The sequence below is a fragment of the Streptomyces sp. UW30 genome, assembly GCF_008042075.1.
Taxonomy (GTDB): domain Bacteria; phylum Actinomycetota; class Actinomycetes; order Streptomycetales; family Streptomycetaceae; genus Streptomyces.
Map to the genome: position 1 here is coordinate 352,916 of NZ_RDBN01000037.1, position 51,184 is coordinate 404,099.

General features: G+C 70.5%; 50 protein-coding genes, 9 pseudogenes and 2 riboswitches. Of the genes and pseudogenes, 36 read left to right on the forward strand and 23 right to left on the reverse strand.

Translation table 11 applies throughout. The features are described from left to right. The 3 genes from EAO75_RS20155 to EAO75_RS20165 all read left to right on the forward strand — a co-directional run. The coding region (locus tag EAO75_RS20155; RefSeq protein WP_187284524.1) for a cbb3-type cytochrome c oxidase subunit I at positions 1 to 955 on the forward strand (955 nt) is incomplete at its 5' end. Continuing rightward, complete coding sequence (locus EAO75_RS20160; protein WP_147996466.1) at positions 952 to 1,350, forward strand: cytochrome c oxidase subunit 4; 399 nt, start codon at positions 952 to 954, stop codon at positions 1,348 to 1,350. The genes EAO75_RS20155 and EAO75_RS20160, both read left to right, overlap by 4 nt. A gap of 130 nt (positions 1,351 to 1,480) precedes the next feature. Continuing rightward, the gene (locus tag EAO75_RS20165) at positions 1,481 to 2,743 is read left to right on the forward strand and encodes an Ig-like domain-containing protein (protein WP_147996467.1); all 1,263 of its coding nucleotides are present in this window, start codon (positions 1,481 to 1,483) and stop codon (positions 2,741 to 2,743) included. A 79-nt stretch (positions 2,744 to 2,822) separates the two neighbouring features. Here the strand turns inward: EAO75_RS20165 and EAO75_RS20170 are convergent, their stop codons facing one another. Beyond that, positions 2,823 to 3,224, reverse strand: coding sequence for a response regulator transcription factor (locus tag EAO75_RS20170; RefSeq protein ID WP_147996468.1), 402 nt, complete (start codon positions 3,222 to 3,224; stop codon positions 2,823 to 2,825). Between the two features lie 145 nt (positions 3,225 to 3,369). Here EAO75_RS20170 and EAO75_RS20175 point away from each other — a divergent pair. After that, positions 3,370 to 3,726 (forward strand): annotated as a pseudogene (locus EAO75_RS20175) (heme-copper oxidase subunit III); the annotation flags it as partial. Here EAO75_RS20175 and EAO75_RS20180 read toward each other — a convergent pair. Then, positions 3,715 to 4,017, reverse strand: a pseudogene (locus tag EAO75_RS20180) (heme-copper oxidase subunit III); the annotation flags it as partial. The pseudogenes EAO75_RS20175 and EAO75_RS20180 overlap by 12 nt on opposite strands. Then, positions 4,007 to 4,216: pseudogene (locus EAO75_RS20185) on the reverse strand (c-type cytochrome); the annotation flags it as partial. The pseudogenes EAO75_RS20185 and EAO75_RS20180, both read right to left, overlap by 11 nt. Between EAO75_RS20185 and EAO75_RS20190 the strand changes: the two are divergent. The 3 genes and pseudogenes from EAO75_RS20190 to EAO75_RS20200 form a co-directional block, all read left to right on the forward strand. Beyond that, a pseudogene (locus EAO75_RS20190) lies at positions 4,190 to 4,372 on the forward strand (cytochrome c oxidase subunit 3); the annotation flags it as partial. The pseudogenes EAO75_RS20185 and EAO75_RS20190 overlap by 27 nt on opposite strands. A gap of 81 nt (positions 4,373 to 4,453) precedes the next feature. Then, positions 4,454 to 5,266 carry a c-type cytochrome gene (locus EAO75_RS20195; RefSeq protein WP_147996469.1) on the forward strand — a complete coding sequence of 271 codons (813 nt, stop codon included), beginning with the start codon at positions 4,454 to 4,456 and terminating at the stop codon, positions 5,264 to 5,266. Continuing rightward, positions 5,263 to 5,436: pseudogene (locus tag EAO75_RS20200) on the forward strand (ubiquinol-cytochrome C reductase); the annotation flags it as partial. The gene EAO75_RS20195 and the pseudogene EAO75_RS20200, both read left to right, overlap by 4 nt. Here EAO75_RS20200 and EAO75_RS20205 read toward each other — a convergent pair. Both EAO75_RS20205 and EAO75_RS20210 read right to left on the reverse strand, forming a co-directional pair. Further along, positions 5,416 to 5,586: pseudogene (locus EAO75_RS20205) on the reverse strand (cytochrome c oxidase subunit 3); the annotation flags it as partial. The pseudogenes EAO75_RS20200 and EAO75_RS20205 overlap by 21 nt on opposite strands. Position 5,587: 1 nt before the next feature. Then, positions 5,588 to 5,887 (reverse strand): annotated as a pseudogene (locus EAO75_RS20210) (ubiquinol-cytochrome C reductase); the annotation flags it as partial. Positions 5,888 to 5,923: 36 nt separating this feature from the next. On the opposite strand from EAO75_RS20210, the gene EAO75_RS20220 reads away from it, so the two are divergent. The 4 genes from EAO75_RS20220 to EAO75_RS20235 all read left to right on the forward strand — a co-directional run bounded on the left by EAO75_RS20220 (position 5,924) and on the right by EAO75_RS20235 (position 11,427). Beyond that, positions 5,924 to 6,889: a ubiquinol-cytochrome c reductase iron-sulfur subunit gene (locus tag EAO75_RS20220; RefSeq protein WP_147996470.1), complete on the forward strand. Its 966-nt coding sequence runs from the start codon at positions 5,924 to 5,926 to the stop codon at positions 6,887 to 6,889. Continuing rightward, a complete protein-coding gene (locus tag EAO75_RS20225) occupies positions 6,886 to 8,523 on the forward strand; it encodes a cytochrome b (RefSeq protein WP_147996471.1) in 1,638 nt (545 codons plus the stop codon). The genes EAO75_RS20220 and EAO75_RS20225 overlap by 4 nt, the downstream gene beginning before the upstream one ends. Positions 8,524 to 8,658: 135 nt before the next feature. Beyond that, a complete protein-coding gene (gene trpD / locus EAO75_RS20230) occupies positions 8,659 to 9,723 on the forward strand; it encodes an anthranilate phosphoribosyltransferase (protein ID WP_147996472.1) in 1,065 nt (354 codons plus the stop codon). A gap of 75 nt (positions 9,724 to 9,798) precedes the next feature. Beyond that, positions 9,799 to 9,915: riboswitch (SAM riboswitch) on the forward strand. A 144-nt stretch (positions 9,916 to 10,059) separates the two neighbouring features. After that, positions 10,060 to 11,427 (forward strand): aminotransferase class V-fold PLP-dependent enzyme, encoded by a 1,368-nt coding sequence (locus EAO75_RS20235; protein WP_147996473.1) that lies wholly within the window; start codon positions 10,060 to 10,062, stop codon positions 11,425 to 11,427. On the opposite strand, the pseudogene EAO75_RS20240 reads toward EAO75_RS20235, so the two are convergent. The 4 genes and pseudogenes from EAO75_RS20240 to EAO75_RS20255 form a co-directional block, all read right to left on the reverse strand. Further along, positions 11,382 to 12,047 (reverse strand): annotated as a pseudogene (locus EAO75_RS20240) (glycerate kinase); the annotation flags it as partial. The gene EAO75_RS20235 and the pseudogene EAO75_RS20240 overlap by 46 nt on opposite strands. Further along, positions 12,035 to 12,319, reverse strand: a pseudogene (locus EAO75_RS47500) (small secreted hydrophilic protein); the annotation flags it as partial. The pseudogenes EAO75_RS20240 and EAO75_RS47500, both read right to left, overlap by 13 nt. An 82-nt stretch (positions 12,320 to 12,401) precedes the next feature. After that, positions 12,402 to 12,683: an Lrp/AsnC family transcriptional regulator gene (locus EAO75_RS20250; protein WP_030953305.1), complete on the reverse strand. Its 282-nt coding sequence runs from the start codon at positions 12,681 to 12,683 to the stop codon at positions 12,402 to 12,404. Beyond that, entirely contained in the window at positions 12,680 to 13,441 is a 762-nt protein-coding gene (locus EAO75_RS20255; protein ID WP_147996474.1) for a rhomboid family intramembrane serine protease, read from the reverse strand. The genes EAO75_RS20250 and EAO75_RS20255 overlap by 4 nt, the downstream gene beginning before the upstream one ends. Positions 13,442 to 13,597: 156 nt before the next feature. Here EAO75_RS20255 and EAO75_RS20260 point away from each other — a divergent pair, with 156 nt between their 5' ends. The 5 genes from EAO75_RS20260 to EAO75_RS20280 all read left to right on the forward strand — a co-directional run bounded on the left by EAO75_RS20260 (position 13,598) and on the right by EAO75_RS20280 (position 18,928). Next, positions 13,598 to 13,837 carry a hypothetical protein gene (locus EAO75_RS20260; RefSeq protein WP_147996475.1) on the forward strand — a complete coding sequence of 80 codons (240 nt, stop codon included), beginning with the start codon at positions 13,598 to 13,600 and terminating at the stop codon, positions 13,835 to 13,837. A 36-nt stretch (positions 13,838 to 13,873) separates the two neighbouring features. Continuing rightward, positions 13,874 to 15,217, forward strand: a complete 1,344-nt coding sequence (locus tag EAO75_RS20265) for an NYN domain-containing protein (RefSeq protein WP_147996476.1) — start codon at positions 13,874 to 13,876, stop codon at positions 15,215 to 15,217. Positions 15,218 to 15,428: 211 nt separating this feature from the next. Further along, entirely contained in the window at positions 15,429 to 16,460 is a 1,032-nt protein-coding gene (locus EAO75_RS20270; RefSeq protein WP_147996477.1) for an NlpC/P60 family protein, read from the forward strand. A 228-nt stretch (positions 16,461 to 16,688) separates the two neighbouring features. After that, positions 16,689 to 17,702: an NlpC/P60 family protein gene (locus EAO75_RS20275; RefSeq protein WP_147996478.1), complete on the forward strand. Its 1,014-nt coding sequence runs from the start codon at positions 16,689 to 16,691 to the stop codon at positions 17,700 to 17,702. Between the two features lie 32 nt (positions 17,703 to 17,734). Continuing rightward, positions 17,735 to 18,928 carry a hypothetical protein gene (locus tag EAO75_RS20280; RefSeq protein WP_147996479.1) on the forward strand — a complete coding sequence of 398 codons (1,194 nt, stop codon included), beginning with the start codon at positions 17,735 to 17,737 and terminating at the stop codon, positions 18,926 to 18,928. On the opposite strand, the gene EAO75_RS20285 is transcribed toward EAO75_RS20280, so the two are convergent. After that, complete coding sequence (locus tag EAO75_RS20285; RefSeq protein WP_147996480.1) at positions 18,916 to 19,446, reverse strand: PadR family transcriptional regulator; 531 nt, start codon at positions 19,444 to 19,446, stop codon at positions 18,916 to 18,918. The genes EAO75_RS20280 and EAO75_RS20285 overlap by 13 nt on opposite strands. Before the next feature lie 100 nt (positions 19,447 to 19,546). Between EAO75_RS20285 and EAO75_RS20290 the strand changes: the two genes are divergently transcribed. Beyond that, on the forward strand, positions 19,547 to 20,863 hold the full coding sequence (locus EAO75_RS20290; RefSeq protein ID WP_147996481.1) for an MATE family efflux transporter: 1,317 nt from the start codon (positions 19,547 to 19,549) through the stop codon (positions 20,861 to 20,863). Here EAO75_RS20290 and EAO75_RS20295 read toward each other — a convergent pair. Continuing rightward, positions 20,824 to 22,059 carry a glycosyltransferase family 87 protein gene (locus EAO75_RS20295; protein WP_147996482.1) on the reverse strand — a complete coding sequence of 412 codons (1,236 nt, stop codon included), beginning with the start codon at positions 22,057 to 22,059 and terminating at the stop codon, positions 20,824 to 20,826. The genes EAO75_RS20290 and EAO75_RS20295 overlap by 40 nt on opposite strands. Before the next feature lie 119 nt (positions 22,060 to 22,178). Between EAO75_RS20295 and EAO75_RS20300 the strand changes: the two genes are divergently transcribed. After that, positions 22,179 to 23,321, forward strand: a complete 1,143-nt coding sequence (locus EAO75_RS20300; RefSeq protein ID WP_147996483.1) for a glycosyltransferase family 4 protein — start codon at positions 22,179 to 22,181, stop codon at positions 23,319 to 23,321. A gap of 106 nt (positions 23,322 to 23,427) precedes the next feature. On the opposite strand, the gene EAO75_RS20305 is transcribed toward EAO75_RS20300, so the two are convergent. Further along, a complete protein-coding gene (locus EAO75_RS20305) occupies positions 23,428 to 25,224 on the reverse strand; it encodes an AMP-dependent synthetase/ligase (RefSeq protein WP_147996484.1) in 1,797 nt (598 codons plus the stop codon). A 338-nt stretch (positions 25,225 to 25,562) separates the two neighbouring features. Here EAO75_RS20305 and EAO75_RS20310 point away from each other — a divergent pair, with 338 nt between their 5' ends. From EAO75_RS20310 to EAO75_RS20335, 6 genes are all read left to right on the forward strand, one after another. Beyond that, complete coding sequence (locus EAO75_RS20310; protein ID WP_187284604.1) at positions 25,563 to 26,318, forward strand: metallophosphoesterase; 756 nt, start codon at positions 25,563 to 25,565, stop codon at positions 26,316 to 26,318. A 143-nt stretch (positions 26,319 to 26,461) separates the two neighbouring features. After that, positions 26,462 to 26,902, forward strand: a complete 441-nt coding sequence (locus tag EAO75_RS20315; protein ID WP_147996486.1) for an SRPBCC family protein — start codon at positions 26,462 to 26,464, stop codon at positions 26,900 to 26,902. Positions 26,903 to 26,971: 69 nt separating this feature from the next. Beyond that, positions 26,972 to 28,156, forward strand: a complete 1,185-nt coding sequence (locus EAO75_RS20320; RefSeq protein ID WP_147996487.1) for an ArsA family ATPase — start codon at positions 26,972 to 26,974, stop codon at positions 28,154 to 28,156. A gap of 57 nt (positions 28,157 to 28,213) precedes the next feature. Continuing rightward, on the forward strand, positions 28,214 to 28,729 hold the full coding sequence (locus EAO75_RS20325) for a DUF5304 domain-containing protein (protein ID WP_147996488.1): 516 nt from the start codon (positions 28,214 to 28,216) through the stop codon (positions 28,727 to 28,729). A gap of 102 nt (positions 28,730 to 28,831) precedes the next feature. Further along, complete coding sequence (locus tag EAO75_RS20330; RefSeq protein ID WP_147996489.1) at positions 28,832 to 29,785, forward strand: ROK family glucokinase; 954 nt, start codon at positions 28,832 to 28,834, stop codon at positions 29,783 to 29,785. Between the two features lie 115 nt (positions 29,786 to 29,900). Further along, on the forward strand, positions 29,901 to 30,650 hold the full coding sequence (locus EAO75_RS20335) for an endonuclease/exonuclease/phosphatase family protein (RefSeq protein ID WP_147996490.1): 750 nt from the start codon (positions 29,901 to 29,903) through the stop codon (positions 30,648 to 30,650). A gap of 1 nt (position 30,651) precedes the next feature. On the opposite strand, the gene EAO75_RS20340 is transcribed toward EAO75_RS20335, so the two are convergent. Together EAO75_RS20340 and EAO75_RS20345 are read right to left on the reverse strand one after the other, a co-directional pair. Beyond that, positions 30,652 to 31,284 carry a hypothetical protein gene (locus tag EAO75_RS20340; protein ID WP_147996491.1) on the reverse strand — a complete coding sequence of 211 codons (633 nt, stop codon included), beginning with the start codon at positions 31,282 to 31,284 and terminating at the stop codon, positions 30,652 to 30,654. After that, positions 31,277 to 32,056, reverse strand: coding sequence for an alpha/beta hydrolase (locus EAO75_RS20345; protein ID WP_147996492.1), 780 nt, complete (start codon positions 32,054 to 32,056; stop codon positions 31,277 to 31,279). The genes EAO75_RS20340 and EAO75_RS20345 overlap by 8 nt, the downstream gene beginning before the upstream one ends. Positions 32,057 to 32,263: 207 nt before the next feature. Here EAO75_RS20345 and EAO75_RS20350 point away from each other — a divergent pair, with 207 nt between their 5' ends. The 5 genes from EAO75_RS20350 to EAO75_RS20370 all read left to right on the forward strand — a co-directional run bounded on the left by EAO75_RS20350 (position 32,264) and on the right by EAO75_RS20370 (position 37,176). Then, complete coding sequence (locus tag EAO75_RS20350) at positions 32,264 to 32,971, forward strand: lysophospholipid acyltransferase family protein (RefSeq protein ID WP_261989452.1); 708 nt, start codon at positions 32,264 to 32,266, stop codon at positions 32,969 to 32,971. A 39-nt stretch (positions 32,972 to 33,010) separates the two neighbouring features. Continuing rightward, the gene (gene macS, locus EAO75_RS20355; protein ID WP_147996494.1) at positions 33,011 to 34,240 is read left to right on the forward strand and encodes a MacS family sensor histidine kinase; all 1,230 of its coding nucleotides are present in this window, start codon (positions 33,011 to 33,013) and stop codon (positions 34,238 to 34,240) included. Then, positions 34,237 to 34,929, forward strand: a complete 693-nt coding sequence (locus EAO75_RS20360) for a response regulator (RefSeq protein ID WP_147996495.1) — start codon at positions 34,237 to 34,239, stop codon at positions 34,927 to 34,929. Before macS ends, EAO75_RS20360 begins: the two co-directional genes overlap by 4 nt. 136 nt (positions 34,930 to 35,065) lie before the next feature. After that, positions 35,066 to 36,094, forward strand: a complete 1,029-nt coding sequence (locus EAO75_RS20365) for a 6-phosphofructokinase (RefSeq protein WP_147996496.1) — start codon at positions 35,066 to 35,068, stop codon at positions 36,092 to 36,094. A gap of 86 nt (positions 36,095 to 36,180) precedes the next feature. Next, positions 36,181 to 37,176, forward strand: coding sequence for a 2-hydroxyacid dehydrogenase (locus tag EAO75_RS20370; RefSeq protein ID WP_147996497.1), 996 nt, complete (start codon positions 36,181 to 36,183; stop codon positions 37,174 to 37,176). Here the strand turns inward: EAO75_RS20370 and EAO75_RS20375 are convergent. Together EAO75_RS20375 and EAO75_RS48640 are read right to left on the reverse strand one after the other, a co-directional pair. After that, positions 37,128 to 39,008: an anthranilate synthase family protein gene (locus EAO75_RS20375; protein WP_147996498.1), complete on the reverse strand. Its 1,881-nt coding sequence runs from the start codon at positions 39,006 to 39,008 to the stop codon at positions 37,128 to 37,130. The two genes, EAO75_RS20370 and EAO75_RS20375, sit on opposite strands and share 49 nt — an antisense overlap. A gap of 119 nt (positions 39,009 to 39,127) precedes the next feature. Continuing rightward, positions 39,128 to 39,184: a trp operon leader peptide gene (locus tag EAO75_RS48640; RefSeq protein WP_071528813.1), complete on the reverse strand. Its 57-nt coding sequence runs from the start codon at positions 39,182 to 39,184 to the stop codon at positions 39,128 to 39,130. Between the two features lie 103 nt (positions 39,185 to 39,287). Here EAO75_RS48640 and EAO75_RS20385 point away from each other — a divergent pair, with 103 nt between their 5' ends. Beyond that, positions 39,288 to 40,640 (forward strand): class II 3-deoxy-7-phosphoheptulonate synthase, encoded by a 1,353-nt coding sequence (locus EAO75_RS20385; protein ID WP_147996500.1) that lies wholly within the window; start codon positions 39,288 to 39,290, stop codon positions 40,638 to 40,640. 143 nt (positions 40,641 to 40,783) lie between these two features. Beyond that, on the forward strand, positions 40,784 to 41,017 hold the full coding sequence (locus EAO75_RS20390; RefSeq protein WP_261989453.1) for a bacterioferritin-associated ferredoxin: 234 nt from the start codon (positions 40,784 to 40,786) through the stop codon (positions 41,015 to 41,017). On the opposite strand, the gene bfr is transcribed toward EAO75_RS20390, so the two are convergent. Continuing rightward, on the reverse strand, positions 41,014 to 41,490 hold the full coding sequence (gene bfr, locus EAO75_RS20395; RefSeq protein WP_030945116.1) for a bacterioferritin: 477 nt from the start codon (positions 41,488 to 41,490) through the stop codon (positions 41,014 to 41,016). The genes EAO75_RS20390 and bfr overlap by 4 nt on opposite strands. 175 nt (positions 41,491 to 41,665) lie before the next feature. Here bfr and EAO75_RS20400 point away from each other — a divergent pair, with 175 nt between their 5' ends. Continuing rightward, positions 41,666 to 42,298: a sulfite oxidase-like oxidoreductase gene (locus EAO75_RS20400; RefSeq protein ID WP_147996502.1), complete on the forward strand. Its 633-nt coding sequence runs from the start codon at positions 41,666 to 41,668 to the stop codon at positions 42,296 to 42,298. A 23-nt stretch (positions 42,299 to 42,321) separates the two neighbouring features. Here the strand turns inward: EAO75_RS20400 and EAO75_RS20405 are convergent, their stop codons facing one another. The 6 genes from EAO75_RS20405 to thiO form a co-directional block, all read right to left on the reverse strand. Further along, a complete protein-coding gene (locus EAO75_RS20405; RefSeq protein ID WP_147996503.1) occupies positions 42,322 to 42,807 on the reverse strand; it encodes a DUF4396 domain-containing protein in 486 nt (161 codons plus the stop codon). A 76-nt stretch (positions 42,808 to 42,883) separates the two neighbouring features. Next, positions 42,884 to 43,777 (reverse strand): deoxyribonuclease IV, encoded by an 894-nt coding sequence (locus EAO75_RS20410; RefSeq protein ID WP_147996504.1) that lies wholly within the window; start codon positions 43,775 to 43,777, stop codon positions 42,884 to 42,886. A 66-nt stretch (positions 43,778 to 43,843) separates the two neighbouring features. After that, the gene (pknB, locus tag EAO75_RS20415) at positions 43,844 to 45,781 is read right to left on the reverse strand and encodes a Stk1 family PASTA domain-containing Ser/Thr kinase (protein WP_187284525.1); all 1,938 of its coding nucleotides are present in this window, start codon (positions 45,779 to 45,781) and stop codon (positions 43,844 to 43,846) included. 118 nt (positions 45,782 to 45,899) lie between these two features. After that, complete coding sequence (locus EAO75_RS20420; protein ID WP_147996505.1) at positions 45,900 to 46,694, reverse strand: thiazole synthase; 795 nt, start codon at positions 46,692 to 46,694, stop codon at positions 45,900 to 45,902. Between the two features lie 3 nt (positions 46,695 to 46,697). Continuing rightward, positions 46,698 to 46,910 (reverse strand): sulfur carrier protein ThiS, encoded by a 213-nt coding sequence (gene thiS, locus EAO75_RS20425; protein ID WP_147996506.1) that lies wholly within the window; start codon positions 46,908 to 46,910, stop codon positions 46,698 to 46,700. Next, positions 46,907 to 48,073 carry a glycine oxidase ThiO gene (gene thiO, locus EAO75_RS20430; protein ID WP_147996507.1) on the reverse strand — a complete coding sequence of 389 codons (1,167 nt, stop codon included), beginning with the start codon at positions 48,071 to 48,073 and terminating at the stop codon, positions 46,907 to 46,909. The genes thiS and thiO overlap by 4 nt, the downstream gene beginning before the upstream one ends. Beyond that, positions 48,071 to 48,182, reverse strand: a riboswitch (TPP riboswitch). Its footprint overlaps the gene before it by 3 nt. A gap of 52 nt (positions 48,183 to 48,234) precedes the next feature. Between thiO and EAO75_RS20435 the strand changes: the two genes are divergently transcribed. From EAO75_RS20435 to EAO75_RS20450, 4 genes are all read left to right on the forward strand, one after another. After that, entirely contained in the window at positions 48,235 to 48,585 is a 351-nt protein-coding gene (locus EAO75_RS20435; RefSeq protein ID WP_147996508.1) for a hypothetical protein, read from the forward strand. Positions 48,586 to 48,617: 32 nt separating this feature from the next. Next, positions 48,618 to 49,835 carry an NAD(P)/FAD-dependent oxidoreductase gene (locus EAO75_RS20440; protein WP_147996509.1) on the forward strand — a complete coding sequence of 406 codons (1,218 nt, stop codon included), beginning with the start codon at positions 48,618 to 48,620 and terminating at the stop codon, positions 49,833 to 49,835. Between the two features lie 76 nt (positions 49,836 to 49,911). Continuing rightward, the gene (locus EAO75_RS20445) at positions 49,912 to 50,283 is read left to right on the forward strand and encodes a helix-turn-helix domain-containing protein (RefSeq protein WP_147996510.1); all 372 of its coding nucleotides are present in this window, start codon (positions 49,912 to 49,914) and stop codon (positions 50,281 to 50,283) included. Between the two features lie 392 nt (positions 50,284 to 50,675). Beyond that, the coding region (locus EAO75_RS20450) for a thiamine phosphate synthase (RefSeq protein ID WP_261989364.1) at positions 50,676 to 51,184 on the forward strand (509 nt) is incomplete at its 3' end.

Below are 51,184 nucleotides of genomic sequence, written 5' to 3' on the forward strand. Positions count from 1 at the left end.
TGGATGCCCGAAGAACCAGAACAAGTGTTGCCATAGCAACGCTCCGCCGTTCTTCGGCATCATCAGTGAGGTCATCCCGGTCTTCTCCCGCAAGCCGATGTTCGGCTACATGGGTCTGATCGCGGCGACCATCGCCATCGCGGGTCTGTCCGTGACGGTGTGGGCGCACCACATGTACGTCACCGGCGGTGTGCTGCTGCCGTTCTTCTCCTTCATGACGTTCCTCATCGCCGTCCCGACCGGCGTGAAGTTCTTCAACTGGATCGGAACGATGTGGAAGGGCTCGTTGTCCTTCGAGACACCGATGCTCTGGGCGGTCGGCTTCCTCATCACCTTCACCTTCGGTGGTCTGACGGGCGTCATCCTGGCTTCGCCGCCGATGGACTTCCACGTGTCCGACTCGTACTTCGTGGTGGCGCACTTCCACTACGTCGTCTTCGGCACCGTCGTCTTCGCGATGTTCGCCGGCTTCCACTTCTGGTGGCCGAAGATGACCGGCAAGATGCTGGACGAGCGGCTGGGCAAGATGACCTTCTGGACGCTGTTCGTCGGCTTCCACGGCACCTTCCTGGTCCAGCACTGGCTGGGAGCGGAGGGCATGCCGCGTCGTTACGCCGACTACCTCGCGGCCGACGGCTTCACCGCCCTGAACACGATCTCGACGATCAGCTCGTTCGTCCTCGGCGCGTCGCTGCTGCCGTTCTTCTACAACGTGTGGAAGACCGCCAAGTACGGCAAGAAGGTCGAGGTCGACGACCCGTGGGGCTACGGCCGRTCGCTGGAGTGGGCGACTTCCTGCCCGCCCCCGCGGCACAACTTCCTCACTCTGCCGCGGATCCGATCCGAATCCCCGGCGTTCGACCTGCATCACCCTGAGATCGCCGCTCTCGACCAGCTCGAGAACGCCCCTCACGGTGAGAAGGCCCTGGCTGGTGGCAAGGAGGCCGGCAAGTGAAGGTCCAAGGCAGGATGTTCATGTGGCTGAGCTTCTTCGTCCTCGCCATGGCTGTGGTCTATGGCGTCTGGTCGAAGGAGCCGGCCGGTACCACGGCCCTCTTCCTGGCCTTCGGTCTGTGCATCATGATCGGCTTCTACCTGGGCTTCACCGCCCGGCGGGTCGACGCGGGTGCGCAGGACAACAAGGAAGCGGACGTCGCGGACGACGCCGGCGAGGTCGGGTTCTTCAGCCCGCACAGCTGGCAGCCGCTCTCCCTCGCGATCGGAGGCGCCCTCGCCTTCCTGTCGATCGCGATCGGCTGGTGGCTGATGTACTTCTCGGCGCCGCTGATCCTGGTCGGCCTCTGGGGCTGGGTCTTCGAGTACTACCGCGGTGAGAACCGCACTCAGTAACACGAGCTGAGCTCACTGGGAGCCCGGACACTCCGTCAGGAGGTCCGGGCTCCCTCGTTTGCCGTAACCGGCATCGCCCATACGTGTCACTCGGCGCGCCGCCGTTGACGCCGCTTCCTAGCGTGAAGCCATGAGCAAAATACCGAGCAAGAGCACCGTCATAGGCTGCACGCTCCTGCTGATCGCGCTCGGCGCGAGCGCCGCCGGCTGCAGCAGCGACGGCAACCCGCTGTCCGCCGAGCCGTACGACGCGGCCGACCAGATCGCCTTCAACGGCCCCTCGGGCGACGGCGAGAAGGCCGACCCCGACAAGCCCCTGGAGATCACCGCCGCGGACTCCGACGGCCGGATCACCGACGTCACCGCCAGGGACGCCGCAGGGCGCTACGTCACGGGCGAACTCTCCGCCGACGGCACCAGGTGGCACAGCACCTCTCCGCTGGCCGCCAACGCCCGCTACAAGGTCCGCGTGAGCACCGAGGACGAGGACGGCGCCCCCGGCCGCAAGGTCCTCACCTTCGACACCAGCAAGCCGACCAGCAAGAAGCACCTGACGGTGACGTTCGGCCCCAAGGCGGGCAAGTACGGCGTCGGCCAGCCCATCACGGCCGAACTGAGCCGGCCCGTCAAGGACAAGAACCAGCGGGCGATAGTCGAGCGGGCCCTGAGGGTCGACTCCATCCCCGCGGTGGACGGCACCTGGCACTGGGTCGACGACAAGGAACTCCACTACCGGCCCAAGGAGTACTGGCCCGCCGGTGCCACCGTCCGGGCCCGCAGCGACCTGGACGGCGTCAAGGTCAGCGACCGCGTCTGGGGCGGCAAGGGCAAGCCCCTCAAGGTCACCATCGGCGACCAGGTCATCGCCGTCACGGACGCCTCCACCCACCAGTTGACGCTCTTCCGCAACGGCGAGGAGGTCAGGTCCATACCCGTCACCACGGGCAAGCCCGGCTTCGAGACCCGCAACGGCGTCAAGGTGATCCTGGGCAAGGAGTACTTCGTACGCATGCGCGGCACGAGCGTCGGCATAGCGGAAGGCTCCGCGGAGTCCTACGACCTACCGGTCTACTACGCCACCCGGGTGACCTGGAGCGGCGAGTACGTCCACGCCGCCCCCTGGTCGGTCGGCTCCCAGGGCTACGCCAACGTCAGCCACGGCTGCACCGGCATGAGCACCGCCAACGCCGAGTGGTTCTTCGACAACGTCCGCGAGGGCGACATCGTCAAGGTCATCAACTCGAACGGCAACACGATGGAATCGTTCGGCAACGGCTTCGGCGACTGGAACCTGCCCTGGAAGAACTGGCGGGGCGGCAGCGCCCTGGTTTCCGGCACCCCGGACGGCCCGAGCCCCGCGGAGCGGGCACGACTGAGGCCACAGAGCGTATGAACGCCCCCAGGGGCGCGGGGAACCGCGCGACAAGCCACAGCCGCCCCGCAGCCGCCCCGGAACCGGTCGAGCCGGGCTCCTAGGCGCTCTGCAGCCTCTTGGTGCGCAACAGCGCAGCCAACGCACCGGCGAACTCCACGGGCTCCACAGGCAACGTCACAGCCGCCTCGGCCCGACTCCACGTGGCCAGCCACGCATCCTGCGGCCGCCCCATCAGCACCAGCACCGGCGGACAGTTGAACACCTCGTCCTTGATCTGCCGGCAAACCCCCATGCCCCCCATGGGCACGGCCTCACCGTCCAGGACGCAGACATCGATCCCGCCCTTGTCCAGCTCCCTGACGACGGCCGCAGGGGTCGCACACTCCACGAACTCCACCACGGGAACGTCCGGAGCGGGCCGTCGCCCGGTCGCCAACCTCACCTGCTCACGGGTGTTGGAGTCGTCGCTGTAGACCAGCACCGTGGCGGTCGGCTGCATTGTTCCTCCGTGACATCAGCGTCGTAAGGACAGGCCCGTTGGGCCGGATGCTACTCCCTTGAACACCACGTCAACACCGGTACGACAGGGGAAGACACTCCGAACGGCACCCCCCGGAGTGAGGGCGGGATAAGCGACCGACATAATGTCGGTCGTGGCGACAGCAACGACAGTAGAAACCGGGCACGCGCACCCGTCGGTCAACCGACCGAACCTCACCAGCGTCGGAACCATCATTTGGCTGAGTTCCGAGCTGATGTTCTTCGCGGCCCTCTTCGCGATGTACTTCACCCTGCGATCGGTGACGGGGCCCGAGTACTGGGAGTCACAGGCCGAGGCCTTGAACTTCCCGTTCTCGGCGACGAACACCACGATCCTGGTGCTCTCCTCCCTCACCTGCCAGCTCGGCGTCTTCGCCGCTGAGCGCGGTGACGTGAAGAAGCTCCGGGGCTGGTTCATCGTCACCTTCATCATGGGTGCGATCTTCGTCGGCGGTCGCCTGCTCGTGCGTGAACCTCTTGGCCGCGTAGGTGCGACCGAGGACCAGCAGGAAGGCGATCAGGCCGCCCGTCACGTGCAGGCCGTGGAAGCCGGTGGTCAGGTAGAAGACCGAGCCGTACGGGCCGGACGAGAGCGAGATGCCCTCGTGCTTGACCAGCTCGGTGTATTCGTACACCTGACCGCCGACGAAGATCGCACCCATGATGAAGGTGACGATGAACCAGCCCCGGAGCTTCTTCACGTCACCGCGCTCAGCGGCGAAGACGCCGAGCTGGCAGGTGAGGGAGGAGACCCTGGGAGGTGGCGGCCGGCATACGGCCCGTCGACACCTGGAAGTCGACGGCGGCAGCGCCGACGCCGACAAGGCTCGGACCGTCGGAGGTGCCCTGACCGCCGGTTCCGTGGCAGCTGGCGCAGCCGACGGCGTAGAGCTTCTTGCCCTCTTCAATCGTGAGGGACTGGGCGGTTTCCWCGGCCTGCACGTGACGGGCGGCCTGATCGCCTTCCTGCTGGTCCTCGGTCGCACCTACGCGGCCAAGAGGTTCACGCACGAGCAGGCGACCGCCGCAATCGTCGTGTCCTACTACTGGCACTTCGTCGATGTCGTCTGGATCGGCCTCTTCGCCACGATCTACATGATCAAGTAGTCGGGCCCGATCCCGCGCGCGTTCCACACAACGCACCTTCCAGAAGCATCGACGCAGAAGATCCTGACACCGGGGTAATCCGTGAAAAAGCTCTCCGCACGACGACGCCATCCGCTGGCGGCGGTCGTCGTCCTACTCCTCGCGCTGGCGTGCACGGGGGGGCTGTACGCCGTGTTCGCTCCCGCGGGCAAGGCGCAGGCCGAGGAAACCGCCCAGTCCCTCACGATTGAAGAGGGCAAGAAGCTCTACGCCGTCGGCTGCGCCAGCTGCCACGGAACCGGCGGTCAGGGCACCTCCGACGGTCCGAGCCTTGTCGGCGTCGGCGCTGCCGCCGTCGACTTCCAGGTGTCGACGGGCCGTATGCCGGCCGCCACCTCCCAGGGCGCCCAGGTCCCGGCGAAGAAGAACATCTACTCGCAGGCCCAGATCGACCAGCTCGCGGCGTACATCGCCTCGCTGGGTGCCGGTCCGACCGTCCCGACCGAGGAGCAGTACGGCCCCGAGGGAGCGGACATCGCCAAGGGCGGCGAGCTCTTCCGCAACAACTGCGCCCAGTGCCACAACTTCACGGGCAAGGGCGGCGCGCTGACGAAGGGCAAGTACGCACCGAGCCTCGAGGGCGTCGACCCGAAGCACATCTACGAGGCCATGCAGACCGGCCCGCAGAACATGCCGTCCTTCCCCGACACCACGCTGTCGGAGCAGAACAAGAAGGACATCATCGCGTACCTCCACGCGGTCAACAGTGACGAGACGGTCAATCCGGGTGGTCTGGAGCTGGGCGGCCTCGGGCCGGTCAGTGAGGGCCTCTTCTCCTGGATCTTCGGTCTCGGCGCCCTGATCGCGGTCGCCATCTGGGTCGCCGCTCGGACCGCAAAGGCCAAGAAGTCATGAGTAGCCAAGACATTCCAGAAGAGAACCTGCCCGCTGAGCAGGACGCCAACGTCGCGGTAGCAGACGAGAAGAACCCCTTCGCGGACCCCGGACTGCCGCCCCACGAGCACCGGATCCAGGACATCGACGAGCGGGCCGCCCGGCGGTCCGAGCGCGCGGTCGCCCTGCTCGTGCGTGAACCTCTTGGCCGCGTAGGTGCGACCGAGGACCAGCAGGAAGGCGATCAGGCCGCCCGTCACGTGCAGGCCGTGGAAGCCGGTGGTCAGGTAGAAGACCGAGCCGTACGGGCCGGACGAGAGCGAGATGCCCTCGTGCTTGACCGGTCAGACCCAGCGCGAAGTTCAGCGCGTTGAGGTGACCGATCGGGAAGACGAAGACCGACTTGTCGTGGGGGATCGTCACGTACGAGGCGATGAAGCCCACGGTGGCCAGCATCGAGACCGTGAACAGCAGGGCGACCGCGCGCTCGGACCGCCGGGCGGCCCGCTCGTCGATGTCCTGGATCCGGTGCTCGTGGGGCGGCAGTCCGGGGTCCGCGAAGGGGTTCTTCTCGTCTGCTACCGCGACGTTGGCGTCCTGCTCAGCGGGCAGGTTCTCTTCTGGAATGTCTTGGCTACTCATGACTTCTTGGCCTTTGCGGTCCGAGCGGCGACCCAGATGGCGACCGCGATCAGGGCGCCGAGACCGAAGATCCAGGACATCGACGAGCGGGCCGCCCGGCGGTCCGAGCGCGCGGTCGCCCTGCTGTTCACGGTCTCGATGCTGGCCACCGTGGGCTTCATCGCCTCGTACGTGACGATCCCCCACGACAAGTCGGTCTTCGTCTTCCCGATCGGTCACCTCAACGCGCTGAACTTCGCGCTGGGTCTGACCCTCGGTGCGGCGCTGTTCTGCATCGGCGCGGGCGCGGTCCACTGGGCCCGCACCCTGATGTCCGACGAAGAGGTCGCCGACGAGCGGCACGCGATCGCCGCGGAGCCCGAGGTCAAGGCCAAGGTCATGGCCGACTTCAAGCAGGGCGCCAAGGAGTCCGCGCTGGGTCGCCGCAAGCTGATCCGCAACACGATGTTCGGTGCGCTGGCCCTGTTCCCGCTCTCCGGCGTCGTCCTGCTGCGTGACCTCGGCCCGCTGCCCGGGACCAAGCTCCGCCACACCCTGTGGTCCAAGGGCAAGCTGCTCGTCAACATGAACACCGACGAGCCGCTGCGTCCCGAGGACGTCGCGGTCGGCTCCCTCACCTTCGTCAAGCCGGAGGGCCTGGAGGAGCACGACCACGACTTCCAGAACGAGATCGCCAAGGCGGCCCTGATGATCATCCGGCTCCAGCCGGACGACATCAAGGACAAGCAGGAACTCGACTGGTCCTACCAGGGCATCGTCGCGTACTCGAAGATCTGCACCCACGTCGGTTGCCCGATCTCCCTGTACGAGCAGCAGACGCACCACGCGCTGTGCCCCTGTCACCAGTCCACCTTCGACCTCTCCGACGGTGCCAAGGTCATCTTCGGCCCAGCCGGTCACCCCTTGCCGCAGCTGCGCATCGGTGTGAACGACGAGGGCTACCTTGAGGCGCTCGGCGACTTCACGGAGCCCGTCGGTCCTGCATTCTGGGAGCGCGGATGAGCACTACAGAGACCACCGAGTCCCGCGCACGCGGGAAGGCGCCGGCCGGCGAGCGCGTCGCCGACTGGGCCGACGGCCGACTGGGGATCTACTCCCTGGCCAAGGCCAACATGCGCAAGATCTTCCCCGACCACTGGTCGTTCATGTTGGGTGAGGTCTGCCTCTACAGCTTCATCATCATCATCCTCACGGGTGTGTACCTGACGCTGTTCTTCCACCCGTCGATGAACGAGGTGGAGTACCACGGCAGCTACGTCCCGCTGCAGGGACAGCTGATGAGTGAGGCGTTCAGCTCGACCCTGCACATCTCGTTCGACGTGCGCGGTGGTCTGCTCATCCGGCAGATCCACCACTGGGCGGCGCTGATCTTCCTCGCCGGCATGTTCGTGCACATGATGCGCGTGTTCTTCACGGGCGCGTTCCGCAAGCCGCGTGAGATCAACTGGCTGTTCGGCTTCCTGCTGTTCGTCCTGGGCATGTTCACCGGTTTCACCGGTTACTCGCTCCCGGACGACCTGCTCTCCGGCACCGGTGTCCGCTTCACCGAGGGCGCGATCCTGTCCATGCCGATCGTCGGCACGTACATCTCGTTCTTCCTCTTCGGCGGCGAGTTCCCGGGCGTCGACTTCGTGGCCCGCTTCTACTCGATCCACATCCTGCTGCTGCCGGGCATCATGCTCGGCCTGGTGGTCGGCCACCTGATCCTGGTCTTCTACCACAAGCACACGCAGTTCGCGGGCCCCGGAAAGTCCAACAAGAACGTCGTCGGCATGCCGTTGCTGCCGGTGTACATGGCCAAGGCCGGAGGCTTCTTCTTCCTGGTCTTCGGTGTCATCGCGATCATCGCGGCGATCGCGCAGATCAACCCGATCTGGGCCATGGGCCCCTACCGGCCGGACCATGTGTCCACGGGCGCCCAGCCCGACTGGTACATGGGCTTCGCCGAGGGTCTGGTCCGGTACATGCCGGGCTGGGAGGTCAACTTCTGGGGTCACACGCTCGTCCTGGGTGTGTTCATCCCGCTGGTGCTCTTCGGCCTGGTGCTGATGGCGATCGCGGTCTACCCGTTCATCGAGTCCTGGGTCACCGGCGACAAGCGCGAGCACCACATCCTGGACCGCCCGCGCAACGCCCCGACGCGTACCGCGTTCGGCGTCGCCTGGGTCACGGTGTACATGATCGGCCTGGTCGGCGGTGGCAACGACCTGTGGGCCACCCACTTCCACCTGTCGATCAACGCGGTCACCTGGTTCGTCCGGATCGGCTTCTTCGTCGGACCGGTCATCGCGTTCATCATCACCAAGCGGATCTGCCTCGGCCTGCAGCGCCGGGACAAGGACAAGGTGCTGCACGGCCGCGAGTCGGGCATCATCAAGCGCCTGCCGCACGGTGAGTTCATCGAGGTGCACGAGCCGCTCAGCCAGGACGCGCTGCACACCCTCACCGCGCACGAGCAGTACCAGCCGCTCGAGATCGGCCCGACGGTCGACGAGAACGGCGTGGAGCGCAAGGTGAAGGGCTCCGAGAAGCTGCGCGCCAAGCTCAGCAAGTCGTACTTCAGCGAGGACGGCCAGATCCCCAAGCCGACCGTCGAGGAGTACAAGGAGATCACGAGCGGCCACGGCCACCACTGATCGCTGCGCACGCCACGGTTGAGGGCCCCGTCCGTTGTACGGACGGGGCCCTTCGCCGTGCCCCGGGGCTGGATAGGGTGGACCTCGTTGAGACTCGTGTCCCGTAGTGCGGGACGCCTGACCCTGGAGCGGCTTATGAGCGCTGTGACCCCCGCCGGAGGCGACACCGCGGCGGCCCGCTCCTGGCCCCTGCTGCTGAACGGCCTGCTGGACGGCCGGGACCTGTCCGCCGACGACACCGCGTGGGCGATGGACCTGATCATGCGCGGCGAGGCGACGGACGCGCAGATCGCCGGGTTCGTGGTGGCACTGCGGGCCAAGGGCGAGACGGTGGCGGAGATCACCGGGCTCGTCCGGACGATGTACGCGCACGCGAACGTGATCGAGGTGCCGGGACCGACCGTCGACATCGTCGGCACCGGCGGCGACGGGGCGAAGACCGTCAACATCTCCACGATGTCGGCGATCGTCATCGCCGGCACCGGTGCGAAGGTCGTCAAGCACGGCAACCGGGCGGCGTCGTCGGCGTCGGGTGCCTCGGACGTGCTGGAGAAGCTCGGCGTCAATCTGGAGCTGCCCGTCGGACGGGTGGCCCGGGTCGCCGAGGAGGCCGGGATCACCTTCTGCTTCGCGGTGAAGTTCCATCCGTCGCTGCGGCATGTGGCGGCCGCGCGCGGGCAGTTGGGCATCCGGACGACCTTCAACGTGCTCGGTCCGCTGACCAACCCGGCGAAGGTGAGGGCCCAGGCGGTCGGCGTGGCGGACCCGCGCATGGCACCGATCGTCGCGGGCGTCTTCGCCGAGCGCGGCAACTCCTCGCTGGTGTTCCGCGGCGACGACGGCCTCGACGAGCTCACCACCACCGCCACCTCGCGGGTGTGGGTCGTACGCGACGGCAAGGTGACCGAGGAGGCCTTCGACCCGCGCGACGTCGGCATCGAACTGGTGCCGGTGGAGGCGCTGCGGGGCGCTGACGCGTCGTACAACGCCGATGTGGCGCTGCGCCTGCTGAACGGGGAGACGGGGCCCGTACGGGACGCCGTGGTGCTCAACTCGGCCGCCGCGCTGGTGGCGCTGAACCCGACCGATGCCCCGCTCACCGAGCAGATCCGCGCCGCCATGGCGAAGGCGGCGGAGTCGATCGACTCGGGCTCGGCGAAGCGGACGCTCGACCGGTGGGTGGCCGCGAGCAACGCCTAGCGCGCACGCGATGTCATCCCGCGATCCGGACACGGGTTGCGGGACGACGATCATTTCGCGTACGTTCCTGTACCAGGTCATGAGTGACAGTCATGAGGCCCCGGCCGACTGTCCGGCAACCCTCCGTCCGTGGCGGGGTGCCCCGGGTGAAGACCAGGCCGTAGGCAGCGAGGTCTACGGCAAGCGCGGGCCCCTCTCGAAACCAGGGGTCCTGGTCGTTCGAGGGAGTCTTCCGTGAGCAAGCGAATGCGATAGGGCCGCAGAGCCCCGCCTCCGCACACCCTTTTCTCTTTCTCGCATGCCTCTCTATTGGCATGCCCCTCACGGGAGTTCGCCATGTCTGTCTCCACTGCTGCCGCCGACCAGTCCGTTTGTGCCTCTCTGCCCGTTCTGGGCCGTGATGTCACCGTCCCGCTCGTCACCGGCGGCGAGGTCACCTACGCCGCGCTCGACTACGCCGCCAGCGCCCCCGCCCTGCAGCGCGTCTGGGACGACGTGGCCGCCTACGCGCCGTACTACGGCAGCGTCCACCGCGGTGCCGGCTACCTCTCGCAGCTCTCCACCGACCTGTTCGAGAACGCCCGCCGGACCGTCGCCGAATTCCTGGACTGCCGCGCCGACGACCAGCTGGTCTTCACCCGGTCGACCACGGACTCGCTGAACCTCCTCGCCGCCGCCCTCCCGGCCGACTGCCAGGTCTTCGTCTTCGAGACCGAGCACCACGCCTCCCTGCTGCCCTGGCGCGACGCCCGCGTGACCTACCTCAACGCGCCCCGCACCCCCCGCCAGGCCGTCGAGACCCTGGAGCGCGCCCTCGCCGAGCGCGACCCCTACGGCCCGGCCCTGGTCTGCGTCACCGGCGCCTCGAACGTCACCGGCGAGCTGTGGCCGGTCAAGGAGCTCGCGGCGGCCGCACACGCGCACGGCGCCCGGATCGTGCTCGACGCCGCCCAGCTGGCCCCCCACCACCCGGTGAGCGTGCGTGACCTGGACGTCGACTGGGTCGCCTTCTCGGGCCACAAGCTGTACGCCCCGTTCGGCTCCGGCGTCCTCGCCGGCCGCGCCGACTGGCTGCGCGAGGCCGAGCCGTACCTCGCGGGCGGCGGCGCCAGCCGCAAGGTCTCCCGGCGCGAGGACGGGGGAGTGGACGTCGACTGGCACGACAGCGCCGCCCGGCACGAGGCCGGCTCCCCGAACGTCATCGGCGCCTACTCCATCGCCTCCGCCTGCAAGGCGCTGACGGAGGCGGGGTTCGACACCCTGGTCGCCCGTGAGCAGTACCTGATCGAGAAGGTGCAGGCCGGTCTCGCCGAGGTGCCGGCCGTCCGCATCCTCTCCCTCTTCGGCGACGACGCCCCGCGCGTCGGCGTCATCTCCTTCGTCGTCGAGGGCTGGAACAGCTCCCACTTCGCCGCCGCCCTCTCCGCCGAGTACGGCATCGGGGTGCGGGACGGGCTGTTCTGCGCCCACCCGCTGGTGCGGACGCTGCTCGGCAGTGACCCGCAGGCCCAGGGCGAGTGCGGGGCCCCGGAGGCGGCGCCGGGGGAGAAGTCCCTCAACGCGATCCGGGTGAGCTTCGGGGCCGGTACGCCGGACGAGCACGTCGAGCGGTTCGTGAACGCAGTGAAGGAGCTCGTGACGGACGGCGCCCGGTGGAACTACCGCACCGAGGACGGCCGTTGTGTGCCGGACACCTCCGCGTGAGCCGGTAGCCGGGCGCCCAGCAGGATCATCCGCAGGGCGCGCTCGGTCGCGTCCGTGAGGAGCTCGGAGGCCCGCACCAGGGCCTCCGCCAGAGCCATCGGCGCCGGCAGGATCCCGCTGAACGCGTCGACTCCGGGCACGTTCCGCGCGCCCTCGCCCAGCGTGCCCGCCAGCACGAGCACCGGGCGGCCGTACAGCTTGGCCCGGCGGGCGACCTCGGCCGGGACCTTGCCGTGGGGCGTCTGGTGGTCCAGGGCGCCCTCTGCGGTCACGACGAGGTCGGCGCGGGCGAGGCGGGCGTCGAGGAGGACGTCGAAGCGGGGGAGCAGGCGGGCGCCGAGTGCGGCGAGCCCGGCGCCCAGGCCGCCGGAGGCTCCGGTGCCGGGGCCGCCGTACAGGTCCGTGTCCAGGACTCCCAGGTCACGGGTGAGGACCCGCGCCCAGTTCTCCAGCCCCGCCGACAGCTCCTCCACCTGCGCGGGCGTCGCGCCCTTCTGCGGCCCGAAGACGCGGGCCACACCGCGCTCGCCGCAGAGCACGTTGTACGGGTTGCAGGCGACCAGCAGGTCGACGTCCCGCAGACGCGGGTCCAGGCCGGACGGGTCGATCCGGGCGAGCCGTCGTCCCCGGGCTCGCCGAGGTCATCGTCGGGGGCCTCGTCATCGCCATCACTCGCGGGGCTGTCGGTCACCGGTGGGCGGGAGACGACCTCGTCGCTCGGCGTCGGCGCGGGCCGGCTGGGCGTCGGCGTGGGGGAGCCGCTGTCCAGCTCCACCCTCGGCGGGACCTCGGGAGACGTCGGCTGGTCGGTGAGGGCGAAGCTGGTCGCGGCGATGCCCAGCGGGATCGCCACGACGGCGGCCAGGGCCGCGATCCGGTGCGTGAAGGCCATACGGGCGATCCTGCCCACCGCTCCCGGCGGCCGGGATGAGCCCAGGATGAAGAACTCTTCATCCCGAGCCGTGCAGGAGGCGTCAGCTGTCCAGGCCGATGGCGAAGGCGGCCTCGATGTCGTGCTGCGAGTAGGTGCGGAACGCCACGTGGGTGTCCGTCCCCTCGACGCCGGGGATCTTGCTGATCCGGCCGGGGATGACCTCGGCCAGCTCCTCGTGTTCCGTCACGCGCACCATGGCGATGAGGTCATAGGTGCCGGTGACGGAGAAGACCTCGGTCACGTTCTCCAGCGAAGCGATCCGCTCCGCGATCTCGGGGATCCGGTCCACGCTGGTCTTGATCAGGACGATCGCGGTGATCACGGCTGGTTCTCTCCCTCGGGGGCCGGAGCTGGGGCGGCTTTCACTCTAGTGGGCCGCCCGAACCGGGCCCACGCGTAGCCGAAGCCCAGGCCGAAGCCCACCAGGTGCGCCAGGTACGCCACCCCGGGCCCCTGGGCCGCCCGCCCGGCCGCCACCCACTGCAGAGCCGCCCAGAAAGGCAGCACGACCCAGGCAGGGAAGCGCAGCGGAAGGAAGAGCAGGAACGGCAGCAGGCTTGTCACCCGCGCTCCGGGGAAGAGGAACAGGAACGCGCCGAGGACGGCCGAGATCGCCCCGGACGCGCCGACCAGGGACTGGGTGGAGTCGTCGTTGGCGGCGGCGTAGCCCAGCAGGGCCAGATAGCCGCAGCCGAGGTAGAACAGCGTGAACTGGACGCGGCCCATCCGCTCCTCGGTCATCGCGCCGAAGACGTAGAGGAAGAGCATGTTGCCGAGCAGGTGCACCCAGCTGCCGTGGACGAACAGGGCCGTGGCGGGGGTGAGGGCGGCCCGTGGCGCGCCCTCGAACAGCTCCGCGGGCACCACGCCCCAGCGGTGGAAATAGGCCCGCTGCGCGGCGATCAGCCCCTCGCCGGAGCCGTACGCCGGATTGAGTCCTGCCGCCGGGCCCAGCACGAAGACCAGGCAGCACAGGATGATCAGCCCGTATGTCACCGGCGCCGACGACCCGGGGGCCGATCGGCCCCCGGCACCGCCGAACCGAGCCCGGAAATGCGCCACGCTCCAGTTGCCGATCATGAACACAGAGCATGACGTAACCGGACGCACTCGCACAGACCGCCTCGCCGCCGCGGACGGACGGGCGACGAGTACCCGCCAGGCCGTAGGGTTACGAGCCACACGCACCGGGGAGTCCGGCGCGTCACGGAAACCAGAAGGAAGCGGACAGCCACGATGACGGTTCCCCTCCCGACCGACTCGACGCGGTGGCGCTGCACGCTCTGCGGCAACCTCACGCGCTTCGACGTGACGCGTTCGTCCAAGGTCGTGGAGTACATGCACCTCGATCTGGCCGGCGAGCCGAAGGTCGAGGAGCGCGAGGTGCTCAGTGAGACGATCGAGTCGGTGCGCTGCCGCTGGTGCAACGCGGTCGACAAGGTGGAACTCGTGGACAGGCCGGGCGCCGGCTCCTGAGGGGAGCGGTCCCCGCACAGCATTGGGGTGTGACGGATGGTGGAGACACAAGGCGGGGAGCCGGGCGACGGCGCCGCTGAGGTGCTCGACCGTCCGCTGCCCGACGGCGTGCGGCGCAAGGTCGTACAGATCGTGTCCGACGGCTTCGGCGGTCTGACCGTCGGCGAACTGCCCGCACAGCTGAGGCAGTACGCCAGATTCGCGCCGAACCGGCGGGCCAAGTTCGCCGGCAACGCGATGGCCGCCGCGCTGGAGACCGATCCGCTGTTCCGGCAGCGCATCGGCGAGAAGCTCAGAGATGCCCAGCCGGAGCTCACCGGCGCCCTCGACTCCGGCTCGGCGCCTGCGGCCGCGGACCCGCTCGACGTGGCGGCCGCGGCCTATGTTCTACGGCCCACCGGTTGGGTCAAGCTGGTCACCGCGGCCGGCGAGGAGGCCCAGCGGGCCGACGCCGAGCGCGCCGACGAGGAGACCCGGGCCGAGCTGGAGCGGCTGCGCGAGGAGCTCGCCGAGGCGCGGGACCACACCCGGCACGAGACCGAGCGGCTGCGCACCGAGCTGGACGCGGCCAAGAAGGAAGCCGAATCGCTTCACCGCAAGCTGCGCTCCGCCCTCAGCGACGTCAAGCGCGGCGAGGCCGCCCTGCGCAAGGTCCAGGGCGAGATCGAGGGCATGCGCGCCGAGGGACACGCGCAGGTCTCCGCGGCCGAGAGCGAGACCCGGCGGCTCAAGGCGCGGCTCGGGGAGGCCGAGGCGGCCCTGGAGGCCACGCGCAGAGCGGCGCGGGAGGGGCGCAGCGTCGAGGACATGCGCGTCCGGCTGCTGCTGGACACCCTGCTGGACGCGGCCCAAGGGCTGCGCAGGGAGCTGGCGTTGCCGCCGGTCTCCGTACGTCCCGCCGAGACCGTGGACGCGGTCGAACCGGGACGAATGACCCCCAAGGACATCGCCGCGCGTGCGCTGTCCGAAAACGACCCCGCGATCCTCGACCAGCTTCTCGCCCTGCCGCAGGCCCACTTGGTGGTCGACGGCTACAACGTCACCAAGACCGGCTATCCCCAGATGCCGCTGGAGAAGCAGCGCCTCAGGCTCCTCGGCCAGCTCTCGCAGCTTGCCGCGCAGACCGGCGCCGAGGTGACCTGTGTCTTCGACGGCGCAGAGCTGGCCGCGCCGGTGCTCCTCGCGCCGCCGCGCGGGGTCCGGGTGCTGTTCTCCAAGCCGGGCGTGACCGCCGACGAGCTGATCCGCCAGCTGGTGCGCGCCGAGCCGCCGGGCCGTCCGGTCATCGTCGCCTCGACCGACCGCGAGGTCGCCGACGGCGTGGCCAAGGCCGGCGCGCGTCCCGTGGCTTCTGCGGTGCTTCTGAAGCGACTGTCCTGAATAGGTCAACGTGCAGGGTCAATGCCCGAATTGGCCTAGCTGGCGCGCAACGTAGTGTCAAGCGCGCATCACTCCATGTGAGTTGTGTGTAAAGAATGATGTGTGTGACGAGATTTTTCTTGTGAGGATTTGATCTGATCACAAGAGGGTCACTAGGGTCTGGCGTCGAACCTCCGAGCGGGTGATCACTCACAAGAAGGGTTTCACCTCAGTGGCGTCCCACCGTCGACCGAAGCAGCCGAGCCGAGCGCGCGTGACCGTGCTCACCACCGCGGCGGCTGCTGCCGTGGCCATCAGTTCGCAGGCGGCCAACGCGGCCCCCAGCGAGAAGCCGAGCAAGGACGAGGTCAAGGCCAAGGTCGACAAGCTCTACGAGGAGGCCGAGCAGGCCACCGAGAAGTACAACGGCGCCAAGGAGAAGCAGGAGAAGCTCCAGAAGGAGATCTCCACCATCCAGGACAACGTGGCCCGCGGTCAGGAAGACCTGAACGAGCTGCGTGACTCGATGGGCCTCGCGGCCGCCTCCCAGTACCGCACGGGCAGCATCGACTCCTCGATCCAGCTGTTCCTGTCGTCCGACCCGGACGACTACCTGGACAAGGCCTCCACGATGGACCAGCTGAGCGCTCAGCAGGTCGAGTCGCTGAAGAAGGTCCAGGAGAAGCAGCGCGAGCTCGCCCAGCAGCGCGCCGAGGCCGCCGAGAAGCTCAAGGACCTCTCCTCGACCCGCACCGAACTGGGCGAGAAGAAGAAGCAGGTTCAGGGCAAGCTCGCCGAGGCCCAGAAGCTTCTCAACAGCCTGACGGCCGCCGAGAAGGCCGCCCTCGCCGCCCAGGAGGACCGCGCCAGCCGCTCCGCCGCCGACCGCGTCGACCTCGGCAACGTCGGCTCCGCCTCCGGCCGGGCCCAGGCCGCCTTCCAGGCCGCCCAGAGCCAGCTCGGCAAGCCGTACGTCTACGGCGCCACCGGCACCGCCTCCTACGACTGCTCGGGCCTGACCTCCTGGGCCTACGCCCAGGCCGGCGTCGGTATCCCCCGCACCTCGCAGGCCCAGGCCAACGCCGGGACGCACCTGTCGATGAGCGAGCTCAAGGTCGGCGACCTGGTCATCTTCTACGGCGACCTGCACCACGTCGGCCTCTACGCCGGCAACGGTCAGGTGCTGCACGCCCCGCGCTCCGGCACGGTCGTGCGCTACGAGTCGATCAACAACATGCCGTTCCAGTTCGGCGTCCGCATCTGACCCCGGCTCAGCGCCTGCAAGATCAACGCAGCGTGCCGCCCGAACGAGCGAATTACGACACCGCCGACTGACCCCACGCCCCGCCCATGACCTGCGTCAGAGGCGGGGCGTCACTTTGTGTGCCCGCCGCGGTCGTTGGTCGCCGACGCCGCTCGGAGCTACTGTCTGCCGCGTTTCCCCGTCGCCGGGGAAAGTCCCTGTCCGCCAGCGGAAGGAGAGCGGCTTCCCGTGGGGTCCCATCGTCGCCTTGCATCGCCCGGGTTCGACCGGGGCACCAACGCAGCGCTCTGCGTCATGTCGGCCGCCGCCGCGGCCCTCGGGGTCGTACCGGCCGCTGCCGAGCCACAGGACGACACCCGGGCCAAGGTGGACCGCCTCTACGAGGAGGCCGAGAAGGCCACCGAGGCCTACAACAAGGCCGACGAGCGCGCCGACGAGCTCCGCGGGCAGGTGAGCAGGGCCCAGGACCGGATCGCCCGGCAGCAGGAGCACATCAACTCCATGCGGGACGTGCTCGGTTCGCTGGCCGGCGCCCAGTACCGCTCCGGCGGCCTCGACCCCTCCCTCGCCCTGCTGCTCTCCGACGACCCCGAGGACTACCTCGACAAGGCCGCCGCGCTCGCCCGGATCAGCGCCCACCAGGCCGGCGAACTCAAGGAGCTCCAGGACGCGATGCGCGAGCTGTCCCAGGAGCGCAGCGAGGCGGCCGGCAAGCTCGTCGAGCTGGAGAAGAGCCGCAAGGCCGTCGCCGGTCACAAGCGGACCGTCGAACGCAAGCTCGCCCTGGCCCGCAGGCTCCTGAACTCCCTGACCGAGAGCGACCGCGCCGCCTACGACCGCGCCTCCCGCTCCGGCCGCGCCGACCTGCCCGGCTTCGGCAGCGGCGTCCCGGCGACGGGCCGCGCGGCGGCCGCCGTCGCCGCCGCCCAGTCCGCGCTCGGCAGGCCGTACATCTGGGGCGCCAACGGGCCCTCCGGCTTCGACTGTTCGGGCCTCATCCAGTGGTCCTACGCCCAGGCCGGCGTCTCCCTGCCGCGCACCTCGCAGGGCCAGCGGTACGCCGGCCGGCAGGTCCCGATCTCCGAGGCCCAGCCTGGCGACGTCGTCACCTACCGCTCCGACGCCAGCCATGTCGGGATGTACATGGGCAACGGCCAGGTGATCCACGCGCCCTATCCCGGCGCACCCGTGCGCTACGACCCGGTCGGCATGATCCCCGGGGCGACGGTCACCAGGGTCTGACCTCCGCGCCCCCGCCGCCGTACGATCGGAAAGTGGCTGGTCGAAGGCGGGCGTCGGGAACGCGGGTCGTCGTGGCGCTCTGTCTGCTGCTCGTCGCGCTGGTGGGCTGCGGCGGGCGGCCCGCGACCGACAGCGCCAGGGCCGACGTACAGAGCCTCCTCGACCGGCGGGCCGCCGCGATCCTCGACCATGACGCGGCGGCGTATCTGCGCACGGGTGCGCGGGACAGGTTCGACCATCTGCGCGCGGTGCCCCTCGCCGACTGGTCGTACCGCCTGACCGGTCTGCGCCGCACCGGGGACACCGCTCTCGTGGAGGCCGAGCTGCGCTATCGCGTCCAGGGCTACGACCGGGCTCCCGTCCGGGCCGCCCGCACGCTGAGCCTGGGGCTGGACGCCGAGGGCCACTGGTACGTCGAGTCGGAGCGGCCCGCGAAGGGCGCCGCCGAGCAGCTGTGGGACCAGGGCGAGGTGAGCGTCGTGCGCGGCGACGACAGCCTCGTCCTGGGCGTCGGGCAGCCCGCCGCCCGGCTGCGGTCGTACGCGGTGCTGGCCGACCACGCGGTGCCGGCCGTGTCCCAGGCGTGGGGCACGAACTGGGCCCGGCACATCGTCGTCCTCGTACCGCGGTCGCTGACCGGCATGGCGGGGCTGCTCGGCGCGCCCGAGTCCTCCTATCGCGGGATCGCCGCGGTCACCACCGGCGAGACCGGCGCCCCGGCCGACGCTCCCGCGGACCGGATCATCCTGAATCCGGACGCGTACGGCGTCCTCGGCGACACCGGCAAGAAGGTCGTCCTCACCCACGAGACCACGCACGTCGCCACCCGCACCCACACCACCCCCGCCACCCCGCTGTGGCTCTCCGAGGGCTACGCCGACTGGATCGGCTACCTCGGCAGCGGCCGCTCCCCGTCCCAGGCCGCCCCCGAGCTGCGGCGCGCGGTGTCCGAGGGCCGGGCGCCCCGGAGCCTGCCCTCCGACGCGGACTTCGGCTTCGCCGGCGACGCGACCGGGCTGGCCCAGGCCTACGAGGGCGGCTGGATGGCCTGCCGCATGATCGCGGACCGCTGGGGCGAGGTCAGACTCGCCGAGTTCTACCGCGCGGTCGGCGGCCACGAACGCCGGGCGGGGGCGGTCGAGGGCGCGCTGCAGGACGTACTCGGCACCTCGCTGGAGGAGTTCACCGGGCAGTGGCGGGAGTACCTGCGGACTCAGCTCGGGTGATCGAGCAGCGCGATGGCCTCCGTCAGCCACGCGCGCTCGGCCTCGCCCGTCGCCCGGGCGACTCGCAGCATGCCCTGCCGGAACAGGTCGTCGGACTCCTCGGCCCGTACGGGCCTGCCGCCCTCGTAGAAGAAGCTCGTGGGTGCGGTGAGGAACTCCAGCCGGCGGCGCAGCACTTCAGCCTGTTCCCGGTGGTCCGGCAGGTGCCGTAGGAAGGCCAGGACCGTGTTGAAGCGAACCTGGTCCGTGATCTCGACCTGCTTGGGGTGGCGCAGACGCTCCAGCAGGTCCGCGCGGCCCTGATCGGTGAGCGAGAGGATCCGGCGGGGGGCGGCGCTCGCGCCGGGCTCGGTGTGCTCGTCCAGCTTGCCCGCCTTGATCAGGCGTGTGATCGCCGGATACAGCGCTCCGTCGCTGACCGGGCGGACATGGCCGCTCAGCGCTGTGATGCGTTCCTTCAACTCATAGCCGTGCAGGGGCTCTTCGGTGAGGAAGCCCAGGATCGACAGCTCCAGCATGGTCCTCCTTGCGGGCGTGATGCGTCGATGGTACCTCTTATCGAGCTACCTCTAATCGAGGTAGCCCGTATCGAGGCCACCGGGCCGAGGGGGACCGCTCATGAACGCTCACCGCAAGCAGCTCATCACGCTCGCCCACCCCGTCTACCTGTCCCTGCTCGCCTCCGTCGCAGCCGGGATCATCAACACCGTGTGGGTCTCCCGGCTCGGCGGCCCCGCCGTGGCCGCCGTGGCCGTCGCGACCAACGCCGAGAACGTGCTGCTCGGCGTGGCGCTCGTGTTCGGGTCCGGTACGACCGTGCTGGTCGCGCATGCCAGGGGTGCGCGGGATCCGGGGGCCGTGCGCGCGGCGGTGCGCGGGGGATGGGCGGTGTGCGCGCTGGTCACGCCGGTGGTCGTGGTGGGCGGGTTCCTGCTGCGGGAGCCGTTGGCGCGGCTGGTGCTCGACGCAGGTGCGGCCCTGTCGCTCGCGGTGGACTACTTCGCGATCTCGATGCCGGGGATGGCGGTGTTCTTCGCCCAGCAGTCGGCCGACGGCATCCTCAAGGGCACCGGCGACACCAGAACCCCGCTGCGGCTCGCGCTGCTGGCCAACGGGCTGATCCTGGTCTGCGATCCGTTCCTCATCGAGGTGTACGGCGTCCAGGGCGCCGCCGCCGCGACCGTGCTGTGCCGGAGCGTGGCCCTGGGGGTGGGACTGGTCGCCCTGCGGCGCAGCCGGGTGCTGCGCGCGGCTGCCGGGGCGCGGCCCGCGGAGCCGGTCGTCCGCGCGGCCCGGCGGACGCTGCGCACCGGGCTGCCGATGTCGGCCGACTTCACCGTGCGGCAGGCGGGCGCGCTGGCCCTGGTCGCGCTCGTGGCGCGGCTCGGGGTGACGGCGGTGGCCGCCTACTCGATCGCGTACAAGGTCATGTACGTCGCCACCATGGCCTTCTACGCCGTGCGCCAGGCCGCCTCCATCCACACCGCGCAACTGCTCGGGAGCGGGCGGGACGAGCGGCGGGCGATCGGGCGGCAGGCGGTGCTGGTCTCGGGGAGCGCGGGGCTCGCGGCGTCCGTCCTGCTGGGTGCCACCGCCCCGTGGATCATGGCCGCGTTCGGCGCCGGGCCCGCCGTGGCCGAGGACGGTGCGCTGTTCCTGCGCTGCGTCGGGCCGTATCTCGTCCTGATGGCCTGCTTCATCGCGCTCGGCGGGGTCTTCGAGGGGAGCGGGGGAGCGCCGGTACTGCTGCGGGTGACGCTGCTCGGTACGGCCGTACAACTGCCGCTCGCGTACGCGCTGTCCGGCCTCGGGCTGCCCGGCGTGTGCCTGGCCCTCGCGCTCGCCATGGGGGTGCAGTGCGCGGCGGTGCTGCTGTCGCTTCGGCGGGCCCGGTCTCAGGAGGGCAGGGACGTTTCCCTGGCGCGGGTGGGCTGAGCCGGTACGACGCCGGGGGTGGCTCGGACGACCGTCGAGCGCCAGAGCTCGCGGGCCGCGAGGAGGGTGGCGAGGACCAGCAGGCCGTTGCGCAGGAACAGCAGGGTGACGCCGAGGGGGTCGCTGGCGACGACGTGCGAGAACCAGAGCGGGAACTCCAGGACCGTCACGAAGGACGCCGCGAGGACCAGGGCGACCGGGAGCCGCATCCGGCTCTCGCGGAAGCACAGGCACACCGCCGCCAGGCCGACCAGCCACACCAGGTACTGCGGGCTGATCACCCGGCTCGTCGTCACGAACATCAGCACCGCCACGAAGGCCGCGTCCGCGAGCGTGTGCGGCAGGAACCGGCGCGCCCGCAGCCGCCACAGCAGCAGCCAGCCGAAGGCCAGCCCGCTCAGGACGAGGGCAGCCGTGCTGACGACGTCGACGTACGGGCCGAGGAACTCCACCGAGCCGTAGTTCAGCAGCACCTGGCCGTCCCAGCCGTACTGCCGGGCCACATGGAAGACCAGCGCGCCCAGCGACTCCACCTCGGTGCCCCGGTCGCGCTGGAAGGTCAGGAAGGCGAAGGCGCCGGGCATGGTGAGGGCGAACAGGGCCGCTATGGCGCCGGCGGTCAGCACGGCGGACAGCCACGCACGGCGCCTGGAGGCCGCGACCAGCAGCAGCACCGGCCACACCTTCAGCATCGCCCCGAAGGCCGCCAGCGCCCCCATCAGCCGGGGATGCCGGGTGCCGGCGAGCAGCGCGGCGACGGCGACGGCGGTGACCATCACGTCGTAGCGCGCGTACACGGTCGGTCCGAGCAGCGGTACGCCCGCCACCCATACCGAGGCCCCGCGCAGCGTCCGGCCGGGGCGCAGACCGGCGTACAGCAGGAGCAGCAGGACGGCCAGGTCGGCCGTGAAGGCGACGACGAAGAACGCCGACGGGTAGTCCAGCCAGAACACCAGCGCGGGGGAGAGGATCGGCAGCGCCGCGGCGGGCGGGTACTGCCAGGTCACGTCGCCCAGCGGGAAGGTGCCGGTGCGCAGCACCTCGTACCAGCCCTGGTAGATGACCGAGACGTCGCTGGTGACGTCCGGGCCGGGGAAGACGTACACCTTGAACACGAACAGCAGCAGGACCACCCTGGTCAGACCCCAGACGCCCAGAAGCCACGCCAAGGACCGCCGCGTGCCCGTCGTCTCCACCGGTTCCCCTGCCGTTCGCTTCCCGCCTTGATGGAACATGATGTCGCGTCCAGCTGTGTACCTGCCACAGGCGTGGCCGGGCCCTGGCTGTGAACAGCGCCTTCGGTAAGGTTCGCGGCGTGCACAAGACCCTGATCGTGACCAACGACTTCCCGCCCCGCCCCGGCGGCATCCAGGCGTTCCTGCACAACATGGCGCTACGGCTCGACCCGGAGCGCCTCGTCGTCTACGCCTCGACCTGGAAGCGCGGCCACGAGGGCGTCGAGGCCACCGCGGCCTTCGACGCCGAGCAGCCCTTCACGGTCGTACGGGACCGTACGACGATGCTGCTGCCGACGCCCGGGGCGACCCGGCGCGCGGTCGGCCTGCTGCGCGAGCACGGCTGTACGTCGGTGTGGTTCGGGGCGGCGGCACCGCTCGGCCTGATGGCGCCGGCGCTGCGCAGGGCGGGCGCCGAACGGCTGGTGGCCACGACCCACGGTCACGAGGCGGGGTGGGCCCAGCTGCCCGCGGCCAGGCAGCTGCTGGGGCGGATCGGGGAGTCGACGGACACGATCACCTACCTCGGCGAGTACACCCGCTCGCGGATCGCGACCGCGCTGACGCCGGCGGCGGCCTCGCGGATGGTGCAGCTGCCGCCGGGAGTCGACGAGAAGACCTTCCATCCCGGGTCGGGCGGCGACGAGGTCCGCGCGCGGCTCGGGCTGACGGACCGGCCGGTGATCGTGTGCGTGTCCCGGTTGGTGCCGCGCAAGGGGCAGGACACGCTGATCCTGGCCATGCCCCGCATCCTGGCCGCCGAGCCGGAAGCCGTGCTGCTGATCGTCGGGGGCGGGCCGTACGGGAAGGACCTGCAGCGGCTGGCCCAGGAAACGGGCGTGGCCGGCTCGGTCCACTTCACCGGCCCCGTCCCCTGGTCCGACCTGCCCGCCCACTACGGCGCCGGCGACGTCTTCGCGATGCCGTGCCGCACCCGCCGGGGCGGCCTCGACGTCGAGGGCCTCGGCATCGTCTACCTGGAGGCCTCGGCGACGGGCCTGCCGGTGGTCGCCGGTGACTCGGGCGGCGCACCGGACGCGGTCCTGGACGGCGAGACGGGCTGGGTGGTGAGGGGCGGCTCCCCGGAGGAGGCGGCCGACCGCATCGTCCCGCTCCTCGCAGACCCCGAGCTGCGCCGGAGGATGGGGGAGCGCGGCAGGGAGTGGGTCGAGGAGAAGTGGCGCTGGGACCTACTCGCGGAGCACCTGAAGGACTTGCTGTAGGGCAGCGCCCCCTGGGGCGCCGGGAACTGCGCGATCAACCACAACGACCCGCAGCCGCCAGCAGCGAATACCCGGCACCCCAGTAGGCGGACCCGACAAATCCGTACTACTTCTGGTAGATCGCCTCGATCTCGTCCGAGTAGTCCTTCGCCACCACGTTGCGCTTCAGCTTCAGCGACGGCGTCAGATGACCCGAGTCCTCCGTGAACTGGGCAGGCAGAATACGGAACTTCCGCACCGACTCCGCCTTCGACACCGCGGCGTTGCCGTCGTCGATCGCCGACTGGATCGCGGCCAGCAGGTCGGCGTCCTCGCGCAGCGCCGCCGCGGTGGAGCCCGCCGGCTTGCCGTGCTCGGCGCACCAGCGCTCCAGGAACTCCTCGTCGATGGTGACCAGCGCACCCACGAACGGCCGCCCGTCGCCGACCACCATGCACTCCGCGACCAGCGCGTGCGCCCGGATACGGTCCTCGATCACGGCCGGAGCGACGTTCTTGCCGCCCGCGGTGACGATGATCTCCTTCTTGCGGCCCGTGATCCGGAGGTAGCCGTCCTCGTCGAGCGTGCCGATGTCACCGGTGTGGAACCAGCCGTCGGCCAGCGCCTCCTCGGTCGCGCCCGGGTTGTTCCAGTACTCCCGGAACAGGTGCTCACCGTGCAGCAGCACCTCCCCGTCGTCCGCGATGCGCACCACGGAACCCGGCAGCGGCTGACCGACCGTGCCGATCTTCTGCCGGTCCCAGGGGTTGAACGCGGTCGCCGCGCAGGACTCGGTCAGGCCGTAGCCCTCCAGGACCGTGAAGCCGATGCCGCGGAAGAAGTGCCCGAGCCGCTCGCCCAGCGGGGCGCCGCCGGAGATGGCGTACTCGCCCTTGCCGCCGAGGACCGCGCGCAGCTTGCTGTAGACCAGCTTGTCGAAGACCTTGTGCTTGATCTTCAGGCCGACGGGCGGGCCGGACGGGGTGTCCAGCGCCTTGCTGTAGGCGATCGCCGTGTCCGCCGCCTTGTCGAAGATCTTGCCCTTGCCGTCGGCCTGCGCCTTGGCGCGCGCCGAGTTGTAGACCTTCTCGAAGACGCGCGGCACGCCCAGGATCAGCGTGGGGCGGAACGAGGCCAGCTCGTCGGTGAGGTTCTTGATGTCCGGGACGTTGCCCAGCTTGATCGGCGCCATCATCGGCGCGACCTGCACCAGACGGCCGAAGACGTGCGCGAGCGGCAGGAAGAGCAGGACGCTGCACTCACCGGTGCGGAACAGCGGCCGCAGGCGCTCCACGATGTTGCCGCACTCGGCGAAGAAGCTGCGGTGGGTCAGCACACAGCCCTTGGGCCGGCCGGTGGTGCCGGAGGTGTACACGATCGTCGCCGGGTCGTCGGCCTTCGCCAGCGAGCTGCGCTCCTCGACCGCCGCGTCGCTGATGTCCTGGCCGAGCCGGCCCAGCTCCTCGACGCCACCGCCCTCGATCTGCCAGACGTGCTTGAGGGCGGGCAGGTGATCGCGCACCGACTCGACGGCGGCGGTGTGGTTGTCCAGCTCGACGACGCAGGCGGTGGCGCCCGAGTCGGAGAGGATCCACTGGATCTGCTCCGGCGAGCTGGTCTCGTACACCGGCACGGTGACCGCGCCCGCCGACCAGATCGCGAAGTCGAGCAGGGTCCACTCGTAGCGGGTACGGGACATCAGGCCGACCCGGTCGCCCGGCTGGACCCCGGCGGCGATGAGCCCCTTCGCGGCCGCGCGCACCTCGGCGAGGAACGCGGTGGCCGAGACGTCCTGCCAGGCACCGCCCACCTTGCGGGCGATGACGGCCACGTCCGGGTGCTGCGCGGCGTTTCTGCGGACGATGTCGGTGAGATTGCCGTCCGCAGGGACCTCGTACAAAGCCGGAAGGCTGAACTCGCGCAAGACTGCTGCTCCTCATAGGGCGCCGGCGCCACGACGTTGTGTGATGCGACGGTGCGGTCCAAGGCTCGGGCAAGTGCTCGCGGATTCACATGTTGAAATCCAGAGCACGACTGGACCGACCGGACGTTACCCGCCGGTATGGCTTCTTCGACAGGGGGTCCCGGCGAGATGTTCGCTGCGTCACACGGATTGGTGTTTCTGCGCGCACAGTAGTCGAGGGCTCTGACGACTGGCCAGTAACCATCGCTTCGGCCGCCACTGTTCACGTATGCCGCACACGCCTACCCTTGATCGCCATGGCACCGACACCGACCGGAAACCGCAGGACCCGCGTCCACGTGGTCAGCGATGTACACGGCAACGCCCGCGACCTGGCCAGGGCCGGCGAGGGCGCCGACGCCCTGATCTGTCTGGGCGACCTGGTGCTGTTCCTGGACTACGCCGACCACTCGCGCGGCATCTTTCCGGACCTGTTCGGCGTCGAGAACGCCGACCTCATCGTGGAACTGCGCACCGCCCGGCGCTTCGAGGAGGCGCGCGAGCTCGGGGCGCGGCTGTGGGCCGGGGTCGGCTCGGACCGGGCCGGGGTGATCGAGAAGGCGGTCCGCAGGCAGTACGCCGCGATGTTCGCCGCGTTCCCGACGCCGACGTACGCCACCTACGGCAATGTCGACATGCCGCCTCTGTGGCCGGAGTATGCCGGGCCGGGCACGACCGTGCTGGACGGGGAGCGGGTCGAGATCGGGGGGTGGACCTTCGGTTTCGTGGGCGGCGGGTTGCGGACTCCCATGCGCACGCCGTACGAGATCAGTGACGAGGAGTACGCGGCCAAGATCGAGGCCGTGGGCGAGGTGGACGTGCTGTGCACGCACATTCCGCCGGAGGTTCCGGAGCTGGTCTACGACACGGTGGCGCGGCGCTTCGAGCGGGGGAGCAAGGCCCTGCTGGCGGCGATTCACCGCACCCGTCCCCGCTACTCCCTCTTCGGGCATGTCCATCAGCCACTGGTGCGGCGGATGCGGATCGGGGCGACGGAGTGCGTGAACGTGGGGCACTTCGCGGGGAGCGGGAAGCCATGGGCGCTGGAATGGTGAGTGAATTCGGGTGCGGTGGACGCTTGCGCGACGATGGTGCAGGTGGGGGTGGAGTCGGCCGGTCGGGCGCGCGGTAGCCTTCACGCTGCGCACGCGTGCGCACCATGACTTCCAACCGGCCCGCATCTGGAGGAGCCACAGCGATGGCGGAACACACCAGCTCGAGCATCACGATCGAGGCGGCACCGGCCGATGTGATGGGGGTGATCGCCGACTTCGCCCGCTATCCGGACTGGACCGGCGAAGTGAAGGAGGCGGAGGTCCTCAAGACCGACGACCAGGGGCGCGCCGAGCAGGTGCGGCTGGTCATGGACGCCGGGGCGATCAAGGACGACCAGGTGCTGGGGTACACCTGGACCGGCGAGAACGAGGTGTCCTGGACGCTGGTGAAGTCCCAGATGCTGCGGTCGCTGGACGGCTCGTACCTTCTCAAGGCGGCGGGTGCGGGGTCGACCGAGGTCACTTACCAGCTGACCGTCGACGTCAAGATTCCGATGCTGGGGATGATCAAGCGCAAGGCCGAGAAGGTCATCATCGATCGGGCGCTGGCGGGGTTGAAGAAGCGGGTGGAGTCGGGCAAGTAGGGGTTCGCAGCGGTACCTGGGGGTACGCGAAACCAGCCCGAACCTCGACGTCCGTTACGGTTCACCCCCATGCGCACCATCCTGATCACGGGCTCCGGCGGCAGCGGCCGTACCACCGTCGCGGCCGCCACCGCGCTCGCCGCCGCCCGTGAGGGCACCCGCACCCTCGTCCTGAGCGCCGACCGCACCGACACCCTGGGCGCGGCACTCGGCGTGCGCACCGCGGCGGCCCCCACCCAGGTCGCCCCCGGCCTCACCGCCTGGCGTCCCGACGCCGCCACCGGATTCCGGGACGACCTCGCCGCCTTCCAGGAGCGTGCCACCTCCGCCCTCGACCTCCTCGGTGCCTCCCGGCTCGACCCGGAGGAGGTGACCCCGCTTCCCGGTGCCGAGGAGCTCGCGCTGCTGCGGGCCCTGCGGGACGCCGCGCTCGCCGAGGCCCACGACCTGCTCGTCGTCGACCTGCCCGCCACTCCGCACGCCCTCGCCCTGCTCTCCCTCCCCGAGGAGCTGCGCCGCTATCTGCGCCGGCTGCTCCCGCCCGAACGCCAGGCGGCCCGCGCACTGCGGCCCGTCCTCGGGCGGCTGGCCGGCGTGCCGATGCCCGCGGAATGGCTGTACGAGACCACCGCCCGCTGGGATGTGGAGCTTGCCGCCGTGGAGGCCGTCGTCGCCGACCGGGACACCGTCGTACGACTGGTCGCCGAACCCGGCCCGGCCGGCGCGGACGCCGTGCGCGCCGCCGGCCTCGCCCTCGCCCTGCGCGGCCTGCGCCCCGACCTGGTGATCGCCAACCGCGTCCTGCCGGAGCCGGAGGCCGCGGCCGGCAGCTGGCTCGCCGGGCCCGTCGCCCAGCAGCGCAAGGTCCTGGAGGAGTGGGGGGAGAGGTACGACGTTCACGGCGTCGCGCACCTCGGGCGCGACCCCCGCGGCGCCGACGATCTCGCCGAGCTCGCGATGCCCGCCGTCAACGGCACGTCGTCCACCGTCGAGTGGCCCGTCACCGACCGGCTCGCCGAGGACGGCGGCAGCCGGGTCTTCGTATGGCACATCCCGCTGCCCGGCGCCGCCCGCGACGAACTCGACCTCATCCGGCGTAACGACGAACTCGTCGTCACCGCCGGGCAGTTCCGGCGCATCGTGCCCCTGCCGTCCGCACTGCGCCGGTGCACCGTGGAGGGGGCCGCGCTGCGCGACGGCGAGCTGCGGATCCGCTTCACGCCGGATCCGGACCTGTGGCCGCGGTCCCGGTGAAGCAGGTACGGCCGTTCGGGTAACGTCGTAGAGACGAACCGTAGTCAGGAGTCCGTCATGAGCGAAGAGCTCCCCCCGTCCGACGCCACCGAGCGCGAGGCCGTCGACGAGGTACGGGCGACCGACGCCGACGCGTGGGCGACGGCGTGCGCCGAGGACCTCGCGGCGGAGAAGGCCCGCCGTCGCGCCCAGCACGGCCCGCCGCCGGGCTCGGCCGCCGAGGAACTGCGCAAGCTCGTCGACGCCGTCGCGGACAAGCTCTCGACCCTCCAGTCCCCGCTGCTCGGCGCGGTCGCCGGACCCGCCGCCCAGCAGGTGGTCAAGCAGGTCGTGGAGCAGGCCAAGGCCGCCGTGGAACCCGTCATCGACCGCAACCCCGACGTCTTCGACCACCTTGCCGCGGCCGGCACCGAACTCCTCGCCGCCTACCGCTCCGCGGTCCAGGCCCAGGAGCGGAGCTGGACGAGCGGTCCGAGCGGTCCGGGCGACACCGAGGAACTGGACGAGCTCGGCGACGACAAGCGGGACCCGGGCGAGGGCACGGGCCCCGGCCAGCGCATCGACTTGGACTGACCGCCCGCTTGAGGTCCGCCCTGCGGGCGGACGACGGGAACCCGGCGGCAGGGCCTCGGGTACGGTTGGCCGTAGCGGGGCTCGACCGAAACTGAGGGATTCATGGGACTCACCATCGGCGTCGACATCGGCGGTACCAAGATCGCGGCCGGTGTGGTCGACGAGGAAGGCAACATCCTCTCGACCCACAAGGTGCCGACCCCGGGCACGCCCGACGGGATCGTGGACGCCATTGCCTCCGCCGTCGAGGGAGCACGCGGCGGGCACGAGATCGTCGGCGTGGGCATCGGTGCGGCCGGCTACGTGAACCGGCAGCGCTCGGAGGTCTACTTCGCGCCCAACATCGACTGGCGCAACGAGCCGCTGAAGACGAAGGTCGAGGCCCGCGTCGGCCTCCCGGTCGTCGTGGAGAACGACGCCAACGCGGCCGCCTGGGGCGAGTACAAGTTCGGCGCCGGCAAGGGCCACCGCAACGTCATCTGCATCACCCTGGGCACCGGCCTCGGCGGCGGCATCATCATCGGCAACAAGCTGCGCCGCGGGCACTACGGCGTGGCCGCCGAGTTCGGCCACATCCGCATGGTGCCGGACGGCCTGCTGTGCGGCTGCGGCAGCCAGGGCTGCTGGGAGCAGTACGCCTCCGGCCGCGCCCTCGTCCGGTACGCCAAGCAGCGCGCCAACGCCACCCCGGAGAACGCCGAGATCCTGCTCGGACTCGGTGACGGCAGCCCCGACGGCATCGAGGGCAAGCACATCTCCATGGCCGCCCGCCAGGGCGACCCGGTAGCCGTCGACTCCTACCGCGAGCTCGCCCGCTGGGCCGGCGCCGGCCTCGCCGACCTGGCCTCGCTGTTCGACCCGTCCGCCTTCATCGTCGGCGGCGGCCTCTCGGACGAGGGAGAACTGGTCCTCGACCCCATCCGCAAGTCCTACAAGCGCTGGCTGGTGGGCGGCAACTGGCGCCCCGTGGCCGACGTCATCGCGGCCCAACTGGGCAACGAGGCGGGCCTGGTGGGCGCGGCGGACCTGGCCCGGGAGCCGGACCCGATCATGTAGACGCCGGTCGGTGCGACGCCCTGACGGGGCGCGGGGAACTGCGCGACCAGCCACGACGAACCGGCAGTCGCACGCGTTCCCCGCGCCCCGAGCCATTGGGCGTAAATTGATGCACATGGAGCTGCTGCCCAACTCCCACACCGAGCCCGACGGTTCAGCCGTCATCCGCGTCCTCAGCTACAACATCCGCTCCATGCGCGACGACACGGACGCCCTCGCCCGCGTGATCAGCGCCTGCGACCCCGACCTGGTCCTCGTCCAGGAAGCCCCCCGCTTCTTCCGCTGGCGCAAGAAGCTCTCCCGCCTGGCCCGCGCGGCGAACCTCGTCGTGCTCACCGGCGGCGCCACCGCCGCGGGCCCGGCGATCCTGTGCAACCTGAGGGCCACCGTGGAGCGGACGGAGGACCTGCTCCTCCCGCTCACCCCCGGCCTTCACCGCCGCGGCTTCGCGACGGCCGTCGTCCGGTTCGGCGGCGCCCGCCTCGCGGTGCTCTGCTGCCACCTCTCCCTCCAGAAGGACGAGCGCTACGAACAGGGCGGCATGCTCCTGGACCGCCTCGCCGGCATGGGCGTGGAGCACGCGATCGCCGGCGGCGACCTCAACGACCGCCCCACCGGCCGCACCTTCGGCCGCCTCGCCGACAGCCTCCAGGACTGCTGGGCCACCACCCCCTGGGGCAGCGAGTACACCTCGACCCCGGCCCACCCCCACCAGCGCATCGACGCGATCTTCGCCACCAAGGACATCGAGGTGCTCGGCTGCGGAGTACCCGTCGGCCTGCCCGGCATCACGCGGACAGACCTGAGGGCGGCCACGGACCATCTTCCGGTCCTGGCCGCCCTCAGAGTTCCCGCAGCTCAGTAGGTCAGACGACGGCGCCCCGACCGGGGTCGTCGTCCTCGTCGTCGGTCTTCATCCGCATCACCAGCGTGGCGAACCCGCCCAGGAACCCGCCGATGCCGAGCGTGGCGAGCCACCAGGTCATGTCCCAGCTGAGCAGCACGGCGAGCAGCAGCAGGACCGGCCCGCCGATCACCGCGAGCCAGGCGAACTTCGCGGTCGCGTCGGCGGCGGGCAGGGGCGGCGGCTCCGGTGGCACGAAGTGGCCCTCGTCGTCAGCGTCGAAGTCCTCCTCGGCCGGCTCGGGCAGGCTGTAGTCGCGCGGCCCGACGCCGGGCGCGAACGAGATCGAGCTGCCCAGCGGCTTGGACGGCTTGTCCTCACCGGGCTCGTCGGCCTTCTTGTCGGGCGGGCCGGCCTCGGCCTTGTCGCCCTTCGGCTCGGTGTCCGTCCCGCCGCTCGCCTCGGTGTTCTCGTCGGTCTCCGGCAACGCCAGGTCCTCCACCGACTTGAAGGGCTTGCTGCCCGGCGGGTCCGGCGGCTCGTCGCCGAACCCCGCGACGATCGCGGCCCAGGCCGCGTCCTCGTCGAACGGGACGTGCTGCTCCTCGGGCTCGCTGTCCTCGCGCTTCTCGCGGTCGGAGCCGTGCTCAGCCACGTGCGGTCGTCCCTTCCTTGCCGACGCCGGTCGCGACCCGGTCGATGAATCCGAGGCTCTCCTCGAAGATCCGGTCCGCATCATGGTCCAACGTCGCCACGTGATAACTCTGTTCCAGCACGATCTCCGTTACGTCCGTGGACGACACCCGACTCAGGATCCGGGCCGAGTCCACCGTCGGCACGGTGTGGTCCTGCCTGCTGCGCAGAACCAGCAGCGGCTGGGTGACCTGCGGCAACTCGCCGTCGACCAGCCGGAAGAAGTTCCGCAAGGAGTGGGCCGCGTGCAGCGGCACCCGGTCGTACCCGAGCTCGACGGCGCCCTCCTTCGCGATGTCACTGGCGATCCCTGGCGCTGTGCGGACCAGGTGGCGGGACACCGGAAGGGTGTACGCCGACAGGCCGTGCACCTTGTTCGCCGGGTTGACGACCAGTACCCCGGCCACGTCCTCCCCGTGCTTCGCGGCGAGCCGCAGGGCCAGGGCGCCGCCCATGGACAGGCCGGCCACGAAGACCCGCGCGCAGCGGTCGCGCAGGCCGCGCAGCTCCCGGTCCACCTCGGCGTACCAGTCCTGCCAGCCGGTGACCTGCATGTCCTCCCAGCGGGTGCCGTGCCCCGGCAGCAGCGGCAGCGAGACGGTGAGCCCGCGCTCGGCGAGGTACTCCGCCCAGGGGCGCAGCGACTGGGGGGAACCGGTGAAGCCGTGGCAGAAGAGGACCCCGACCTCTCCGCCCTCGTGGCGGTACGGCTCGGCTCCAGGAAGGACCGGCACCTTACGGTCTCCTGTTCGTAGGAGGGACGACTTGGACGAGAGCTACGAGATGAACCCACGCGGCGGAGCCGCACATCGATACAGCCAGGTGTGCTTCACCGTACGCGACCGCACTGACACCGACCAGGGCCGTCGGGCTCATTGACAGTGCTCCGGGTTAAGGTCTGACCGACAGACACAGGAGGCACTCGGTTGTTGTACGGCGCGATGAAGGTGACCATCGGGGGACCGCTCAAGGTCGCCTTCCGGCCCTGGGTGGAGGGTCTGGAGAACATTCCCGCCGCGGGCCCCGCCATCCTGGCGAGCAATCACCTGTCGTTCTCCGACTCGTTCTTCCTGCCCGCGGTCCTCGACCGCAAGGTGACCTTCATCGCGAAGGCCGAGTACTTCACCACCCCCGGCGTCAAGGGCCGATTGACGGCGGCCTTCTTCAAGGGCGTCGGTCAGCTGCCCGTGGACCGCTCCGGGGCGCGCGGCGCGGGTGAGGCCGCCGTCAAGAGCGGCATCGATGTCCTGGAGCGCGGCGAGCTGTTCGGTATCTACCCCGAGGGCACGCGCTCGCCCGACGGCCGGCTCTACCGGGGCAAGCCCGGCGGCCTCGCGCGCGTGGCGCTCGCCAGCGGCGCGCCGGTCGTCCCGGTCGCCATGATCGACACGGAGAAGATCCAGCCGCCCGGCAAGGTCATGCCCAAGCTCATGCGGCCGGGCATCCGGATCGGCAAGCCCCTGGACTTCAGCCGGTACCAGGGCATGGAGCACGACCGTTTCGTGCTCCGCGCGGTGACCGACGAGGTCATGTACGAGATCATGAAGCTCTCCGGCCAGGAGTACGTCGACATGTACGCGACCGCCGCCAAGCGGCAGATCGCGGAGGCGGCGAAGGCGGAGAAGGAACAGACGAAGAAGACGAAGTAGGCCAGAGCAGCAGCAGGTCAAAATCAGGGGGGTGGGGGCATGGCCAAGCGTGAGCGGGTCATGCGCATGTCCGTCGAGCAGCCGCTGTGGCGGGCGCTCACGGGCTACCGGGTGCTGACGATGGTGTACGCCATCGGGCTCTTCGCCAGCGCTTACGACGAAGTGGCCCGCCCTTGGGTGGCGATCGCCTACTTCGCCGTCCTGGCGGTGTGGACGCTCGCCACACTGCCGAGGGTTGCGAACGCCGCGAGCTGCACCAAGCGCTTCCTGGCCGCCGACCTCACCATCGCCCTGACCGGCATCCTGCTGACCCGCATCGCCGAGTCGCCCGAGCGGATCGACGCCGGAGCCCCGACCCTGCCGTCGATATGGGCGGCGGGCGCCGTGCTGGCGTTCGCCATCAAGGGCGGCTGGCGCTGGGCCGCCTTCGCCTCCACGCTGGTCGCCGTCGCCAACCTGATCCACCGCTCCGGCGTTCCGACCCGCGACACCGTCCACATGGTGCTGCTCGTCTGGATCGCCTCCATCGCCATCGGCTACGTCGTCGAGGTCGCCCGCGCCTCCGAGCGCACCCTCGCCCGGGCCCTGGAGATCGAGGCGGCGACCCGTGAGCGCGAGCGCCTCGCCCGGGACATCCACGACGGCGTGCTCCAGGTGCTGGCGATGGTGCAGCGGCGCGGCGCCGTCATCGGCGGCGAGGCCGCCGAGCTGGGCCGGCTGGCCGGCGAACAGGAGGTGGCGCTGCGCACGCTGGTCTCGGGCGGACTGGTGCCCGTGCCGCGGGTGTCGGAGGACGCCGCCGAGGGTGCCGTCGTACGGGCCGTGGACGAGCCGGACGACTCCGACGGCCCCGTCGATCTCCGTGCGCTGCTCGCCCCGTACGCCGGCGCGATGGTCAGCCTCGCCGAGCCGGGCGCGCCCGTGTCGCTGGCCCCGGCTGCCGCGCGGGAGCTGTCGGCAGCGGTCGGCGCCGCCCTGGACAACGTCCGCAAGCACGCGGGCGAGCACGCGCGTGCGTGGATCCTCGTCGAGGACGAGCCCGACGAGGTGATCGTCACCGTGCGGGACGACGGACCCGGCATCCCCGAGGGCCGGCTCGCACAGGCCGAGGGCGAGGGGCGGCTCGGAGTCGCTTTGTCGATCCGGGGCCGCCTGCGCGACCTCGGCGGCACCGCCGAGCTGATCTCGGTGCCGGGCCAGGGCACCGAAGTGGAACTGAAGGTACCGAAGGCCGGGAGCGCTTCACGGGGGAAGGCGGAGCAGCGATGACGGACACCGCGAGCGGACAGCAGGGCTCGATCAAGGTCATGGTGGTCGACGACCACCCCATGTGGCGCGACGCGGTCGCCCGCGACCTGGCCGAGTCCGGCTTCGACGTGGTCGCCACGGCGGGCGACGGCGACCAGGCCGTACGCCGCGCCAAGGCCGCCGCCCCCGACGTCCTGGTGCTCGACCTCAACCTGCCCGCCAAGCCCGGCGTCCAGGTCTGCAAGGAACTCGTCGGCCACAACCCGGCCCTGCGCGTCCTCGTCCTGTCGGCGAGCGGTGAGCACGCCGACGTGCTGGAGGCCGTGAAGTCCGGCGCCACCGGCTATCTGCTGAAGTCGGCGTCCACCGAGGAACTCCTCGACGCGGTCCGCCGTACCGCCGTCGGCGACCCCGTGTTCACGCCGGGCCTGGCCGGCCTGGTCCTCGGCGAGTACCGCCGCCTCGCCTCCGAACCGGCGCCCGCCGCCCCCGGCGCCGACCAGCCGGGTGCCCCGCAGCTCACCGAGCGCGAGACCGAGGTGCTGCGGCTCGTCGCGAAGGGCCTGAGCTACAAGCAGATCGCCGAGCGCCTGGTCATCTCCCACCGCACGGTCCAGAACCACGTCCAGAACACCCTCGGCAAGCTCCAGCTGCACAACCGCGTGGAGCTGGTGCGATACGCCATCGAGCGCGGCCTCGACGACGAGTGATCCGTCGCGTCGGTTTGACGGCGCGTAAACCGAACACCCTGCGGTTCACCGGAATTGCCGGTCCGACCCATCCCGCTGTGACGTGGCTCACCATTAGCGTGGCCTCACCAGGCAACCGCGGCGAAGGGACTTTTCCATGCGGGTCGGAGTACTGACCGGAGGCGGCGACTGCCCCGGTCTCAACGCCGTCATCCGGGCCGTCGTCCGCAAGGGCGTGCAGGAATACGGCTATGACTTCGTCGGCTTCCGGGACGGCTGGCGAGGTCCGCTCGAGAACGACACCGTCCGTCTCGACATCCCCGCCGTGCGTGGCATCCTGCCCCGCGGCGGCACCATCCTCGGCTCCTCGCGCACCAACCCCCTGAAGCAGGACGACGGCATCCGCCGTATCAAGGAGAACCTCGCCAAGCAGGAGGTCGAGGCGCTCATCGTCATCGGCGGCGAGGACACCCTCGGCGTCGCCACCCGCCTGTCCGACGACTACGGCGTGCCCTGCGTCGGCGTGCCGAAGACCATCGACAACGACCTGTCCGCCACCGACTACACCTTCGGCTTCGACACCGCCGTCGGCATCGCCACCGAGGCCATCGACCGGCTGCACACCACCGCCGAGTCCCATATGCGCGTCCTGGTCTGCGAGGTGATGGGCCGTCACGCCGGCTGGATCGCCATCCACTCCGGGCTGGCCGGCGGAGCCAACGTCATCCTCATTCCCGAGCAGCGCTTCGACGTCGACAAGGTCTGCGCCTGGATCACCTCGCGCTTCAAGGCGTCGTACGCCCCGATCGTGGTCGTCGCCGAGGGCGCCATGCCCAAGGACGGCGACATGGTGCTGAAGGACGAGTCGATGGACTCCTTCGGACACGTCCGGCTGTCCGGGGTCGGCGAGTGGCTGGCCAAGGAGATCGAGAGGCGGACGGGCAAGGAGGCCCGTACCACGGTCCTCGGGCACATCCAGCGCGGCGGCACCCCGAGCGCCTTCGACCGCTGGCTGGCCACCCGCTTCGGGCTGCACGCCATCGAGGCCGTGCACGACGGCGACTTCGGCAAGATGGTCGCCCTGCGCGGCACGGACATCGTCCGCGTCCCGATCGCGCACGCCACGGCCAAGCTGAAGACGGTCGATCCGAAGCTGTACGACGAGGTCGGGGTGTTCTTCGGCTGACCTGTCCGAGGTGACCGCTTTCCGCCCGGCGGCATGGGGTCATGGGCCGTATATTCGGCCCATGGCCCTATGAAACGGGAGCAGCCGTGGAGATTCTCGCCTTCGGCGTGCAGGCGGACGAGAAGCCCCTGATCGAGCAGGCCTTCCGGGGCCACCACGACGTCCGCTGCCTGGACGTCTTCCTCAGCGAGGACACCGCCCCCATCGCGGCCGGCTACGAGGTCGTCTGCACCAGCGTCAACTGCGACCTCGGCAACCACGTCCTGCAGACCCTCGCGGCCGGCGGCACCCGGATGGTCGCCCAGCGCTCGACCGGCTTCAACAACATCGACCTCAAGGTCGCCGAGCGCCTCGCCATGACCGTCTCCCGGGTCTCCTCCTACTCGCCCCACTCCGTGGCCGAGTTCGCCTGGACCCTCGCCATGGCGGTCAACCGCCGTATCGTGCGCGCCTCCACGCGCACGCGTGACTTCGACTTCCGCCTCGACGGCCTGATGGGCCGCGACATGCACGGCCGCACCGCCGGCGTCCTCGGCACCGGCAAGATCGGCGAGGCCTTCGCCCGCATCGCCCGCGGCTTCGGCATGAACCTGCTCGGCTGGGATGTCGCCGAGAACCCCGCCTGTATGCAGCTGGGTATGCGCTACGTCCCCAAGGAACGCCTCCTCGCCGAGTCGGACCTGGTCAGCCTGCATGTGCCGCTGATGCCGGAGACGAGCCGGCTGATCGACGCCGACGCCCTGAAGGCGATGAAGGACGACGCGATCCTGGTCAACTCCAGCCGCGGCGGCCTCATCGACACCGCGGCCCTCGTCGCCGAGCTGCGCGAGGGCCGTTTCACGGGGGTCGGCCTCGACGTCTACGAGGCGGAGGCCGGGCTCTTCTTCCACGACAAGTCCCTCCAGGCCGTCGAGGACGACACCCTGGCCCGCCTCGTCACCTTCCCGAACGTCCTGGTCACCTCGCACCAGGCGTACTACACCGAGGACGCCGTCGGCCAGATCGTCGAGACCACGCTGAAGAACGTCCTCGACTACAAGGCGGGCCGCCGCTCCGAGAACGTGCTCGTGCCCCGCAGCTGACCCACCAGATCGCGCACCACGGCGGCGCCGTTCAGCGTCAGGACCGACTCCGGGTGGAACTGCACCCCGGCGAACCCCGGGCCGCGCACGGCATGCACCTCGCCGTTGTCGGCCCGGCTGACCTCGATGCCGTGATCGGCGAGCTCCGCGTACGCCTCGTCGTCGCAGCGGGCCACGAAGCTGTTGTAGAAGCCGACCGTCTCCGGCCGTCCGAACAGGTCGATCGTCGTCTGCGCGCCCTGGTACGGCACTTCCTTGCGCACGATGTCCAGCCCCAGCTCGGCCGCGATCAGCTCATGGCCGAGGCAGACGCCGAGCACGCCGTGCGAGTGGTTGCGGACGACCTCGGCCGTGAGGTCGCGCAGCAGGCGCATCTTCGGGTCGTCGAGGTCGCAAGGGTCGCCCGGCCCGGGTCCCAGCACGATCGGCCCCTCGTGCGCACGCACGGCCGCGCGCAGCCCGGGTTCGTCGTAGCGCCGCACGGTCACCTCCAGGCCGCTCGACCGCAGCACGTGCGCCAGCATCGCCGTGAAGGTGTCCTCGCCGTCGACGACCAGCGCGTGCCCGGCGAGCTCCGCGGACCGCTCCTGCATCCGCAGCCAGAAGGGGGCGAGCGAGGCCCGGCGCCCGTCGAGCGCGGCACGCACGCGTGGGTCGTCGGCGAGGCTGGGACGGGTCCCCTCCGCGCGCGGCCCGGCCGGACGTACGCCCAGGGCCGCCAGCACACCCGCCGCCTTCGCGTGGGTCTCCGCGACCTCGCCCGCCGGGTCCGAGCCACGCACGAGGGTCGCGCCGACCGGCACCCGCAGCCCGCCGCCGGCGTCGATGTCGGCGGTGCGGATGAGGATGGGGGAGTCGAGGGTCTGGGCCCCGCCGGAGTCCCGGCCGATGAGCGCCAGCGCCCCCGCGTAGTACCCGCGCCCGCCGACCTCGTGCCGCTCGATGACCCGGCAGGCGTTCTGCACGGGCGAGCCGGTCACGGTGGCCGCGAACATCGTCTCCTTCAGGACCTCGCGCACATCCAGCGAGGACTTCCCGCGCAGCTCGTACTCGGTGTGCGCGAGGTGCGCCATCTCCTTCAGCCGGGGTCCGACGACGACCCCGCCCATGTCGCCGACGGTGCACATCATCTTGAGCTCCTCGTCGACGACCATCGACAGCTCCTCGATCTCCTTGCCGTCGGCGAGGAAGTCGAGCAGGTGCTCGGGAGTGGGCCCCTCGGCGGGATAGCGGTACGTCCCGCTGATCGGGTTCATGACGACGGTCCCGCCGGACATCCGCACATGCACCTCGGGGCTCGCCCCGACCAGCGTGCGATCCCCGGTGTGCACGACGAACGTCCAGTACGCCCCCCGCTCACCCACCAGCAGCCGCCGGAACAGCGCCAGCGCGTCGGCCCGTCCGAACCCCGGGATCCCGCCCTCGTACGTCCGCCGGATCACGAAGTTCGCGCCCTCGCCCCGCCCGATCTCGTCCCGCAGGACACGCCCGACGATCTCCGCGTATTCCTCGTCGCCGACGTCGAAGCCACCGCCCTCGACGCGCACGTCGTGCGCCGGGAGCTGCTCCAGGGCTTCGGCCAGCGGGATGGCGTACGACTCCTCGGGGGTCAGCACCGTCAGCGGTGTGCCGTCGTCGCGGACGTCGAAGCCGCGCTCGCGGATCTGTCGGAAGGGGACCAGCGCGAGGCCCTCGTCGGGGAGGTCGGCCAGGCGGTCGTAGCTAGTGACCGGGCCGATCATGACCTCCACGGTCTCGTGATCGTGGCCCGGGGTGCGGCGGCGCAGCAGGGCGAACGGGCGGGGATCGTCCGGCAAGCCGAGCAGGTTCATGGGTCCTTGCTCCTTCTCCGTGGATCCGAGGATCCGTGGATTCGATGGAGAGGAGCGACCCCGAAAAACGCCGAAGGCCGCCCCTCGGGCGGCCTTCGCGAAGTCTGTCGTACGCGCAGTCAGTGGGCCGCCGGATGAGCGGTCCACCACCAGTTCTGGGTCGAGTGCGCGAACATGCGACGCACCCTACCCCATGTGCAGGTGTCCGAGTCGTGTACCCCGTGTCTCAATTGCTGGGCATGGGGCTGGACGCCCGACACGACCCCGTAATGTTGAGGCGTGACCGTGAACGCTAAGACCAGCGCGAGCGCTGGCAACACCTGGCGAGACCTGCCCGCGGCGCAGCAGCCCGAGTACCCCGACACCGAGGCTCTGCGCGCAGTGATCGCGGACCTCGAGTCGTATCCGCCGCTCGTCTTCGCGGGCGAGTGCGACCAGCTGCGCGCCCGGATGGCGGCCGTCGCCAAGGGAGAGGCGTTCCTCCTCCAGGGCGGCGACTGCGCCGAGGCATTCGACGCGGTGTCCGCCGACCAGATCCGCAACAAGCTCAAGACGCTGCTCCAGATGGGCGCCGTGCTGACGTACGCCGCGTCCGTCCCCGTGGTGAAGGTCGGCCGCATCGCCGGCCAGTACTCCAAGCCGCGCTCCAAGGGCACCGAGACCCGCGACGGCGTGACCCTGCCGACCTACCGCGGCGACTCCGTCAACGGCTTCGACTTCAACGAGGCCGCCCGCATCCCGGACCCCGAGCGCCTGAAGCGGATGTACAACGCCTCCGCCTCCACGCTCAACCTGGTGCGCGCCTTCACCACCGGCGGCTACGCCGACCTGCGGCAGGTGCACGCCTGGAACCAGGACTTCGTGAAGTCGTCCCCGTCGGGCCAGCGCTACGAGCAGCTCGCCCGCGAGATCGACCAGGCGCTCAACTTCATGCACGCCTGCGGGGCCGACCCGGAGGAGTTCAAGACGGTCGAGTTCTACTCCTCGCACGAGGCGCTGCTGCTCGACTACGAGTCCGCGCTGACCAGGGTCGACTCCCGCACCGGGCGCCTGTACGACGTCTCGGCGCACATGGTGTGGGTCGGTGAGCGCACCCGGCAGCTGGACCACGCGCACATCGAGTTCGCCTCGAAGATCCGCAACCCGATCGGCATCAAGCTCGGCCCGACGACGACGGCCGAGGAGGCGCTCCAGTACATCGACCGCCTCGACCCGGACCGCGAGCCGGGCCGGCTGACCTTCATCGTCCGCATGGGCGCCGACAAGGTCCGTGACCGACTTCCCGAGCTGATCGAGAAGGTCACCGCCTCCGGCGCCACCGTGGCCTGGGTGACCGACCCGATGCACGGCAACACCTTCGAGGCGGCCTCCGGTCACAAGACCCGCCGCTTCGACGACGTGCTCGACGAGGTCAAGGGCTTCTTCGAGGTCCACAAGGGCCTCGGCACCCACCCGGGCGGCATCCACGTGGAGCTCACCGGTGACGACGTCACCGAGTGCGTGGGCGGCGGCGACGAGATCTTCGTCGACGACCTGCACCAGCGCTACGAGACGGCCTGCGACCCGCGGCTCAACCGCAGCCAGTCGCTTGACCTGGCCTTCCTCGTCGCCGAGATGTACAGGGACCAGTAGCCGGTTCGGTCATTACATGCACGGGGGTGGGGCGCGGATCACATACGATCCGCGCCCCACCCCACTTTTACGGTTCCTGTCTGGCGGGTAAGGTTAGGTTTGCCTCACCGATCAAGGGGATGGCGCATCGATCCCGCCGGGAGGTGAACCGCGTGTACGTATGCAGTTGCTTCGGCATCACCGAGGAGCAGGTCAAGAAGCACGCGGAGGACGGTGCCTGCACCCCCCGCCAGATAGCGTCGGCCAGCAAGGCCGGCACGGACTGCGGCTCGTGCGTACGCCAGATCCAGACGCTCCTGGGCAGGGGCGCGTGCCCCCGCCGTGAGCTGGCGGAGCAGGGCAAGCAGGTGCTCGCCCGGCTGAAGGACGCTGCCTAGCTCGGCTGCTCGATCTGCTGCGCGAGGTAGAGCGCCTCACCGAGCTTCTCGATGAGCTCCAGCTGTGTGTCCAGGTAGTCGATGTGGTGCTCCTCGTCCTCGAGGATCGACTCGAAGATGTTCGCGGACGTGATGTCGCCCTTGTTGCGCATCACCTCGATGCCGCGCTTGAGGCGGTCGATCGCCTCGACCTCGACCTGCCGGTCGGCCTGGAACATCTCGGTCACCGTCTGGCCGACCCGGACGTGGAACAGCCGCTGGTAGTTGGGCAGGCCGTCCAGCATGAGGATGCGCTCGGTCAGCTTGTCCGCGTGCTTCATCTCATCGATGGACTCTTCACGCGTGTACTTGGCGAGCTTGGTCCAGCCTTTGTTGTCCTGGATCCGGTAGTGCAGCCAGTACTGGTTGATCGCGGTGAGCTCGCCGGTCAGCTGCTCGTTCAGGAATTCGAGGACCTCGGGGTCGCCCTGCATCGCAGAGGCTCCTTCCAAGCGGGGGAACTGGCAGGTTGCGCCGCATGATTGCACCGGCGACAAAGATCGTCCAGTAAGTCTTCACTTAGTAAGTAAGTGCATGCTTAGTCCTGTTTGACGGCAATTGTCGAGGGCGGGGTCAGGTGCACTGCTTCAGGTCTGTCAGGATGGAGTCATGGGTCAGCCGGTGGAGAGCGAAAGCGGAGCAGCAGCACACTCCGAGCTCCCGCCGGGGCAGCGCGTCCAGCGTGGCTGGCCGGTCACGCACTACGGCCCGGTCCCGAAGTTCCGGCCCGAACGCTGGGAGTTCAGGGTGTTCGGGGCCACCGCCGACGGCGAGAAGCACTGCTGGACCCACGAGGAGTTCGCGGCCCTGCCGTACACGACCGTCGTGGCCGATCTGCACTGCGTCACGAAGTTCAGCATGCTCGGTGCCGAGTGGGGCGGCATCCCGGCGCGGGCGATCCTGGAGATCGCCCCGCCCGCACCTGCCGTCACTCATGTGATGGTCTGGGCGGAGTACGGCTTCAGCTCCAACCTCCGCCTCGCCGACTTCGCCTCCGAGCGCACGATCTTCGCCACCCACAAGGACGGCGAGCTGCTCACGGCGGAGCACGGATTCCCCCTCCGTCTGGTCGTCCCCCATCTGTACGCCTGGAAGGGGCCCAAGTGGGTCCGTGGCGTGGAGTACATGACCGCCGACCGCCGCGGCTTCTGGGAGGAGCGCGGCTACCACAACCTCGGCGACCCGTGGCAGGAACAGCGCTACTCCTACCAGGAAGAGCCCGGGGACGGCCCCGAGCTCTGACTCCTGGTCCCTTTCGCCGGGCGTCAGTGGTACTGGTGCACCACCGCGTGCCCCTTGCCGCGGCCGATCATCCACTTGTTGACCGGTGTGGTGAGGGCGAAGGCGACGGCCAGTGCGATCGCCAGCACCCACCAGAACAGCGGGTCGGTGAGCCCGGCGTCCATGGCGCCCGGCCACAGCACGATCACACCGTTGTCGACCAGCTCCATCACGGCGATGGACAGGGTGTCCGCCGCCAGCGCCACCTTGAGCGCGGTCCGCAGGTCGACGCCCGCCTTCAGGACGCCGCGCAGGGTGAGCGCGTAACCGAAGAAGAAGGCCAGGACGATCGCCAGGATCAGCGTCGGCACGTTGCCCCAGCCGAGCGCGGTGCCGATCACCATGCCCAGCACCTCACCGATGGCACAGCCGGTGAGGCAGTGCAGGGTGGCCTGGACGGCCATCGTCCAGCTGCCGGCGGCGACCGCCTGCTGATGGTGATCGTGTGCCGTGTGTGCTTCGTGCTGCATCACTGCCCCCAATGTCAGGTCACGGTTCCTGCACCGAGCAAGAACCGTATACCCCCCTGGGGTATTCCGAAGCGGGCTATGCGTCGCGAAGTTTTTTCAGCCGCTCCACGTCCGCCGCGTGCCCTTCCTTCCCGCCGGGCGTCTCGATGATCAGCGGTACGCCCTCGGTGGCCGGGTGCGTCATCAGCGCCCGGAACGGGTCCTCGCCGATGTGACCTGCGCCGATGTTCTCGTGGCGGTCCTTGTGGGCGCCGACGACGTCCTTGGAGTCATTGGCGTGGATCAGCTTCAGCCGGCCCTCGCCGACGGTGTCCACCAGCAGGTCGAGGGTCTGGTGCATGCCGGACGGGCCGGTCAGGTCGTGGCCGGCGGCGAAGATGTGGCAGGTGTCCAGGCACACGCCCAGCTTCGGATGGGCGTCCAGCGCCTCGAAGTACGGCCCGAAGTCCCAGGTCCGGGAGCAGAGCGAAAAGCCCTGACCCGCCGTCGACTCCAGCAGCAGGAACGGGTCGTCGTCGTGGGTCAGCTCGTCCAGCAGCGGAAGCATGTACTCCCGTACCTGCTTCAGGGCCACCGAACGCTCCCGGCCGCCGGTCGCGCTGCCCGTGTGCACGACGACGCCGAGCGCGCCGATCTCCCGCCCGCGGCGCAGTGAGTGCCGCAGTGACTCCACCGACTTCTCCACGGTCGCCTCGGTGTGCGAGCCGAAGTTGATCAGGTACGGGGCATGGACGTACGCCGGGATCGACTCGGCCTCGCACACCGCGCGGAAGTCCTCGTCCTGCCGCGGGTTCCCGGCGGGCGTGGCCCAGCCGCGCGGGTTGGCGACGAAGACCTGGACGGTCTCGGCCCTGAGGTCATGGGCGTAGGTGAGCCCGACGGAACTGAGGCCGCCGGCCACGGGGACATGGCCACCCACGGGGTTGCGGGACGGGCCCGTAAGGGCGGTGCCGGACTGCTGACTTCTCACCCGTTCAGGGTGTCATGCGATCCGGACCGCCCGATCACCGGCCGGTGCCGCCGGCGTCGGCGTGGATCACCGGATGGTGATCGTGATCGTCGACCCCTTGGGTGCCGTCTCCCCGCCGTCGACGGACTGCTTCTTGACCGTGTCGCCGAAGATCCCGAGCAGGCCGCGGTCCTCGTCGACCTCGAAGCCGGCGGCCTCCAGTGCGGCCGTGGCGTCGTCGACGCTGTCGCCGACCACGTCCGGGACCTCGATCATCTCGGGGCCCTTGGACAGCGTCAGCGTCACCGTGTCGCCCTCGGCGGCCTGCTTGCCCTCCGTCGGCGACTGCTGCGCCACCTGGCCCGCGTCGAACTCGGAGTTGACCCGCGCGGCGGCGACCTTCACCTTCAGGCCGGCCTCCTCCAGCTCGGCCCTGGCGTCGGCCGGGTCCTCGCCGGTGACGTCGGGGACGTCCACCGGGCTGCCCTTGCTGACGGACAGCTTGATCGCGGAGCCGGAGCGGACCTCGGTGCCGGTCCCGGGTTCCGTGGAGAGCACGGAGCCCCTCGTGACGTCGTCGTTGAACTCCCGGGTCACCATGCCCGGTTGGAGGCCGCTCTCCTTCAGCTCGGTCCTCGCCTTGGCCAGCGGGTAGCCCTCGACGTCGGGCACCTTCACCGTCTCCGGGCCCGCGGAGATGACCAGCTTCACGGAGTCGTTGTGCCGTATGCGGGCGCCCGTGTCCGGGTCCGTGCTGATGACGGTGCCGCGCTTGACGGTGTCGCTGTAGGCGCGCTCCACCTTGCCGACCTCGAGCCCGGCTTCCTCCAGCCGGTCCCGGGCCTGCGCCTCGGTCTTGGACAGCAGCGGCGGGACCTGGGTGAACTGGCCGGAGTTGATGTACCAGATGCCGACGCCGAGGCCGAGGGCCAGCAGGACGGCGGCGACGATCACCATCGGGCCGCGCGGCGCGCGCCGGGTGTGCGAGCGGTGCCCGGGCGGCGGAGGCGGCGGGGTCTCCAGCCGGCTGGTCCGGTTGAAGACGGCCTCCGGCTCGTCCCCGTTCACCGGCAGCGGCCGCTGGATATTCAGCGCGCGCGGGATCACGCTCGTACGGTCGTCGGTGTTGCTGTGCTCCGCCGAGAGCGCCTGCGGAGGCACCGCGTCCAGCTGGTCCGCGCTCAGCGCGGCGCGCGTCTCGCGGGCCTGCGCGAGCAGCGCCACGGCGTCGTGCGGGCGGATCTGCGGGGAGCGCGCGGTGGCCGCCGCGACCAGCTCGTCGAGCTCGTACGCCAGCCCCGGCACGATCGCCGAGGGCGGCGGGACGTCCTCGTGCAGGTGCTTGTAGAGCACCACGGCGGGGGAGTCCCCGTCGTGCGGCTTCTCGCCGGTGAGCATCTCGTAGAGGACGACACCGCACGCGTACACGTCGACGCGGGCGTCGGCGGTGCCGGGCTGCTCTATCTGCTCGGGGGCGAGATAGGAGACGGTGCCGAGCACGGCGCCGGTGGTGCTGGTCACGGTGTCCACGGACCGCACGAGCCCGAAGTCGGCGACCTTGACCCGGCCGTCGTCCCCTATCAACACGTTCTCGGGCTTCATGTCCCGGTGCACGAACCCGGCGCGGTGCGCGGCGCCGAGCGCGGCGAGCACCGGCTCCAGGATGTCCAGGGCGGCCCGGGGCTGGAGCGCCCCGCGCTCGCGCAGCACGTCGCGCAGGGTGCAGCCGGCGACGTACTCCATGGCCAGATAGACGTACGACCCGTCGGTGCCCTGGTCGAAGACCTGCACCACGTTCGGGTGGGCCAGACGGGCGACGGACTTCGCCTCCCGGATGAACCGGTCGACGAACGACCCGTCCACCGCCAGCGCGGGGTGCATCACCTTGAGCGCGAGCACGCGGTCCAGGCGGGTGTCCAGGGCCCGGTAGACCGTGGCCATCCCGCCGACGGCGATCCGCGCGTCCACGCGATACCGGCCGTCGAGCACCTGCCCGACCAGAGGGTCCTGAAGGGTCGTATCCACGCAGGCGAGTGTACGAGCCGACACCGACAGCCCCGCCCGTTCGGGCGTGATCGGAGCGGGACTGGAGCCGACCTGTGACGGACGCCTCACTGGCCGAATGCCTTCGTCGAACATGCGTTCAGAACGCGGGCCGCTCCGGATCCAGCCGCGCCATGCCCTGCGCGGGGGACGACGCCTCCGCGAAATGCCGCCGAGGGATGCGCCCCGCCCGGTACGCCAGCCGTCCCGCCTCCACCGCGTGCCGCATCGCGTCGGCCATCAGCACCGGCTCCTGCGCCCGCGTCACCGCCGAGGCGAGCATCACCCCCGCGCACCCCAGCTCCATCGCGAGCGCCGCGTCCGAGGCCGTACCGGCGCCCGCGTCCAGAATCACCGGCACGCGCGCGTGCTCCACGATCAGCTGGAAGTTGTGCGGATTGCGGATGCCCAGGCCTGACCCGATGGGGGAGCCCAGCGGCATGATCGCGGCGCAGCCGGCGTCCTGAAGCTTCCGCGCCAGCACCGGGTCGTCGTTCGTGTACGGCAGCACGGTGAAACCGTCGTCCACCAGTGTCTCCGCCGCGTCCAGCAGCTCGATCGGATCCGGCAGCAGCGTCCGCTCGTCGGCGATGACCTCCAGCTTGATCAGATCCGTGCCGAGCGCCTCACGCGCGAGGCGGGCCGTCAGCACGGCCTCTCCCGCCGTGAAGCACCCTGCCGTGTTCGGCAGCACCCGGATCCCGAGCCTCTCCAGCACGGACAGCACCGAGCCGTGCACCGACGGGTTCACCCGTCGCATCGCGACCGTCGTCAGCTCCGTCCCGGACGCCACCAGCGCCCGCTCCAGCACATCCAGGCTGGGCGCTCCGCCCGTGCCCATGATCAGCCGGGACGTGAAGGACGTACCGTCGATGACAAAGGGATCGTCGGCCATGGTTCAGCCTCCTTGGACGGCGGTGAGGACCTCGACGCGGTCTCCCTCGGAGAGGGGCGTCGACGGCCACTGCGTGCGCGGGACGACGGTTTCGTTGAGGGCGGCGGCCACTCCGGAGGGCGCCGCGGTGACGGACCGGACGAGCGTGTCGAGAGCCGTGCCGGGCTCGATGCGCCGACGCTCGCCGTTGACCGAGATGGTGACCTGGACGCTCATGCGGGCTGCTCCGTGAGTGCGGCGGGAGTGAAGCGCCTGGGCGTGAACGCGCGTGCCTCGTCGGGAAGTTCACCGGTGGCCAGGACGTGCGCCATGGCGTCCCCGGTGACCGGCGTGAGCAGCACGCCGTTGCGGTAGTGCCCCGTGGCCAGCGACAGCCCCGCCAGCTCGGTGGGGCCGAGCAGCGGCGCGTTGTCGGGGGAGCCGGGGCGCAGACCGGCCCGGGTCTCCGTGAGCGGCAGTTCGGTGATGCCCGGCACCAACTCGTGGGCGTCGCGCAGCAGCTCGTACACACCGCCCGCGGTCACCGTCGTGTCCCAGCCCAGCTCCTCGCTCGTCGCCCCGACGACCAGCTCCCCGCTCTCGCGCGGCACGAGATACACCTGGCTGCCGCGCACCACGGCCCGCACGGTCCGGCTCAGGAACGGCGCGTACCTCTTCGGCACGGTCAGCCGCAGCACCTGCCCCTTCACGGGGCGCACGGGCGGCAGCACGTCGTCGGGAAGGCCCGCCAGCCGCCCGCTGAGGCTGCCGGCCGCGAGGACCACCTGGTCCGCGGCCAGCTCGGTGCCGTCCGTCGTGGTGACACCGGCGGCCCGGTCCCGTACGACGTCGACGCGCTCGGCCCAGCCGCGGTGGAAGACCACGCCCGCCCGCTCGCACGCGACCACCAGGGCCCCGGCCAGCCGACGCGGGTCGATCTGGTGGTCGCCGTCCACCCGCAGCCCGCCGCGCACCCCCGGCGCGAGCATGGGCTCCAGACGCCGGCACTCCCGCCCCGACAGCCACTCGGAGTCCAGCCCCGACTGGCGCTGCAGGGCGTGCAGTTCGCGCAGATGGGCGCGGTCGTCGGCGTCCATGGCGACGGCGAGGGTGCCGCACCGGCGGTAGCCGAGGTCATGGCCGGTCAGTTCGGTGAGCTCGGCCGCGAAGGCCGGGTAGCGGCGGGCCGAGGCGAGGTTCAGACCCAGCAGGGTCTGCTCGCCGTAGTGCAGTTCCGTGACGGCGGCCAGCATTCCGGCGGCCACCTGGGCGGCGCCACCGCCCGGCTCGGGATCCACGACGGCCGTCGTGAACCCGCGCTGCGCGGCCCGCCACGCCGTGACCAGGCCGATGATTCCGCCCCCGATGACGAGGACGTCTGACGTTCGCGTACGCGACATGGGCGTCCAGCCCCTCCCTTCGCCGGCATGACCCGGATCAGGTTCGTACGGTCGGAGGCCGCCAGCCTCCCTCTCAGCCCGGTGCGTCCGGGCTCCCGCGAGTGCTCTACGTTGGCCACCCTAGCCCGCCGCCATAAGTCTCAGTAAGGGAGCCTCACCCCATGGCCCGCTCGCTCGACGGTCTCGTCCTGGCCCCCGTCGCCGACCAAGCCCCAGGTCAGGTGGGTACCCGCACCCGGTTCACGTACCACGAGAAGGACGGCGAGATCTGGGCCGAGTACGCGGGCGGAGACGTCGTGCGCGGGCATCTCGTGGGCACCCGGGACGGTGACCGGCTGGACTTCCGGTACGTGCAGCTGAAGCGGGACGGGACGACGTCCTCGGGCCACTGCGTGTCGAGCGTGGTCGAGCTCGCCGACGGACGCGTGCGGCTGGAGGAGACCTGGGAGTGGGAGTCGCAGACGGGCAGCGGCATCAGTGTTGTGGAGCAGGTCACTGAGCACGACTCCTGACTGACGAATTGTCAGTTGTCTATGGTGATCAGGTGAGCGAGCAGACGACGCAGTCGCAGCGGTCAGTGGTCGTCGCCGGCGCCGGCATGGCCGGCGTACAGACGGCGGTCGCCCTTCGGGAACAGGGTTTCACCGGCACCGTCACCCTGATCGGCGCCGAGCCCCACCAGCCGTACGACCGGCCGCCCCTGTCCAAGGCCGTCCTGCTCGGCAAGGCCGAGGGCTCCGCCTTCGACGTCGACTTCGAGTCGCTCGGCATCGACCTGCGGCTGGGCCGCGAGGTGCTGGGCGTACGCGTCGCCGACCGCGAACTGGACACCGAGACCGGGCCCGTCCCGTACGACGTCCTCGTGCTCGCCACCGGCGCCGAACCGATCCGGCTGCCGGGCGCCGAGGGCGTTCCCGGCGTGCATCTGCTGCGCACCCTGGACGACGCCGAGCGGCTGCGGCCGGTGCTCGCCCGCCAGCACGACATCGTCGTCGTCGGGGCCGGCTGGATCGGCGCCGAGTTCGCCACGGCCGCGCGCGAGGCGGGCTGCGCGGTGACGGTCGTGGAGGCCGCCGACCGCCCGCTCGCGGGGGCGCTGCCGGCGGAGGTGACCGCGCCGATGACCGCCTGGTACGAGGACAGCGGGACGGCGCTGCGCACGCATGCGCGCGTGGAGCGCGTCGAACCCGGTGAGGTGATCCTCGACGACGGCACGCGGCTGCGCGCGGGCGCCGTCGTGGTCGGCATCGGGGCCCGGCCCGCCACGGCCTGGCTGGCCGGCTCGGGCGTCGAGCTCGGCGCGTACGGCGACGTCGTGGCCGACGACCGGCTGCGCACGTCGGTGCCCGACGTCTATGCGGTCGGCGACTGCGCCTCCTTCCCCTCGGGGCGCTACGGCGAGCGTCTGCTGGTCCACCACTGGGACAACGCCCTGCAGGGCCCGCGCACGGTCGCCGCCAACATCCTCGGCCAGACCTCCGCGGTCTACGACCCCGTGCCGTACTTCTGGTCCGAGCAGTTCGGCCGCTTCGTCCAGTACGCCGGCCACCACGCGGCCGCCGACACGACCCTGTGGCGCGGCGACCCGTCCGGCCCGGCCTGGACGGTCTGCTGGCTGCGGGGCGACCGCCTCGTCGCCCTGTTGGCGGTGGGCCGGCCGAGGGACCTCGCGCAAGGGCGGCGGCTGATCGAGTCGGGCACGCCGATGAACGCGGAGCTGCTGACGGACCCGGCGAGGCCGCTGAAGGCGGCGACTGCGTAGCGCGTCGCGGTGACGCCCCTCCCAGGTGGACCGGCCTGACTTCCGACTGTCAGTGGCAGATGGCAGGCTTGCTTCCGTGACCGAGATTGACACAAAGATCGATGCTCTCGTCCCCGCCTGGCTCACCCTGCCCGACATCGCAGAGATGCTCGATGTCGAGGTGACCCGCGTCCGGCAGCTGGTCAAGGAGGGCCAGCTCATCGCCGTACGCCGTGGTGAGAACCGCGCACTGCACGTCCCTGCCGCCTTCATCGACGGGGCCGAGCAGAAGGTCGTCAAGGGCCTGACCGGGACCCTGACGCTCCTGCGGGACGACGGCTTCACGGACGAAGAGATGCTGGAGTGGCTCTTCACCCCCGACGAGAGCCTGCCCGGTACCCCCGCGCAGGCCCTCAGCGAGAACCGCGGCACGGAGGTGAAGCGCCGCGCCCAGGCGCTCGCCGTCTGATCCGAAACAAGCGAATCCGAAAACCGTCCGGCGTACGGGCCGGGGCTCCGGGCCACGGCCGCGGGTGACCGCGGTCGCGGCCGGGGGCCGGAATCCGTGGCCGGCGAGCCGGAACCCGTGTCCGGGTGCAGCACCCGTGTCCGGGGCGGTATGACCTGTCCGCGTCCGTACCGATGTCCGGGCGGACGCCGACTGGCCATGCAGGCGCGCCCGGGTGTAGCACCATCAGCCCACGAGCGCGGCCCAGCCCCGAACCCACCCGATGCCGACCTCCGGCACCGGCTACCGTGCCCTGGGCCCCGGCCGCCGTGCCGTCGGCCCCGGCTACCGTGCCTCCGTCCGGCACCCGCCCGACCTCACCCGCCCGGCAACCCGATCACAGGGGGCACCGTATGTCCGACACCGTCACCGCGGGCAGCGTCCGCAGTCAGCTCGCCGACGCCCGGCTCTACCTCTGCACCGACGCCCGCAAGCCGCAGGGCGATCTCGTGGAGTTCCTGGACGCCGCCCTGGCCGGTGGCGTCGACATCGTTCAGCTGCGGGACAAGGGCATGGAGGCGGCCGAGGAACTGGAGCACCTGAAGGTCTTCGCCGACGCCTGCGCCCGGCACGGCAAGCTCCTCGCCGTCAATGACCGGGCCGACGTGGCCCACGCCGCCGGCGCCGACGTCCTCCACCTCGGCCAGGGCGACCTCCCGGTGCCCGCCGCCCGCGCGATCCTCGGCGACGAGGTCCTGATCGGCCGCTCCACGCACGCCGACTCCGAGGCCGACGCGGCCGCCGTCGAGGAGGGCGTGGACTACTTCTGCACCGGCCCCTGCTGGCCCACCCTCCGAGGCCGACGCGGCCGCCGTCGAGGAGGGCGTGGACTACTTCTGCACCGGCCCCTGCTGGCCCACCC

Bases quoted from the DNA above. Each gene is read 5' to 3' on its own strand.
- EAO75_RS20335 (WP_147996490.1), top strand. From the start codon at position 29,901: ATGGAGCTGCTGCCCAACTCCCACACCGAGCCCGACGGTTCAGCCGTC.
- EAO75_RS20235 (WP_147996473.1), top strand. From the start codon at position 10,060: ATGTCTGTCTCCACTGCTGCCGCCGACCAGTCCGTTTGTGCCTCTCTG.
- bfr (WP_030945116.1), bottom strand. From the start codon at position 41,490: ATGCAGGGCGACCCCGAGGTCCTCGAATTCCTGAACGAGCAGCTGACC.
- EAO75_RS20375 (WP_147996498.1), bottom strand. From the start codon at position 39,008: ATGAACCTGCTCGGCTTGCCGGACGATCCCCGCCCGTTCGCCCTGCTG.
- EAO75_RS20290 (WP_147996481.1), top strand. From the start codon at position 19,547: ATGAACGCTCACCGCAAGCAGCTCATCACGCTCGCCCACCCCGTCTAC.
- EAO75_RS20265 (WP_147996476.1), top strand. From the start codon at position 13,874: ATGGTGGAGACACAAGGCGGGGAGCCGGGCGACGGCGCCGCTGAGGTG.
- thiS (WP_147996506.1), bottom strand. From the start codon at position 46,910: ATGAGCGTCCAGGTCACCATCTCGGTCAACGGCGAGCGTCGGCGCATC.
- EAO75_RS20255 (WP_147996474.1), bottom strand. From the start codon at position 13,441: ATGATCGGCAACTGGAGCGTGGCGCATTTCCGGGCTCGGTTCGGCGGT.
- EAO75_RS20420 (WP_147996505.1), bottom strand. From the start codon at position 46,694: ATGGCCGACGATCCCTTTGTCATCGACGGTACGTCCTTCACGTCCCGG.
- EAO75_RS20285 (WP_147996480.1), bottom strand. From the start codon at position 19,446: ATGCTGGAGCTGTCGATCCTGGGCTTCCTCACCGAAGAGCCCCTGCAC.
- EAO75_RS20220 (WP_147996470.1), top strand. From the start codon at position 5,924: ATGGCGACCGCGATCAGGGCGCCGAGACCGAAGATCCAGGACATCGAC.
- EAO75_RS20365 (WP_147996496.1), top strand. From the start codon at position 35,066: ATGCGGGTCGGAGTACTGACCGGAGGCGGCGACTGCCCCGGTCTCAAC.
- EAO75_RS20165 (WP_147996467.1), top strand. From the start codon at position 1,481: ATGAGCAAAATACCGAGCAAGAGCACCGTCATAGGCTGCACGCTCCTG.
- EAO75_RS20260 (WP_147996475.1), top strand. From the start codon at position 13,598: ATGACGGTTCCCCTCCCGACCGACTCGACGCGGTGGCGCTGCACGCTC.
- EAO75_RS20225 (WP_147996471.1), top strand. From the start codon at position 6,886: ATGAGCACTACAGAGACCACCGAGTCCCGCGCACGCGGGAAGGCGCCG.
- EAO75_RS20330 (WP_147996489.1), top strand. From the start codon at position 28,832: ATGGGACTCACCATCGGCGTCGACATCGGCGGTACCAAGATCGCGGCC.
- EAO75_RS20315 (WP_147996486.1), top strand. From the start codon at position 26,462: ATGGCGGAACACACCAGCTCGAGCATCACGATCGAGGCGGCACCGGCC.
- macS (WP_147996494.1), top strand. From the start codon at position 33,011: ATGGCCAAGCGTGAGCGGGTCATGCGCATGTCCGTCGAGCAGCCGCTG.
- EAO75_RS20325 (WP_147996488.1), top strand. From the start codon at position 28,214: ATGAGCGAAGAGCTCCCCCCGTCCGACGCCACCGAGCGCGAGGCCGTC.
- thiO (WP_147996507.1), bottom strand. From the start codon at position 48,073: ATGTCGCGTACGCGAACGTCAGACGTCCTCGTCATCGGGGGCGGAATC.
- EAO75_RS20350 (WP_261989452.1), top strand. From the start codon at position 32,264: ATGAAGGTGACCATCGGGGGACCGCTCAAGGTCGCCTTCCGGCCCTGG.
- EAO75_RS20170 (WP_147996468.1), bottom strand. From the start codon at position 3,224: ATGCAGCCGACCGCCACGGTGCTGGTCTACAGCGACGACTCCAACACC.
- EAO75_RS20400 (WP_147996502.1), top strand. From the start codon at position 41,666: ATGGGTCAGCCGGTGGAGAGCGAAAGCGGAGCAGCAGCACACTCCGAG.
- EAO75_RS20405 (WP_147996503.1), bottom strand. From the start codon at position 42,807: ATGCAGCACGAAGCACACACGGCACACGATCACCATCAGCAGGCGGTC.
- EAO75_RS20435 (WP_147996508.1), top strand. From the start codon at position 48,235: ATGGCCCGCTCGCTCGACGGTCTCGTCCTGGCCCCCGTCGCCGACCAA.
- EAO75_RS20320 (WP_147996487.1), top strand. From the start codon at position 26,972: ATGCGCACCATCCTGATCACGGGCTCCGGCGGCAGCGGCCGTACCACC.
- trpD (WP_147996472.1), top strand. From the start codon at position 8,659: ATGAGCGCTGTGACCCCCGCCGGAGGCGACACCGCGGCGGCCCGCTCC.
- EAO75_RS20360 (WP_147996495.1), top strand. From the start codon at position 34,237: ATGACGGACACCGCGAGCGGACAGCAGGGCTCGATCAAGGTCATGGTG.